This is a genomic window from Micrococcus porci (assembly GCF_020097155.1).
Lineage (GTDB): Bacteria > Actinomycetota > Actinomycetes > Actinomycetales > Micrococcaceae > Micrococcus > Micrococcus porci.
Map to the genome: position 1 here is coordinate 57,672 of NZ_CP083691.1, position 55,218 is coordinate 112,889.

Consider the following 55,218-nt stretch of genomic DNA (forward strand, 5'->3'; position numbering starts at 1 on the left):
TGTCCGAGGTCGAGCCGCGCGGCAAGTGGCTGCTCATGCGCCTCACCCCGCCCGCGGACCGGCCCGACGCCGCCCCCCACACCCTGGTCTCCCACCTGAAGATGGAGGGCCGCTGGATGGTCACGGGCCGCGACGCGCGGTGGCCCGCCCCCGCCTGGCAGGTCCGGGCCGTCCTGGAGACGGCGGAGCACCGGGCGGTCGGCGCGCAGCTGGGCCGACTGGAGCTGGCGCCCACCGCGGAGGAGGACCGGCTGCTGGGGCACCTCGGCCCGGACCTGCTCGACCCCGCCTGGGACGACCCCGCCCGGGGCGCCGAGCTGCTGGCCGAGGGGGTGCGCCGCCTGACGGCCCGCCCGGAGCGCCCGGTGGGCCTGGCCCTGCTGGACCAGCGCACCACGTGCGGGATCGGCAACATCTACCGCTGCGAGTCGCTCCTGCTCGCGGGCCTGGACCCGCACCGGCCGGTGGCCGCGGTCCCGGACGTGTCCGGGCTGCTGACCCTGGCCCGGGACCTGCTGCGCGCCAACGTCCCCCCTGCGGCCCCCTTCATCGGCTGGCCGCGCACCACCACGAGGGTGCGACCGGACCCGTCCGGCCCGTACGGGCTGCGCGTCGTCGTCGAGGACCGCGGCTTCCCCGGCGGCCTGCCGGGCGGGCCCGTGCCCGACGATGCCCCTCACGCCTCGGCGACGTCCACCTCCGGTGCGGGGCTGGGGCGGCGCGGGGACCTGCCGCGCGGGCCGCACTACTGGGTGTACGGCCACCGGACCACCCCGTGCGGGCGCTGCGGCGGGCCGGTGACGTTCGAGGAGTACGGCTCCCCCGAGGACGACGAGCGGCAGCTGTGGTGGTGCCGCACCTGCCAACGGTGAGCGGTGCCCCGTCCCTCCCGGGCGGCTCCCCCGCCCCGGTAGATTTCCGGCACCGAACGCCCCAGGTCAGCCCGTCCCGCCCTCCGGCGCGGCCCGGCTGACCCGAGAACGAAGGAGCACCCCCGCATGGCCGATCCGTTCCCGAAGGACCCCGCCGGGTCGACCGTCGCGCTCGTGCTCGCCGGCGGCCGGGGCAGTCGCCTGGACCCGCTCACCGCGGCCCGCTCCAAGCCGGCGGTGCCGTTCGCCGGGCAGTACCGGCTGATCGACGTCGTCCTGTCCAACCTGGCGCACTCGGGCCTGAAGGACGTGTGGATCGCGGAGCAGTACCGGCCGTTCACCCTGAACCAGCACCTGGCCGGCGGCCGCCCCTGGGACCTGGACGGCACCCGCCACGGCCTGCGGATCCTGCCGCCGGCGGAGGGCCGCGAGGAGGAGGGGTTCTCCGCGGGCAACGGCCACGCGCTGGCCCAACAGGTGCCGATCCTCCGCTCCTTCGGCGCGGAGCGGGTCGTCGTGCTCTCCGCGGACCACCTGTACCAGCTCGACCTGCGCCCGGTGCTGGCCGCCCACGCGGACTCCGGCGCCGAGCTGACCATGGTCACCACGGTGACGGACGAGGACCCGTCCCGGTTCGGAGTGGTGCAGGCGGACGAGGACGGCGCCGTGACGGCCTACGACTACAAGCCCGAGGACCCCGAGGGTCGGCTCGTGGCCACGGAGGTCTTCGTGTTCGACGTCGCGGCGCTGCACGAGGTCGTGGCGGAGCTGGTGGCCCGGGAGAAGGCCGCCGGAGAGCACGCGGACGGGGAGGAGGACGAGGACGGCGACCCCGTGGCCAGCTCCCTGGGCGACTACGGGGAGACGATCATCCCCGCGTTCGTGGAGCGCGGCCGGGTGCGGGAGCACCGGTTGGAGGGGTACTGGCGGGACATCGGCACGCTGGACGCGTTCTACCGGGCCCACATGGAGCTCCTGGACGGCGCAGGCCTGGACCTGGCGGCGCCCGGCTGGCCGCTGCTGACCAACCCGCCGGCCGCCCCGCCGGCGCGCGTGGGGCCGCGCGCGGAGGTCTCCAACGCGCTGCTCTCCCCCGGCTGCGTGGTCAAGGGGACCGTGGAGGACTCGGTCCTCGGCCCCGGTGTGGTGGTGGAGCGCGGCGCGCACGTGCGCCGGTCCGTCCTCTTCGGGGAGTGCATCGTGCCCCGCGGTGCCCGGCTGGACGCGGTGATCGCCGACGTCGGCGCGCACATCCCCGCGGAGGAGGTCGGCCGCTCCCGGCCCGGCCCCGGCAACCTCACCGTGCTGACCCCCGCCACGCGGGACCCCGACTCTGAGGACGAGACCACGGGCGGGGCCGCCGCGAAGGACGGCTGACACTCGCGTCGGCGGTTCAGGGGCGGCGGACGATGGCGGTGCGCAGCAGCACGGCCTCCGGGAGCGTCACGCCAGGCCCAGGAACCTGCGGAGCTCGTCGGCTCCCGTGATCCGTACCGGCTCGTCTCCGTGGACGAATCCCTCGGGCAGCAACTCGAAGTAGACCTCGGGTGTCGGCACGCCGCGACGCTCAGCCTGGCCGCGGCCGGTCTCCAGGTAGCCAACCTTCTCGCTGACCCGCCGGGAGGCGGCGTTGTCCTCCCAGGCGGAGGAGGTGACGGCGTCGAGACCCAGGCCGTCGAACGCGAGCGCGCACATCATGCGCCGCATCCGCGTGCCCAGCCCCTGGCCTTGGAACGGCAGGCCCAGCCAGGAGCCGGTCTCCAGGCGGCGGGTGCCAGCGACGTCGGGACCGTTCATGCCCCGCATGCCGATCACCTGGCCGTTTCGCCGCACCACAAGCTCGAGGCTCACGTCGCCGTCCACAGTGCGGGTGAGGGTCGAGGCGTAGAACCGTAGGTAGTTCGCGGGCATCTCCTCGGCCGGGGCGTCCGTCCACGGGAACAGGAACGGCGTCCAGGAGGGGTCGTGGATTCCGCCCGCCACCACGTCGAGCACCTCCGGCACGTCGGCCTCGCGCAGCGCGGTCATCCGCAGGTCACCGGCCTCGACGACGAGCCCGGAGGGCGGCCAGATCTCCTCGAGAGTGCGCGTCATGGGTGAAACCTATCTGAGCCGCGCCTGGTCAATAATCCCCCCACCGTGCGCATAGTCACGATGCACTCATGTCGTCTCCGCACGTGGTCGTTCAGCGCCCCTGGGCCGCGGCGTCGTCGAGGGCGTCCAGGTCACGCAGGGCGTAGCGCAGGTGCTCCCACTCCTCCTCGAGGATCACGTGGAGGCACGAACGCACCGTCTCCGGATACTCGGGGCTCCACGGGTGGCGGCGTTCCTCGTCCAGTCCGGCGTCGTCCACGGACGCCAGGAACTCGCGGACCTGGGCCAGGCGCTCGGACCGCACCGCGAGCACCTGCTCGTAGGGCGGGGGCGTGGATGCGAAGAAGGCGAGGTCGACGCCATCGTCTTCCGCACCCGCGCGGGGCTGGCCGAGCGGGTGGAACGGCTCCTCGGCGCCCTGGATCCCCCGGCTCAGCCAGGCGTCGGTCGCGAAGACGAGGTGGCGCAGGGTCTGGGAGAAGGACCACTCTCCCTCGACCGAGACGTCGACTGCGCCGTCCGGGAGCGCCGATGCGCGGTCGGTCGCCTGACGCCAGGAGGCTTCTACCGCGCCCCAGGCCCCGCGCAGTCCCTCGGCGTCCTCGGCGCGCCGCTGCGCCCGGCCGGGGAACCGCCGGTTCAGCTCGACCTCCACAAGCGGGGCGACGTCGACGCCGTTGACGACCAGAGACCCCTCGCCATCGAGCAGCCACGGGGAGTCGAAGTCCGCGCCGTCGAGCATCACGCCGCGCGCCCTGACGTGGGAGAGGTCGGAGTCGATGAACCGAGCGCCCCGCAGGCTCCTGCCGACAAAGCGGGCACCCTCGAGCTTCAGCGAGTCGGGAACTGCAGCCATGTCTTCGAGGGTGCCAGCCGACCCCTGGATTCATGGTCAGACACGCCCTAGGCGTTCTCACCTCAGTGGACTTGGCCGGCGGTTGCGGGACCGATCCGCGGCCGTCGCACGAGTTCCCACGTCAGGCGCAGGGCGCCGACCGCGGTGAGAGCCGCCAGCACTGACCATGCGGGCATGCTCAGTGCTGGCGGGATGATGAGCAGGCATGCGGCCGCCGCGAGGAGGCGGTCCGGCACGAGCTGATGGTGATCGCGCCATCGGTAGGCGACATCGGCGGCGTAGAACAGGCCCACCCCGCCACTGAGGGCGATGGCCGGCAGCAGCGGTAACGGGTCGGACACGTGCTCGAGCGCCACGCTGGCGCCGAAGCCGAAGAAGGTGACCCCGGCGACGAGGGGAAGGTGGAGGTAGCTGTAGGCGTCGCGGGCCAGTCGGGCGCGCTCGGGCCCGTCGGCGTCTTCGAGGCGTTGCTCGGCACCGGCGGTCAGACCGAAGTAGGTCCACCACAACGAGGCGGCGATCAGGACTCCGAGGACGGCGGCGGCGAGCACGACCGGCTGCTGCAGGTGCTCGCTGGCCCCGGTGCCCAGCCCGACGACGGCTTCACCGAGCGCGATGATGATGATGAGGCCGTGGCGCTCGACGAAGTAGGAGGGCACCACCCGGAAAACCTCGACCCCGGCGACCAGGGGTCCGCCGAAGTCGATGATGGCTGCGCCGATCCAGAGCAGCTCTCGGTAGGGGGCTGGGAAGGCGGCGGCGACGGCGATCAGGACTGGTGCGATGAGCAGGCTCGGGACCAGCCGCAGGAGGCCTGCACGGAGGTGTTCGTCGTCGTGGGAGGCGTCCACGACGAACATGACCAGGTGGATGACGCGGATGGCGAGCAGGGCAAGCCCGAAGACGAGGGCTCCGGTGCTGAACGCGGTCGGGAGTGCGCTTGCGGCCAGCAGCATCGCAGCCATGGCGGCGATGACCAGGCAGCGAAACACCACCCGATGCGTGGTGAAGGTGTTGGTGAGCCAGGTGTAACAGACCCAGGCCCACCACACCGCCAGCAGGCCGAGCACACCATGACCGAAACCCCGCCACGAAACGTCGTCCCGCACCAGCTCGGTCAGCTGCGCCATGGCGTACACGAACACCAGGTCGAAGAACAGCTCCAGGTTGCCCACCGACCCGCTGCCGCTGTCCCGCGCGTCGGCCTCGCTGCCCGGCTCAGAGTTCTCTGACATCCGCGACATCATCCCCTTTCCAGCCCGGCAACTCCCACCCCTCACCGACGGCGCTGCCGCGCTGTCCGGAGCGCTGCCCGGAACGACCGGGCTGCGCCCTTGGGCAGGGTCACAGCATTTCCAATGGTCGCGGTCCGCTCGGGGGCGGAAAAGCACGGTCCAGAGCATCCAGGTCGTCGCGGGTCAGCTCCACGTCCAGTGCTGTGGCGTTGTCTCGCACGTGCTGCGGGCTGCTCGCCTTGGGGATCGTGCAGAGCGAGTCGCGGCGCAGCACCCAGGCCAGGGCCGCCGCCGCGGGGCTGACGCTGTGACGGGCCGCGACATCGTTCAGCGTCGTGTCGTGAAGGATGCGGCCCTGCTCGATCGGCGAGTACGCCATGACCGGCAGCTGGTGGTCGGCGCACCACGGCAGGAGGTCGTACTCCGGTCCTCGCCGCGACAGGTTGTACAGCACCTGATCCGTGGCCAGCCCGCTGCTGCCCGGCACGTCCTGCAGGTCGGCGAGGTCCCGGTGGTCGAAGTTGCTGACGCCCCAGTATCGGATTTTCCCGTCCTCGACGAGCTGGTGGAAGGCTGAGACGGTGTCCTCCAGAGGGTACCTGCCCTGCGAGTGCAGCAGGTAGAGGTCGATCCGATCGGTGCCCAGGCGTTTCAGGCTGCGTTCGCAGGCCGCGATCGTGCCGGAACGGGAGGCGTGGGACGGCATGACCTTGCTGACCACGAACGCCTCGTCGCGGCGACCCGCCAATGCTTCACCGGCCACCTCCTCCGCGCCGCCGTCGGCGTACATCTCGGCGGTGTCGACCAACGTCATGCCCAGCTCGAGGCCGGCGTGCAGCGCGGCGACCTCGTCGCCGCGGCGGCCGGGGTCCTCACCCCAGCCCCAGGTGCCCTGACCCAGCACAGGGATGGACTCCCCACTCGGCAGCGCTATCAGTCGCATCCGCGATCACTTCCTTCTGGTTGTCCTGAGGTGGGACGTGGGCTGAGATCCTCGAAGGGCTCACGCGTCCTCGACCCGTGCTGGCTTACAGGAGGGTGGCGGGTGCCGAGGTGCCGGGTGTCGAGCCGGTAGTCAGCCCCGCCTGCGCCATGTGGCGTACCGGGCTGCTCACGAGCGGTTTCCGGCGCCGGTGGGCTGGACAGTACTCCCACGGCGGAACAGAGGGAAGAGATCATCGGGTGAGCGGCTGGTGGCCAGGTTCCCGTCTCGGGACGCCTCTTGGTCCACCACGTTCGCGCCGGCGTTGCGCAGGTCGGTGCGGATGCTGGGGAATGAGGTCAGGGTCCGGTCGGTCACGAGACTGTCGAGATGCGGTGAATAGTTCGCAGGACACGCGGCGAACTCTTCGCAAAAGGGACTGGTGCGCGACGACAGCGCACCACAAGCGTCCAACTCCTGGCCGATCGGCACGCTCCGCGTCGTCGGGAAGAGGCGGGGCACGGAGACGGCTGCTACCCGGCTGGCGGGACTAGGCGCCGTGCAGGATGCGAGTGACGATCTGCTCCGGTGCCTCAGTCGCGGTGATGCGGTGTTCATCGACGAAGGGCAGTGCCTGCCAGCCGTGGTACCACGACGCCATCTCGTCCGCCGAGAACTCTGCGGCCCTGGGACGCATCGCGTGCCGGCGGACAGTCTCCGCGAAGGTCAGGTCGAAGGCGTAGAACCGAGCATCGTCACTGGCCGCCGCAACTCGTTCCAACATCGGCCCGTACCGCCCCGCGTGGAAGATCCCGTCGAGGATCACGTGATGCCCGCGCCCGAGGCAGTGCAGCGCGGCGGCTTCGAGCAGGTCGGCGTGCGCGAGGCTGTCCTGCTCACATTCGGCGTAGATGCTCCGTCGGAAGTGGTCCTGGCTCAGGATGGCAGCGGGTCGGTCCAGGCGGTCCTGGAGGAGAAGCGCGACCGTCGACTTCCCGGAGGCCGCGTTGCCGCGGAGCACGATGAGCATGACGCCAGGGTAGAGGCGAGAGCTGAGCTCGAATGGGCTTCGTGCAGGCGCCTCGTCTTGTGTCGAGATGTAGCCAAGATTGCACACCTCGTAGCACGTGGAGGTCACGGACCAGCCGCCCTACTGCGCCCGAAGGGCCGTCAGCAGACCCCGCGGCTGGGTCGTGGGGATCTAGGACTGCTCCAGATCGATCCGCACCTCGACCAGCGTGTAGCCGGCCCGGGTGAACGCCGCCACCATCGGAGTGTTGACCGCATCGGTGGTCGCGGTGATTCGTCGTGCTCGATCCTCGATCTGGAATCGGGTGATGTACGCGAGGATCTCGTCCACGTAGCCGTGGCCGCGGTGCTGCGGCAGGACAGCCAGGTACCCGACGTTGCGGTTGGTCGGGGTGGCGGAGGGGATGGCCAGCCCGATGATCTCGCCGTCGTGGGTCTGCGCAACGCGCCACCACGAGCGGTCTCCCGGGCAGGAGAGGTAGTAGGCGATCTCGTCACGGGCCAGGTCCGCCGCCGTGGTCTGCTCCAGCTCGCGTGCCGTCATCACGTCCAGTGATCCTGCCGCGGCATCGGCGAACAGGCGCATGAACACCTCGTCGCTTGCCGGAGTGAAGCGCAGGCGGGCCGGATTGGGGGGCACCGTTTCGCCCCAATCCCATTGGAACTGCAGGCGCTCATTCACGCGGCCCAGTCCGTTGGCGCTCGCGACCTGCATCTTCAGCCGGACGTTCTCTGCGACCTCTGGCTGGTCTCCCCACCCGACCGGCACCCGGAGGGTGTGAGGCAGCAGAGCTCGCCTGTCTGGTGCCTCGACGAGGACGCCGCCGTGGGTAAGAAGTCCGGTGAGAACCTCGCCCGGCTCCGAGGTGCCTGGCGCGACGTCCCAGAGGTCCAGCGCAATGGGTTCCTGGCTATCGCGCCCCCACCACATGGCCCGTCCGATCACGTCACCGTCGTCATTGGTGGCGATGCACGACCACTCGGGCTTCATTCGACCGGCTGCGATCTCGGTGAGGATCACTTCGTGCGTCAGGCCGGCGGCGGTATGGGACGGCAGGGCAGCTGCTGCGCGTAGTTCCTCGAGCGAGGGGCGGTGGAAGTCCATGGCACCCACTATGCGCAACGTGTCTAAGGCCACCTAGTTGCGGTGATGCTGTCGAGACGTAGCGAAGACTGCACACGGCACGCGAGGAAGGTTGCTCCCCCGGAGTCTTGTCGGGATGCGCGTGAAGTTCTGGACTCACACGGGACTTCGTTCACTTGGTGGCGTCTCCCGCGTGGGAGCGGAGGATTGGGCGTGGCCTTGAGGTCTGGGTCTCATTCGAGAATGCAGAACTCGTTGCCCTCAGGGTCAGTCAGGACGGCCCATCCGAGGTCGTGGCGCCGATCGTCTGCGAGGGTGGCTCCGAGCTCGAGGGCGCGCGGTCCCCCGCGCGGATCGCCTGGACCACGTCATCCCCCAACGAGACGGCGTTCACCACCCTTGTGTGGCAGGCGACAGCATCCCCGTCCAGCGTCTCCACCGGATGCTGAAGAGCGTCACGGCCACGTCATACGACGCCATCCGTCCCCGCCTTCCCCGGGCGCCCCCTCGGCCCGCTGCCTCCACACCCTACGCACAGCCACCACACGGCCGCACCCCCGCGGCCCCCGGCTGACACAATGGCCGCGTGGCCGCCCCATCCCCCCTCCCGCCCCGCAACGGCGTCAACGCGACGCGCCTGCGCCTGCCCGCCTCCGGCTGGGACACGGCCCAGGACTACGTGCTGCACCGGTTCGGCCACGTGGACCCGGACGGCATCCGCGCCCGCTTCGCGCGCGGCGAGGTCGTCGCCCGGGACGGCTCCCCGCTCACCCCGACCACGCCGCTGGGCGTCCACGAGGACCTCTGGTACTACCGCGACGTCCCGCACGAGGCGCCTCTGCCCTTCCAGCACACCCTGATCCACCGGGACGAGCGGCTCGTGGTGATCCACAAGCCGCACTTCCTGCCCACCACGCCGGGCGGCCGGTTCGTCCAGGAGACCGCCCTGGTGCGGCTGCGCAACGAGCTGGGCATCGACGACCTCGTACCCCTGCACCGCCTCGACCGGGCGACCGCCGGCGTCGTGATGTTCTCCGCCGACCCCGCCACCCGCGGCGCCTACCACCTGCTCTTCGAGCGGCGCGCGGTGACCAAGCGCTACGAGGCCATCTCCGCGCTGCCCCCGGCTCGGGACCATGCCGACGACGACGCGGCCGCCTGGCTGGACCGCTTCCCCCTGGTGATGCGCAGCCGGATCCGCAAGGACAAGGGGGTGCTGCGCTCCCTCACCGAGGAGATCCCCGCCGCGGCCTCCGGACGCGCGGCGGGGGCCCGGGTGCGCACGCGGAAGTCGAACCTCTCCCACGCGGGGGCGAACGCGGAGACCCGCATCGAGGTGCTGGACGTGGGCCGGTCGGCGGGCACGCTGGCCGGGGCGCCCGTGGTGCGCTTCAGGCTGAGCCCGCGCACGGGGCGCACCCACCAGCTGCGGCTCCACCTGGCCGCGCTGGGCCTGGGGATCGCGTTCGACCCGTTCTACCCGGACCTCCTCGACGCCGCCCCCGACGACCTCGCCCGCCCGCTCCAGCTGCTCTCCCGCTCGATCGCGTTCACGGACCCGGTGACGGGCGAGCACCGCGAGTTCGTCTCCCCCGCCGAGCTTCAGGAGCGTCCGGCGTGACGGACGTGACCGCCCTCCTCGAGGGCCTCGGCCCGTGGTTCCACCCGCTCACCTTCCTGCTGGTCGCCCTGGACGCCCCCGTCCCGCCGACCCCCTCGGAGGTGCTCGTCATCGGCTCCGGCTCCCTGGCCGCCGCCGGGCGCCTCGGCCTGGCCACCTCCGTGCTCACGGCCTGGCTGGGCTGCTGGGCCGGGGACGTCGGCCTCTACGCCCTGTTCCGGCACCGGCTGACCTCCGTCCTGGACCGGTGGGGCTGGGGCCGCGCCGTCCACGCCGGGATCCGCCGCCTCATGGAGAAGGCGGGGCCGGCGTCGTCGCTGGCGGGGCTGTTCGTGCTGCGCTTCGTCTCCGGCGGGCGCACCGCCTCGATGGCCGCGGCGGGCGTGGCCGGGGTCCGCTGGCGCCCGTTCCTCTGGCTGTCGGGGACAGGCTCGCTGGCCTGGAGCGTGTACATGGTGGGGCTCGGGTGGATCACCGGCAGCGCGACGGGGCTGCCGTGGTGGGCGTCGGCGGTCGTGGGCGTCGTCTTGGGTACGCTTCTGGGGGCGGCCGTCGCCGCCGTGATCGCCTGGCGCCGACGTGGGAAGGAGGGGGCATGACCTCGCAGGACGACGACGCACCCCGCCCCGCCCCGCCGGCTCCCCGGCACGCCGCGCGCCCCCGCCGCGCCCTGGCCGAGCCCGGCCGCCTGGCCCCGGAGCAGCTCGAGCGCCACACCCGCCGCCTCCGCGGCGAGCCCCTGCCCCCGGAGACCCCCGAGGAGGCCGCCGCCCGGGCGGGGCGCCGCCACGACCTCGCCGCCGCCCTGGACCGCCTGCCCGCGGAGTCCGCCCCCGCCGCGCCGCGCCCCCGCGCGGACCTCTCCGACCTGCTGGACCGCATCGGCACCCCTGACCTGGCCCGCTTCGCGGACCCGCTGCTGGGCACGGTCGGCCGGATCCTGCCCTCCGGCCCCTCCCCTGAGCGTGCCGCGGCCGCCGCGCGCCGTCGCGCCGAGCACGAGGGGCGCCGCCGCGCCGAGCGGGCCGCCGGACGCGCCCGGGCCGCCGAGGCCGCCCGGCGCCGCGCCGAGGAGACCGCCCGCCGCGAGGCCGAGGCCGCCGAGCGCGCCCGCGCCGCCCGCACCGTGGAGGAGTCCCGGGCGGAGGCCGTCCGGGCCGCTGAGGACGCCGCCAGGGAGGCCGAGCGACACCGCGCCGAGCGCCTGCGGGAGCGCCGCGAGGCCGCCCGCGCCGCCGCCGCGGACAAGGCGCGCCGCGTGGCCGAGGCGGCCGAGCGCGCCCGAGTCGAGGAGGAGGCCCTGCTCGCCGTGGAGGCCGACGCCCAGGCCCGCGAGGTGGCCGCCGCCCAGGCCGAGCCCGACGCCCTGGCCCGAGAGCGTCGGGAGCGGGCGGATCAGGAGGAGCGCCGCCGCCGCGCCGCCCTGCTGGCCCGCCGTCGCCGGGACGAGGAGCGCCGGCGTCGTCGTCGGGAGGCCGAGCGCGCGCGCCGCGAGGCCGAAGAGCAGAGGGAGCGGGCCGCTCGCGCCGAGCGGTCCGCGGCGGAGGCCGCGCGTCGTCGTCAGGCCGAGGAGGCCGCGGAGGCCGAGCGCCGCCAGATGGCCGTGGAGGCCGCCCGCGCCCGGGCCGAGGCGGAGCGCCTCGCCCAGGAGGCGGCCCGCGAGCGCCGCCGGAGGATCGCCGCCGCGCGTGCCCTGCCGCGCACCGTCGCCGCCCGGCACATCGCCGCGGGCACGGCCGCGGAGGACCGCCGGCGGCAGGCCGCCGCCCGCGCCTCGGAGGAGGCCGCCCGCGTCCTCGCCGCGCACCACGACCGGGAGACGCGTGCCCTCATGGCCGCCGCCCGCGAGCTGGACGGCCCGGACGTCGTCCCGCCCGCCCACCTGCGCCCCCTGCTCGCGGACCCCGCCGAGGGGCTCGACGACGCCGCCCTCCTCGAGCGCGCCCGCGCCGCCCTCCCGCAGTGGCGGCGCACGGGCCGGCTGCTGACCAAGGCCGACGCCGTCCGGGCGCAGACCGCCCACGGCGCGGCGGACGGCACGGGACCGGCCACGGGGGCGTTCCCGATCGTGCCCGGGTACGTACCGCCGTCGGGCCCGCCGGAGCCCCGCGCCCCCGCCACCCGGGAGGATCGCCGGCACCAGCTGGAGCTCACCGGCGCGTGGCTGCTGTTCGTGCTGGCGTCCGCGTGGGGGCTCGGCCTGTTCCGGCTGGTGCCGGGCCTGCGGGTGGTGGACCAGGGGTCGTACACGGCCGCGCACGGGGGCCGCTACGCGTTCACCACGTCCGTGCTCTCCCTGTTCCCGCTGCACCCTGCGGTCTGGCCGGTGCTCTGGCTGGCCCTGGGCGTCTACGTGGCGCACCAGTGGGGTCCGGGCCAGGGTGCGGCCGCCCGCCAGCGTCAGACCCGCCGCAGCGTGGCGGGCGCGCTGGCGCTCACCGCCCTGTGGTTCCCGCTGGCGGTGCTGGTGCCGTGGGGCCTGGAGTTCATGGTGTGGCTGGCCGCGCTGGCGCTGATGATCCGGGTGATGCGCGGCCTCACGGCCGTCCCAGCCCGCACGCGCGCAGCGCAGACGTGCACGGACGGCGTGCTGGGCGGGTTCCTGGGGCTGCTGCTGGCCGCCGCGCCCACCACCCTGGCCTCGCCGGTGGCCGCCACCGGCGTGTTCTGGGGCTGGTTCCCCTCGGCGCTCGTGGCCGCCGCCCTGCTGTGGGCCGTGGTGCTGACCGGCGCGCGCCTGGCCCTGCAGGACCGCGGCCGGCTGGGCCTGGCGCTCGGCATGGCATGGACGCTCCTGTGCCTGGCCCTGCCGCGACTGCTGCCCAGCCCCCTCGGGGCGTGGCAGAGCGCGTGGGTCGGCCTGTCCGCCGTGGCCGGCGGCCTGGGCGTCCTGCTGCTCGTGGTGGTGCGCCGCACCTGGGTGCGGGAGATCGAGGAGCAGGCGGCCGCGGCTCCGCAGGGCGTGCCGGCGGGGCGGGTCAACGGGCGCTGACGGGCAGCCAGCGGCCACCCTCGCGGCGCAGCACGTCCAGGCGGCCCACGGTGGCGACGTCGGCCACGGCCTCCGCCATGCGGCCCGCCACGGCGGCGGCCTCGGCGTCCTCGGCGGCGCGGTGCGCGGCGGGCACGGTGAACCGCAGGACGATGCGCGGCACCCGCGCGACGACCTCCACATCCTTCGCGGCGACCTCGTGGGTGGCGCCGATCGCGGCCTCGGCCGTGTCCAGGACCTCCTCGGGCCGGTGGCCGGGCAGAACGTCGCCGATCTGCAGGCGGGCGCGGTAGGACGGCATGCGCCCAGGGTAGGGCAGGTCCCGGGTGCGGCGCCCGGTCACCCGTCGGCGGACGGGCGTGCCCCGGGGCGCAATCTCCGGTAGAACAGAGGGCATGAGCGTGCGCACCCCCGACCCGAACCCGGGCTGGCTGAACGAGGAGGACCTCTACGAGGCCCGCCGTCGGCTGCCCATGGTGTACGTGGAGGCCATCCCCGTGCGCGTGGACGCCCTGGGGTACGTCTCCGAGATCGGGCTGCTGTACGTGGCGGACGAGGAGGGGCAGTTCCAGCGGACGTTCGTCTCCGGGCGCGTGATGTACCGGGAGACGATCCGCGGCGCGCTCATGCGCCACCTGGAGAAGGACCTCGGCCCGCTGGCCTTCCCGCAGCTGCCGCCGAGCCTCGTGCCGTGCGCGGTGGCCGAGTACTTCCCGGCGCCGTCGGAGACGGGCCTGACCGACGACCGGCAGCACGCCGTGTCCCTGGTCTACGTGGTCCCGGTGTCGGGCGAGTGCAGCCCGCGCCAGGACGCGCTGGAGCTGACGTGGCTGACCCCGCAGGAGGCTCTGGGCGAGGACGTCCAGGCGGAGTTCATCGGCGGTCGCGGGAACCTGGTGCGCCAGGCCCTGGCCCATGTCGGATGGGGGCGCTGAGGTGGCACCGATCGCGGGCGGGTACCTCCGCCACCTGAAGGCCCAGGACGTGCGTCCGGGCGACTCCTTCCTCACCCGCCGCGGCGAGCCTGCGCCGGCGGTGGCGTCCACGCGCGTCGTGCGTGACGACTTCGGCACCCCCGCCCTGGTGATCGCCACCCTGGTGGGCGGGCGCGAGGTGAAGATCGCGCACGGCTCCGTGATCCGGGTGCGCACGGACCGCCCGGAGGAGGTCAAGGCCGCCGCGGACACCGCGTTCTCCCCGGTGGACGCCGGCTCGCCGGAGTCGCGGATCGTCGCCGTGGGGCAGCGCCACCTCGACGACGCCGAGCTCACCGCCACCGCGGCGCGCCTGTCCCACGGGCTGAACCTGCGCTCGGGCGCGCAGCTGGAGGACGTGTTCGGCATGGCCGAGCGCATGTACCTGCTGCACGAGGACGTGGAGGGCACGCTCACCACCCTGGGCCTGCTCACCAACCTGCCCTGGGACGGGGCCGTGGGCCGCTGGAAGTCGATCCAGGCGGCGCTGGGCCTGGCGGCGCTGATCCTGCGCGAGGACGGGGACCACATCACGGCCGCCAACCTGGGCTCCCGCCTGAAGGAGGCAGACGAGGTCCCCTCGGAGCCCGGCCGCGCCGCCCGCGTGCTGGAGGTGCGCCAGCGCCAGCTGGACGAGCCGCAGCTCTACGACCGGGAGATCTCCCGCGCCCTGCAGGCCCGCGACGCCGAGGCCGAGTTCCGCTGGCGCCGCGCCCGGTTCGCGCAGCTGCTGTACCTCCGCGGCCGCGGCGGTTCTCAGACCCTCACGGACCAGGACCTCGACTCGCGGATCCACCGCGAGCTGGGCACCTTGCGCCAGCTCGCGAAGCGGCTCGCCGCCCAGGCCGCCCGGGCCTGACCCCCCCTCGCTTTCGTTCGCGAAACGGACGGCGCGTCGCCCGCTGCCGTGCGCGAAAGGGACGGCGCGTCGCCCGCTGCCGTGCGCGAAAGGGACGGCGCTCCGCCGTCGCCCCCTCAGCTGACCGTCAGCCGCGTCCGCCGACCGGCCGCTGGATCTGCTCCGGACGCACGATCGGGATCTCCCGGGTCGGGTCCGGGGAGCGCCGGACCCACTTGCGCCACGCCCACGGGTAGAGGACGCACACGATGCCGACGACGGCCCCGATCACGGTCTCCACGGCGCGATCCTGGAGGTTGCGGAACGCGCCGGCCTCTGCGAGGGACCCGGCCCCACCCACGGTGACGGCCACGAGCATGGTGGACAGCAGCGCCAGCGGCGTCACCACCGTCTGGGCGATCACGTACTGCCGGGCGATGTACACCTCGGCCAGGACCTGCAGCACGGCGATGACCAGCACGATCCCCACCGCCGGCGGGTCCAGGAGCACGATCAGGGCGGTGAGCCCCAGGCCGAGGACCGTTCCGAGGACGCGCTGCAGGCCCCGGTTCACGCGGTAGCGCGTGGAGTGGCCGGCCAGCGGCACGACGGCCGCCACCATGGCCCAGTAGTTGTGGCGGACGCCCTGCGGGGCCGCCACGAGGGTCGCCACGGAGCCCGCAACCCCGGCTGCAATCACGTACCACATGGCCTCGAGCAGGATGAGGCGCCGCCGCCCCCGGTCCGGGCGGTCCGACGGCGGCCAGGTCAGCGGGGTGCGGTGGCTCGGCAGCACGCGGGAGGACAGTCCCACCGCGATGGCCCACACGACGACGGCCACCGCCATCAGCATCCCCTCCACGACCGGGGGCTTGACGGGCACGGACGCGGCCGCGGCGAAGGCGAAGATGTGGAACAGGGAGCCGGCCGGGCGCAGGTTCCACCAGCCGGTGGCCACGGTGGCCGCGCCCGCGATCACGGTGGTCCACAGGACCAGGCCCCAGGGGTCGTGGGCCTCGGAGATCCCGAACCGCCCGGCCACGGTGGCGGCGGTCAGGACGCCGAGCATGAGCAGCCCGGCGCGCAGCTGGGTGCGCAGCCGCACCCCGTGGGGCTCGTTGCGGCCGTAGATCCCGGTGAAGGCCGCGAACGTGGCGTAGCTGGCCAGGTCCATGCGGTCCAGGGCGAGGAGGAGCAGCAGCGGCACCAGGATGGTCACGCCGACGCGCAGGCCGACCTCGTGCCCCCTGTCCGGCGGGCCGATCGTGAACATCGCGGGGAACGGGTTCACGTCGGCGAGGCGCACGGGGCGGGGGTCCTTTCGGCGGGGGCGGCGGGCACGGATCCGGCCCATCGTCAGGGGAATGCCCGGGGCCTGCGTCGTCATCCCGTCCGGAGGGTGAGATCCGGCGCAACGTGGGGTGACCGGGGTCTCACCCCGGTCTAGCCTGGGCCGATGACCGAGACCACCGCCCCGGCCGCCGACGCCGCCGCCCCGCGCCCCTTCCTGCTGGTGCAGACCCGCCCGGAGGAGGATGCGGCCGCCGCCGAGGCCGAGTCGGTGCGCCGCCTCGGCGGGTACGACGACGCCACGCTGCGCGTCCTGCGGCTCGACCGGCGGGTGCTGGACGCCGAGGGCGAGGCCCACGCCGGCGCGGTGGACTGGGAGGCGGAGCTCGCGGACGTGGCCGGCGTGATCCTGCCGGGCAGCCCGTTCACGGGCTCGGACCCGGAGGAGTCGAAGTCGGACCTGCAGGTGGCCGTGGAGGCGGAGCTGGGCCGGTTGATGGCGCTGGTCCTCGCCCGGCAGACCCCGTTCCTGGGCTGCTGCTACGGGGTGGGCACGCTGGGACGGGCCGCCGGCGGCGTCGTGGACACCACCTACCGGGAGCTGCCCGGGCCGATCGACGTGGCGCTGACCTCCGAGGGCCTCCGGGACCCACTGCTGGAGGGCATGCCTGCGGAGTTCGCGGCGTACGTGGGCCACAAGGAGGCTGTGCGGGAGCTGCCCCCGGGCGCCGTGCTGCTCGCCACCGGCCAGGCGTGCCCCGTGCAGATGTTCCGGGTGGGCGAGCACCTCTACGCCACCCAGTTCCACCCGGAGCTCGACCAGGCCGGGCTGCTGGAGCGCCTGGAGATCTACGCGGACCACGGCTACTTCGCGGCGCACGAGGCCGACGACATGTTCGCCGCGATCCGCGCCCGCGAGGCCCCGATCCCGCCGCGCATCCTGGAGCGCTTCCGCGCGATCTACGGCTGAGGCCCGCGTGCGGCCGGAGACCGTCCACGGCACCCTGCCGCAGATGCCCTCCGCCCGGGGAGCCGCCCACCCAGGCCGTATACGTGCTCTTCCGCGGGACCGCCACCCGGGTGTCCCCACTACCCTGGACCCCATGCCTGAGACCTCCGCACCCGGCACCGCCGGCCCGACGTCGTCGTCCGCCGTCACGTCCGACCCCGCCCACCCGGACCACCTCGGCTTCGAGGTCCGCGAGCGGCTGGACGCCCCTGGCGCGGACGGGATCGCGCTGGGCCGCACCGGCGTGCTGCGCACCCCGCACGGGGAGATCCAGACCCCGGCATTCATCCCGGTGGCCACGCAGGCCACGGTGAAGGCCGTGCTGCCGGAGTCCATGGCGGAGCTTGGCGCGCAGGCCCTGCTGGCCAACGCGTACCACCTGTACCTGCAGCCCGGCGACGACCTCCTCGACGAGGCCGGCGGCCTCGGCGCGTTCATGAACTGGCCCGGCCCCACGTTCACGGACTCGGGCGGCTTCCAGGTGATGTCCCTGGGCTCGGGCTTCAAGAAGGTCATCGACATGAAGGGCCCCGCCGCCCCCGAGGGCCAGGGCGCGGACGACGCCGTCGCCCCCGGCAAGGAGCGCCTGGCCAACGTGGACGACGACGGCGTCTGGTTCAAGTCCCACCTCACCGGGGACCGGCACCGGTTCACGCCCGAGCGCTCCCTGCAGATCCAGCACAACCTGGGCGCGGACGTGATGTTCGCGTTCGACGAGCTGACCACCCTGCACAACTCGCGCGGCTACCAGGAGGAGGCCCTGGAGCGGACCCGCCGGTGGGCGCAGCGCTGCCTGGACGAGCACGCCCGCCTCACCGCGGAGCGCGCCGGCCGCCCCTACCAGGGGCTGTTCGGCGTCATCCAGGGCGCCCAGTACGAGGACCTGCGTCGCAAGGCCTGCCGGGACCTCTCCGGCATGACCGCGGAGTTCGCGGCGGCCGGCGAACGCCCGGCCACGGCGCACGGCTTCGACGGCTACGGGATCGGCGGAGCCATCGAGAAGGAGAACCTCGGGACGATCGTGGGCTGGTGCGCGCAGGAGCTGCCGGAGGACCGGCCCCGCCACCTGCTGGGCATCTCCGAGCCGGACGACCTGTTCCGGGCCGTGGAGAACGGCGCGGACACCTTCGACTGCGTCTCCCCCACGCGCGTCGCCCGCACCGGCGCGTTCTACACGCGCGACGGCCGCTACAACCTGCCCGGTGCCACGTACAAGCGGGACTTCGGCCCGCTGGACCCCGAGTGCGACTGCTACACGTGCGCCCACTACTCCCGCGCGTACCTCCGGCACCTGTTCAAGGCGAAGGAGATGGTGGCGCACACCCTCATCTCCATCCACAACGAGCGCTTCACGGTCTCCCTCGTGGACCGGATCCGCGCGTCGATCCAGGCCGGCACGTTCGCCGAGCTCAAGGCCGAGACGCTCGGCCGCTACTACGCCCCGAAGGGCTGACGGCGACGCCGCCCTGCGCCGAGGCGCATCAGCTCCGGCGCAGCTCGTTCTTGCGGATCTTGCCGGTGGCGGTGCGCGGCATCTCCTCCACGACCTCGAACCGGTCCGGGACCTTGAACCCGGCCAGATGCTCGCGGCAGTGGGCCCTGAGCGCCTCCACGTCGAGCGGGCCGGAGGCCGGGTCGAGCACGAGGTAGGCGACGGGGCGTTCACCCCAGCGCTCGTCCGAGACGCCGACGACGGCCACGTCCGTCACCGCCGGGTGCGCGTGCAGCACGCCCTCGACCTCGATCGAGGAGATGTTCTCCCCGCCGGAGATGATGATGTCCTTGGCGCGGTCGCGCAGCTGGATGTAGCCGTCCGGGTGCATGACGCCGAGGTCCCCGGAGTGGAACCAGCCGCCGCGGAACGCCTCGGCGGTGGCCTCGGGGTTCTTGTAGTACCCGAGCATGACGCCCTCGCCCCGCATGACGACCTCGCCCATGGTCCGCCCGTCCGCGGGCACCGGGTTCATGTCCATGTCCACCACGGCCACCTGGCCCACCATCGGCATGGCCACGCCCTGGCGCGCCATCACCTGGGCGCGCGCGGCGCGGTCCAGCTCGGCCCAGCCGGGCTGCGGCTCGCAGATCGTGAACGGGCCGTGCGTCTCGGTCAGCCCGTAGACGTGCACGGGGGTGATGTTCAGCCCCTCGAGCGCGGCGATCACCGACGGCGGCGGCGCGGCCCCGGCGGCGGCCATGCGGATCTCGCGGTCCACGGGGTGGGCCCGCTCGGACTCGATGATCATCGCGGCCACGATCGGCGCGCCGCACAGGTGGGTGACGCCCTCGTCGTCGAGAGCGTCCCAGATGGGGTCCATGCGGACGGCGCGCAGGCACACGTGGGTGCCGGCGGCGGCGGTGACGGCCCAGGGACGGGTCCAGCCGTTGCAGTGGAACATCGGCAGGGTCCACAGGTAGCGGGTGGCGCCGTCGTAGCCCTGGGTGATCACGTTCGCCACCGCCGTCTGGTGCGCGCTCCGGTGGGTGTAGCGCACGCCCTTGGGGCGGCCGGTGGTGCCGGAGGTGTAGTTCAGGGTGATCGGAGCGGTCTCGTCCGCCACGGCCCAGGGCAGGTCCTCGCCCTCGGCGCCCTCCGCGAGGAGCGCGTCATAGGTGAGCAGGCCGGCGTCGGGGGCGGCGTGGCCCGCGGCGGCGTCCACGACCTCGGCGACGGCGGCGCCCGTGCCGATCTGCTCGACGACGCCGCGCACCTCCGCGGCGACGTCCCCGTCGGCGAGGACCACGCGGGCCTCGGCGTGCTCGAGGATGTACTCCAGCTCGCGCGGGGTCAGGCGGGGGTTGAGCGCGGTGAGGACGCCGCCGGCCAGGGGCACGGCGTAGTGGGCGGCGAGCATGGCGGGCACGTTGGGGAGGATGGCCGCCACGGTCTGCCCGGGCTCGATGCGCGCCGTGAGCGCCCGCGCCAGGGACTGCACGTGCGCGGCCAACTCGGCGTAGCTCCAGCGCATGTCCCCGTAGACCACGGCCTCGCGGTCCCCGAAGACGGCGGCGGCGCGGCCGAGGAAGGCCAGCGGCGTGAGGGGCTCGGTGCGGGCGACGGCGAGCTCGGGGGCGAGGGTGTCCTGCGTCACGTCCATGCCCCGATCCTGCCTCATCGGACGTCCGAAGGTCCATCACCCAGGCACATGGGACCAGGGGCGACGACGGCGCCCCCTCGCCGCACGGGGAGGGGGCGCCGTCGTCGTGGGGCCGGGCGATCCCGGGCCGGCGGGCTCAGGCGAAGGCGCCGACGCCGGTGATGTCGCGGCCCACGATCAGGGCCTGGACGGTCTCGGTGCCCTCGTAGGTGTGGATGGCCTCGATGTCCGCGAAGTGCTTGCCGACCTCGTTCTCCAGCAGGATGCCGTTGCCGCCGAGCAGGTCGCGGGCGTTCGCGGCGATCGAGCGGGCGGTGCGGGTGGCGGAGTACTTGGCCAGGGACGCCTGCGGGCCGGTAAGCTTGCCGGCGTCCTCGAGGCGCGCGGCGCGCAGCACCAGCAGCTGCACCTGGGTCAGCTCGGAGAGCATGCGGGCCAGACGCTCCTGGACGATCTGGGACTCCGCCAGGGGGCGGCCGAACTGCACGCGCTGCTTCGCGTACTGCACGGCGGCCTCGTAGCAGCCCAGGGCATGGCCCACGGCGGCCCAGGCGACGCCCAGGCGGGTGGCGAACAGCACGGCGGCGGTGTTCTTGAAGGACTGGGCGCCCGGCATGACGTCCTCGTCGGGGACGAACACGTCGTCGTAGGTGATGTGGGCCTGATGGATGGCGCGGAGCGACATCTTCCCGCGGATCACCTCAGCCGAGTAGCCCTCGGCGTCCTGCTGGACGATGAACCCCTTGACCTGGCCGTCCTCCGCGGAGCGGGCCCAGGTGACCGTGATGCCGCCGGCGGCGCCGTTGCCGATCCACTTCTTGTGGCCGCTGATGCGCCACCCGCCCTCGACCTTCGTGGCAGTGGTCTGGAGGGAGACGGAGTCGGAGCCGTGCGTCGGCTCGGTCAGGGCGAACGCGCCGAAGAGCTCGCCGCGGTCCATCGCGGGCAGGTACTTCGCCTTCTGCTCGTCGGAGCCGCACATCTCGATGGAGCGCATGGCCAGGCCGCCCTGCACGCCCACGACGGTGGCGAGCGAGCCGTCGATCCGGGAGGTCTCCATGGCCGCCAGGCCGCAGGCCAGGCGGGACTGGGCCGGCTTGCCCTCCACCGCGACGCCGTCGCGCAGCAGGTCCGCCTCGGCCAGGCCGGCGATGAGCTCCGTGGGGTACTCGCCGGTGTCCCAGGCCTCCTGGAGGCGCTTCTGCACCTCGGGGGTGAGGAACGCGCGGGCGGCGCGGGCGAGGGCGAGATCCTCGTCGGGCAGCTCGGCGAAGACGGCGTAGGCGTCGGTGTCGAGGGGGCCGGTGATCGTCGAGTAGTCGGGCTCTGCGGTGGGCAGGGTCTCGGTCATGGTGTGCCTCCGGGGGCGGTGCGGCGGGACGGGCGCCCGCGCGGGGTGACTGTGTGGCCCACGATACATATCCCTGACACTCCGTCTCAAACATCTGGACGGCGTATCCCACCCCGCTCCGGCGTGGCACCATGAACCCCATGACCGCCGTGCCGGAGGACACCCTCACCGCCCTGATCCACCTCCTGGACCGCCAGGGGTACGACGACGTCACCGTGGACCAGCTGGCCCGGGAGGCCGGGATGAGCCGGGCGAGCTTCTTCCGCCACGTGGGCGGCAAGGAGGAGGTGGTCTTCGCGGACCACGAGCAGCTCCTGCCCCGCCTCGAGGACCTGCTGCACAGCACGTCCCTGCCCCTGCCGACCGCCCTGCGCGAGGCCGGCCTCCAGGTGTTCCGCCACCACGTCCAGCACCCGGAGCGGGCCCGCGCCCGGGCACGGCTGCTGCGCGGCTCCCGGGCCCTCCGGACACGGGAGCTGCTGGCCTCCCACCGCTACGAGCAGCTCTTCTCGCGCTGGCTCGCCGAGCGCCTGCCGGACACCCCGACACGCGGCAGCGTCGCCGTCGGGCTGGCGGCGGCCGTGGTGGCCGTGCACAACGCGGCCCTGCGCGGCTGGCTGCATGCGGAGGCACCGGACCCGACCGCGGCGGAGGCCGCCCTGGGCGCCCAGCTCGACGAGGTGATCCTCCGCCTCACCCGCGAGCCGGGCGAGGCGGAGGTCCGCCTGGCCGCCGTCCGGGCCCTGCTGGACTGACGTCCGCCACGGCCCTGGACCGCAGCGGACCGGCCTCAGCGGCCGGCGACCTGCGCGTTCTCCGCGCCGAACGCCGGCGGGTAGCGGAACTCGCCGGACGGGATCTCGGCGCCCTCCTGCAGGGCGATGACCTGCAGGGCCTCGGGCTGCGTGGCGAACGCGGCGGTCACCCCGTGCTCGGCGGCGGGGCGGAAGCCGAACTTGGCGTAGTACTCGGGCCAGCCGTAGACGACCACGGCCTGCTCGCCGTCCTTCTGCGCCTTCTCCAGGAGCGCGTTGACGAGCGCCGTGCCCGCCCCCTCGCCCTGGTGCTCGGGGAGCACGCCGTGGGGGGCGAGGGCGAGGACCTCGGCGTCGTCGATGTGGGCACGCACCAGGGTGCCGTAGCCCATGGGGTCGGAGTAGAGGTCCGTGCCGGGGATGGAGGCGGTCATCGCCATCAGGGAGTACTGGGGCAGCCAGCCCTCACCGGAGGCCACCAGCTCCTCCACGAGGTCCGCCTCGGCGGAGGACTCGAACGTGAGCTCCGCGATCTGCCGGACGGCGCGGCGGTCGGCGGGGTCGTCGTGGTGGGCCAGGCGCGTGGACCAGCGGTGGCCCAGGTCCTGGCCCTCGGGCACGTGGGCGGCGCGGTAGGTCGGGGTGGCGGTGCTGCCCTTCTCGGTGCTCATGGCCTCACGCTATGCCCGCATGTGATGCGGACAACAGGGGCGGCGGCCAGCGTGACCGACCATGACGAGGGCCCTCCCCGGGGGTGCCGGGGAGGGCCCTGCCCGCGCGCGGCGGGGTCCCGACGCGCGGGCGTCAGTCGATCTGGATCTCACCCATCGGCCCGAAGCCCTCGGCGCCGATCTGCTCGGAGATGATCTGCGGGGTGGACTGCAGCAGGGGGCGCATCGCGTCGATGCCCTCCTGGAAGTGCGGCGAGGCGACGTGGGCCTGCGCACCTTCGTCGGTGAAGCCCTCCAGCAGGAAGAACTCGTTGTCCCCGCCCTCGACCGGCTTGTACCACTCGAAGAACATGTTGCCCGGCTCGGAGCGCACGTCCGCGATGTACTTCGCCACCGCGTCCATCCACTGGTCGGCGAGCTCGGGCTTCACGGTGAACTTGAGGTTGATCAGGATCATGACGCCATGGTGGCACGGCGGCCGCCGCGGCGTCCCGCCCTGAACCTCCGTGGCACGGCCCACAGCCCGACCAGCACGGCCAGCAGCACCACGAGCACCAGCACGGGCAGGAAGAGCGCGGCGGCGGTGAGCACCACGGCGGAGGCGTCCTCGGCGGTGGAGAGCAGCGGGGCGGCCGTGCCCATGGTCACCGTGTTGGCGGCGGCCCGCGTGCCGGCCTTGGTCAGGTGCACGAGCAGCGCCATGGCGGCGCCGATGAGGGTGGGCACCCACACCTGGGAGTCCAGCAGGGTGTCCGGCCGCTGCACGGTGACCGTCTGGGCGCCCACGCCCGAGGCGAACGTGATGCCGCCCGCCGCCGGGCGCACCACGGTCTGGACGACGTCGTTCACCGCGTCCACGGCGGGGATCTTGTCCGCGACCACCTCCAGCACCAGGAGGATCCCGACCACCCACAGGGCGACGTCGGAGGACAGCCACGCCCAGGCCGGGGGCAGGTCCACGAGGGGGGTGAAGCGGTCCAGCAGGCCCAGGGCCAGCATGGGGATGAAGGCGTTGAGGCCGGCCGAGGGGGCCGTGGGGCCTCACCCGTGAGAGAACGCCGGGCGGGTCCGCCGTCTTCCCTCCTACCATGAGCCCATGACCACGACGACGACCACCCCCCGATCCGTCGCACCCGCCCTGGCCCTGGCGATCGCCGGCTCCGAGGCCACCGGCGGCGCCGGCGCGCAGGCCGACCTCAAGACGTTCCAGGAGCTGGGCGTGTTCGGCATCCTCAGCCTGACGTGCATCGTCTCCTTCGACCCCGCGGACGACTGGAACCACCGGTTCTTCCCCGTCCCGCAGGACGTGCAGGCCGCTCAGCTGGAGGCGATCCTGGCCGACTACCCGGATGAGCTGCGCGCCGTGAAGCTCGGCATGCAGGGCTCCCCGGAGACCATCCGCACCACCGCCGAGGCCCTGCGCGGCCACGCCTGGGACCACGTGGTCCTGGACCCGGTGCTGATCTGCAAGGGCCAGGAGCCCGGCCACGCCCTGGACACGGACCAGGCCCTGAAGGCGGAGCTGCTGCCGCTGGCCACGTTCACCACGCCCAACCACTTCGAGACCGAGCAGCTCTCCGGCATGGCCGTGCGCACGGTCGAGGACCTGACGGCCGCCGCCCGTCGCATCCACGAGATCTCCGGGGCCGCCGTGCTCGCCAAGGGCGGCATGCACATCGAGGGCCTCGACGCCGTCGACGTGTTCGTGGACGCCGACCACGAGGAGGTGCTGGCCACCCCCAAGATCGGGGACTCCGGCGTCTCCGGCGCGGGCTGCTCGCTGGCCGCCGCCGTCACGGCGGAACTCGCCAAGGGCGCCGAGCCCGTCGAGGCGGCCCGCCGGGCCAAGGCGTTCGTGACCGCGGGCATCGCCCAGGCCGTGGAGGGGAGGACCCCGTTCGCCGCGCTGTGGCAGGGCGGGCTGCGCGAGACCCCGGAGGCCGGCCGATGAAGGTCACCGTCTACTCGGACGTCGCGTGCCCGTGGTGCTACATCGGGAAGCGCCGGTTCGAGACGGCGCTGGCCGGCTTCGAGCACGCGGAACAGGTGGAGGTGGAGTGGCGCAGCTACCAGCTGGACCCCACCCTGCCCGAGCGCTCGGACCTCACCGAGGTCGAGTACCTCACCCGCATGAAGGGCCTGGCCGAGCCGCAGGTGCGCCGGATGCTGGACCACGTGGTCATGCAGGCCGCCGGCGAGGGGCTGACCTACGACATGGACGCGATCGTCGTCGCCAACTCGTTCCCCGCGCACCGCGTGATCCAGCGGGCGAGAGCCGTCTCCGCCGAGGCGGCCTCCGCCCTGGAGGAGGCCCTGTTCGCGGCGCACTTCGAGCGCGGGCAGGACATCGGCGACGCCGCCGTGCTCGCCGAGCTGGGCGCCGCGGCCGGGCTGAGCGCCGAGCAGGTCGAGGAGGCCCTCACGGACGAGCGCTGGGCCGAGGCGGTGCGCGCCGACCTCGCGGAGGCCCGCGCCGTGGGCGTCACGGGCGTCCCCTTCTTCGTGCTGGACGGGAAGTACGCCGTCTCCGGGGCACAGCCGCCGGAGCTCTTCGCGCAGGCGCTGGCGCAGACCTGGGCCGAGCGGGCCCCGCTGCGCGCCTTCACGCCCGCCGCCGCGGCGGACGACGACGACGCGCCTCTCATCGGCCAGGCCTGCGGCCCCGACGGCTGCGCCTGAGCGGGCGGCCGCGGCAAACCGCTCCTCGCCGCGCAGGCCCCGGCCGGGGATCCTCCCTGGCCGGGCGCCCGAGCGCGGCGGCCCATGGCCCGGAACGATCCCCGCGACCCCTCGAGGAGGACACCATGACCGAGACCGCGGCCTGGATCGAAGCCCGCCTGGACGAGCTCGGCGTCCCGCACGAGCGCGTGGGCGGCACCGGGTTCGAGTACGCCTCCACGGACCGCGGCACCCTGCCCGACGGCACGGACGTCCCCGTGATGCACGGCTGCGGCCACGACACGCACGTGGCCATGGCCGTCTCTGCGGCCCGCGTGCCGGCCGCCCACCCGGAGGCCTGGGCCGGCACCGTGGTGTTCGTCTTCCAGCCCGGCGAGGAGACCGCCGCCGGTGCCGCCGCGATGCTCGAGGACGGCCTGTGGGACCGCGCGCCGCGCCCGGTCGCGGTGCTCGGCCAGCACGTGATGCCCGCCCGCACCGGCACCATCCGCTACGTCAGCGGCGACGCCATGTCCCTGGCGGACTCCTTCAAGGTCACGTTCCACGGCAAGGGCGCCCACGGCTCCATGCCGGAGCGCTCCATCGACCCGATCCTCATGGCCTCCTCCGCGGTGACCCGCCTGCAGTGCATCGTCTCCCGCGAGGCGGCCCCGACGGGCCGCGCCGTCGTGACCGTGGGCACCTTCCACGCCGGCCTCAAGGAGAACATCATCCCGGACACCGCGGAGATCGCCCTCAACGTCCGCCCCCCACCCCGGAGGTCTGAGAGAAGGTCTCCGCGTCCACAACGACGTCGGCGCCACCGCCGCCGTCATGGCCGCGGTGGCCGCGGAGCTGGGCGAGGAGAACGTGATGGAGATCGGCCCGCTGATGGGCTCCGAGGACGTGGGCGCCCTGACCGACGCGATCGACGTGCCGCTGGTCTCCTGGTTCGTCGGGGGCTTCGAGGGCGAGGACTTCGGGGACAACCCCGCGAACCACACCCCGCAGTTCGGCCCCGTCATGGAGCCCACGCTCACCACCGGCGTGCACGCGGCCCTGGCCGGGCTGCTGCACTACGTGGGCCGCTGACCGCGCACCGTGGCCCCGGGGCGGGCGCACGCCGCCCCGGGACAGGCCGCCCCGATGTGCCACAGACTGTCCGCATGGAGACCCCGCGCACGCCCGAGACCCGCACCGACCCGCCGGCCGACCGCCTCGCGGAGCCGCAACACCCCGCCCACGCCGACGCCCCCGTCGTCCACGACACCGCTGTCCCGGAGTCCGAGCGCATCGAGCGCACCGTCTCCACCCGCACCGGTGAGACCAGGCCGCCCGTGGTCCGCACCGTGGTCACGGAGTCCGAGCGCATCGAGCGCCCCGTGGTCGAGGTCCGGGACGCGCGCGTTCCCGGGCGCCTGCTGTGGTGGATCGGTGGCGGCACCCTCGCCGCAGGCTCCCTCGCCGCCCTGGTCCGCGTCCTGCGCGAGCGCCTCGCGACGCCGGAGCCCACCCCGCTCGAGCGCCTCGCCGACGCCGGTCGCGGCGCCGGCCTGCCCCTGGCCCTCTCGCTGGCCGGGACCGCCGCGGGCGTGGGCGTGTCCCTCCGCGCCCGCCGTCGCCGCAGGACGGAGGAGGTCCTCGCCGCCCCCGCGGTCCCGTTCCTGCTGGGGGAGGCCGTCTCGGCCGAGGCCGGCGAGGACGACGTCGACGGGCTGCCGCCCGTGAACGAGGCCTCGGACGCCTACCCGGCCGGCGCCCTGGAGACGGAGGCACTGCCCCTCGAGGTCGTCGTCCTCCTGGACACCCTGCTCGACCCGTCGCTGGATGAGGGGCGCGAGCTTCCCGGCGCCGCCGCGCTGCGCGCCCAGCTGCCGCACGTGCGCACCGCCGCCTCGGTGGCGGAGGAGATCCGGGAGGACGGCAAGGTCCCGGACTGGACGCCGCTCGTCGTCGAGGAGGAGACCGGCGTGGCCCGGGCCATCCCGAACGACATGGTGTGGCCCGTGCGCGGCCGCTTCACGACCGAGGACGGGCACGAGCTGGAGCTGCGCCTGCAGGTGATCGACGGCGAGCTCGGCGCCCTGGTCATCACCCTTCCGGAGGACGTGGAGGACGGCGTCGCCGCCTGGGACGCGTTCCAGGAGCTCGAGGCCTTCCCCGGCGTCGAGGAGCTGACCTTCACCGTGGACGGCGACCGGCGCCCCTGAGCCCCCGGTTCCGTCCCGGGCCGTGGACAGGGGCGCCGTCTAGAGTGGGGGATCGCCCGCCGTCGTCGTGAATTCGGAGCCGCTCCATGACCACCCCCGCCCCGGTCAAGTCCACCGCCCGCGCCCGCCGGAAGGCCGCGCGCGCCGTCTCGGGCCCGCGCCCGCGCCTGCGGATGGGGCTCAACGGCTTCCTGGTGGCCTGGCTGCTGCCCAACCTGCTCATGGCGGCCGTGGTGCTGGCCCTCACCCTGATCCCGTCCCTGCAGCGCTTCGGCACCCTGACGCCCCTGCTGACCGTGGTGGGCATCGCCGGCCTGGTGATCGGCCTGCCGCTGTGCCTGCTGGTCAACCGGGCCTTCCGCCACGTGCTCAACCAGTGGGTGCACGTGCTGGCCTACGCCCTGGTGGGCATGCTCTACGGGCTGGTGGTGCTGGCGCAGGGCGTGGGCGGCGTGCTGCCCATGCTCATCCCCGTGATCGGCTTTCCCGCCGCGGTGCTGATGGGCCTGGGGCGCCTGGCCGCGCGGCCGCTGGTGGACGTCGTCCCCGGCGCCGAGCCCCGGAGCTGAGTCCCCCGCCCTCCGCCGGGGGCGGATCGGCCCCACGACGGCGAGAGGGACGATGATCCGCGGATCATCGTCCCTCTCAGAAGCACGTCCGGGGCCCGCATCCCCTCAGGCATGTATCCCGGCTCGTGCCTTCCTCTATCTGTGCACCGTCTCATGGGGCACCTCCGAGTCTAGGAAGGGGAGGGCCGCGGCCGACAGTGGACGAAGGTCTACACTTTCCGACCCTATTGTGACGTAGATCACTCGGTGCGGCGGCGTCGTCCGGAGACTACGCCTCCGGCCGGGGCACGGCCGCCCGCACCCGCCACCGGTCGCCTCCGCACGGGCCGACCTCCAGGCGGCCGCCGAACGCCTCGATGCGATCCCGCATCGAGGTCAGCCCCACCCGCGAGGAGTTCCCCACCACGGACCGAGGACCGTCCTCCGGCAGCGTGTTGACCACCTCCAGGACCACCTCGCCACCCCGCGCCTCGATGGAGATCTCGCAGGCCTGACCCGGGCCGGCGTGCTTGGCCACGTTGGTCACAGACTCCTGCATCACGCGGTACAGCGCCGCGCGCACTCCCAGGTTCAGGCCCACCTCCCCGAGCTCCACCCGCACCGCGGCGTCCACGCCCGCCAGGCGCAGCTCTTCCGCCAGACGCTCCGCCCCCGGCCCCAGCTGGGCCACCGTGGCGGCGTCGTCCGTCTCCGGCGTGCCCGGCGTCGGCGCAGGCTCCACCACGCCGTCCTCCTGGAGGATGGAGAGCATGCGACGCAGGTCCGTGAGCGCGTCCCGGGCCGACTCCCCGACCACGCGCACCACCTGCTGCGCGGCCTCGGGCGTGCCGAGGTACTGCGCCGCGTTCGCCTGCATGGCGATGATCGTCAGGTTGTGCGCGACGATGTCGTGGAGGTCCCGGGCCAGGATGCGCCGCTCCCGCTCGGCCGCCTCCCGTGCCAGCCGCTCCGCCTCGGCGATGCGCCGGCCGTCCTGCACCCGCTGCAGCTTCGCCGCCCGGATCGACGCCCCCACACCGAGCCCGACCACCACGAGCAGCAGGGTGAGCCACGCCACCCCGTCGACCTTCCCGGAGCCGACCAGGCTCACCGCCACGACCCACGCGAGTGCCGTGGCGCCGGCGGCCAGGAGGTAGCGTCCCGACTGCGCGGTGGCGACCACGGTGCCCAGCACGAACGGCAGCACGAGGACGACGGACACGGCGTCGCCGCCGACCAGGGAGGCGGCCATCAGCAGCAGGACGACCGCATAGGCCACGGTGGTGCGCCACCACTGGGCCAGGAAGGCGAGGCACGCCAGGACCATGAAGGCGATGTCCGCACGCGTGTCGCCACCGCCCCGCCCCAGCTCGATCATCACGTCCGAGGTCGTGGAGGCGACGGAGAACACGGAGCCCACCACGAGGTAGACCCGGTTGGCGGGCGCCGCATCCCAGAACCGGACCCTCCCGCCCGCGGGCGGGCTCACCGGGTCCAGCAGGGAGCGGAGGGTCGACCCGAGGCGCGCTCGGCTCACCGCTCGTCGCACATGAAGGGGAAGACCGTGCAGAAGCCGTCGCGCACGCCCGAGTCGACGCCCCCGTCCCGGACGGGCGCGAGGCCCGCCTCGGCGACGACGCCGTCCGAGACCGGGAGGGGGGACGCGGCGGAGGCCGGGGTGGCGGAGAGGCCGGCGGCGAGGAGGACTGCAGCGGCGAGGCGTGCGGTGACGTTCAGGCGCTTCATGGCTCCGATTATGCCTCCACCGACCCCGGTCTCATCCCTCCTCCGGGCGCGTCTACTGTGGAGCCATGCCCGACTCCCCCGAGGACGAGATCCGCGTCCTGATCGCCGACGACCAGCCCCTCATGTCCGGCGCTCTGCGCGTCCTGGTGGACTCCGCGCCCGGGATGCGCTGCGTCGGCCTGGTGGCGGACGGCGTCGAGGCCGTCGAGGCCGTCGAGGCCACCCGCGTGGACGTCGTCCTCATGGACATGCAGATGCCCCGCATGGACGGCGTGGAGGCCACCCGCCGGATCACCGCCTCCCGGCCGGGCACCAGGGTGCTGGCCGTCACCACCTTCTCCTCCGAGGACTACCTCGTCCCCGCCCTGCGCGCGGGCGCCGCCGGCTACCTGCTCAAGGACGCGGAGCCGGCCACCGTGCTCGGCGCCGTGGAGGCCGTACGTCGCGGCGAGTCCGTGCTCTCCCCCGCCGTGGCCGCCAAGCTGATCGCCGCCGTCGAGCGAGACCACCCGGTGGTCGGCCCCGCGGCCGCCGAGCCGGGCGATCCGGACGGCTCCGACCTGACCGAACGGGAGCACCAGGTCCTCACGCTGCTGGCGCGCGGCCGGTCCAACCCGGAGATCGCCGCGGAGCTCCAGGTGTCCGAGTCCACCGTCAAGGCCAACGTGGGCCGGGTCATCGACAAGCTCGAGGTGCGGGACCGCGTGCAGGTGGTCATCCGCGCCGCGCAGCTGGGCCTGGTCACCTTGTCCCTGGACTGAGCCGGGCCGGGGTCCACCCGGCGGCCGTCAGCCGCCGGCGAGGGCGTTGCGCTGCGCGTTGAGGTCGCGCAGCACCTGCATGCCCTCGTCCACGACGGGGTTCGCCCGCGCCAGGAGCCGGTCCTTGGCCGGCGCGTACGCCAGGCCCGTGAAGTCGCCGCTGGAGGCGTCCAGACCCTCGATCCGCTGCTGCACCAGGCGCACCGCGTCCAAGGCGTTCGCGTACTCCACGGACTTCTTGTCGATCTCCACGACGGTGTTCGCGGCCGGCGCGGTGGGGACCTTCTCCAACTCCGTCTGCGCCGCGTAGAGCTGGTAGCCCAGGGTGCAGGTCTCGTCCCGGTTGTACAGGCCCACGCCGTTGTTCCGGCCCCCGGCGGTCTGCGCCTGCTGGTTGGCCTGGGCGATCTGCTCCTCGAGGTCACCGCTGACGCCCAGGCCGGTGGGCGCGGCCATGCCGGCCTTGGCCATGTCCACGTTGACCTCCTTGCCGGCCACCGTGAACACCGCGGACTGCTCCCCCTCCGGGGCGCCTTCGTCCGAGCGGTCCACCCGCACGGTGGCGCCCTGCGGGAGGCGGTCCCGGAGCCAGGCGTAGGCCTCCTCGCCCATGCAGTACTCCGGGCCCACGCGCAGCCCCTCGGGGTTGCGGATGGCCGAGCGCACACCGGCCAGGGTGAGCGTGCGCTCCTCGCCGTCCGCGTTCACGACCACGTGGTTGCCGTCCACCACGCGCACCACCTCGACGGTGTCGCGCGCGACGACGAGACCGCGCACCGCGCTCGCCGCGCCGAGCGCCAGGAGGACGCCCGCCACCACCAGGAAGACGATGAGGCCCTTCTTGGGCACGCGGGCCTGGGCGGCGACGTGGGTCATGGGACTTCCTCGGGCAGGGACGGCAGGGGCGATGGGACCGGCGACGACGCGACGCGCCGCTGCGGCACCCGGAGGCCGAGTCTAGCGCGGGGGCGGGGAGACGGGCCGGGGGCGTGCTGGACACGCCCCCGACCGTCACCGCCCCCGGATCAGCGGGCCCGCGTGTAGAAGGGCAGCGGGACCACGGTGAAGGGCTCACCCCTGCCGCGCAGGTCCACCTGCACGGAGGTGCCCTCCGCGGCGTGTTCTCGGCGGATGCGCGCCATGGCGACCGGGTGGCCGAGCGTGGGGCTGGGGGCGCCCGAGGTGACCTCGCCGATCACGGCGCCGTCGGCGTCGAGCACGGAGTAGCCGTGGCGGGCGGCGCGGCGGCCCTCTCCCTTCAGGCCCACGAGGACCTCCTCGACCTCGTCCTTGCCGACGAGCGCCGCCTTGCCCACGAAGTCCCCCTCCTTGGAGGCGGGCACGGCGAAGGAGACGCCGGAGGCGTGCGGCTGGTGCGCGGTGTCCAGCTCGTTGCCGTACAGCGGCATGCCCGCCTCGAGACGGAGCGAGTCGCGCGAGGCGAGGCCGCAGGGGGTGAGCGCGATCCCCGCCTCCTCAGCGGCCTTCACGACGGCGGACCACACGGCCGAGCCGCGGTCCCCGGCCTCTGCGGTGGAGGAGGCCGGCAGGAACAGCTCGAACCCGTCCTCGCCGGTGTAGCCGGTGCGGGCCACCACGGCCTGCACGTCCCCGGCCGCGGTGGGCACGGTGAGCGTGACGTGGCCGTAGTACTTCAGCTCGGCGAGCTCCTGGGCCGAGGCGGGCATGAGCCGCGCGAGGATCGCCTCGGACTGCGGGCCCTGCACGGCCACGAGGGCGGTGGTGGAGGACTCGTCGTGGACCTCGACGTCCCAGCCGGACGCGCGCTGCGTCAGGGCGGTGACGACCGCGGAGATGTTGCCGGCGTTGGGCACCACCAGGAACTCCTGGTCCTCACCCTCCGCACCGGAGTCGGTCCGGTAGACGATCAGGTCGTCGAGGACGGTGCCGGCGTCGGTCAGGCAGAGCGCGTACTTGGCGCGGCCCGGCTTCAGCACGGAGATGGAGCTGGAGAGGGCGTGGTCCAGCATGGCGCCGGACTCGGGGCCGGAGACCCGGACCTCGCCCATGTGGGAGAGGTCGAAGAGGCCCGCCGACTCGCGGACGGCCTTGTGCTCGGCCAGCTCGGAGCCGTACTTCAGCGGCATGTTCCAGCCGCCGAAGTCCGTGAACGAGGCGCCCGCGGCCTCGTGGACGGGGTGCAGGGGGGAGTTGCGCGTGGACTCGGTCATGGTGCGTTCCTCTCAGTGGCTGGTCGACGCGGTGTCGGCCGCGGAGACGGGTTCGGTCGACTCGGGGGACGCGGCGGCCTCCTCGAAGGCCTCCGGCGGCGGGCAGGAGCACACCAGGTTGCGGTCGCCGTAGGCGCCGTCGATGCGGCCCACCGGCGGGAGGTACTTGTCGTCCACCAGGGAGGGCAGCGGGTAGAGGGCCTGGGCGCGCGTGTAGGGGCGGTCCCAGTCCTCGCCGGTGGTGGCGCCGAGGGTGTGCGGGGCGCGGCGCAGCACGGACTGCTCCACGGTCTCCGGAGTGGTCGCCGTGATCTCCGCGTGGATGGAGATCATCGCGTCGATGAAGCGGTCCAGCTCGGCCAGGTCCTCGGACTCGGTGGGCTCCACCATGAGCGTGCCGGCCACGGGGAACGCCAGGGTGGGCGCGTGGAAGCCGTAGTCGATCAGGCGCTTGCAGACGTCCTCCGCGGTGACGCCGGTCTGCGCGGTGAGCTCGCGGAGGTCCAGGATGCACTCGTGCGCCACGAGGCCGCCCTCGCCTGTGTAGAGCGTGGGGTAGTGGTCGGCGAGGCGGCGGGAGATGTAGTTCGCGTTGAGCAGGGCCTGCTCGGTGGCGTCCTTGAGGCCCTCGCCGCCCATCATGGCGATGTACGCCCAGGAGATCGGCAGCACGCCCGCGGAGCCGTGCGGCGCCGCGGTGACCAGGCGCTCGGCCGAGGGCAGGAACGGCACCAGGTGCTCGCCCACCGCCACCGGGCCGACGCCGGGGCCGCCGCCGCCGTGCGGGATGCAGAAGGTCTTGTGCAGGTTCAGGTGGGAGACGTCGCCGCCGAAGGCGCCCGGCCGGGCCAGGCCCACCAGCGCGTTGAGGTTGGCGCCGTCGATGTAGACCTGGCCGCCGGCCGCGTGGACCTTGTCGCAGACCTCGGTCACGTCGCCGTCGAACACGCCGTGCGTGGACGGGTAGGTGATCATGATGGCCGCCACCCGGCCCTCGTGCGCCGCGATCTTCGCGTCGAGGTCGGCGGAGTCGATCGTGCCGTCGTCCGCCGTGGCCACGACGACGACGCGCAGGCCCGCCAGGACCGCGGAGGCCGCGTTGGTGCCGTGCGCGGAGGCGGGGATCAGGCAGACGTCGCGCTCGCCGTCGCCGTGGGCCAGGTGGTACTGGCGGATGGCCCAGAGGCCGGCGAACTCGCCCTGCGAGCCCGCGTTCGGGGCCACGGACACGCCCGCGTAGCCGGTGATCTCCGCGAGGCGCTCCTCGAGGTCGGAGATCAGGAAGCGCCAGCCCTCGGTCTGGTGGTCCGGGGCGAACGGGTGGATGGCGCAGAACTCCGGCCAGGAGATCGCCTCCATCTCCGTGGTGGCGTTGAGCTTCATGGTGCAGGAGCCCAGCGGGATCATCGTGCGGTCCAGCGCGAGGTCCCGGTTGGCCAGCCTGGTGATGTAGCGCAGCATCTGGGTCTCGGACCGGTGGGTGTTGAACACCGGGTGCGTCATGAACGCGGAGGTGCGGCGCTGGGCCTCGGGCACGGCCGGCGTCTGGACGGCGCCCTCGTGCGGGGCGGCGGGCAGGGAGGCCGGGTCGGCGCCGAAGGCGGTGAGCACGGCGGCGAGGTCCTCGTCCACCGTGGTCTCATCGCAGGCCACGCGCACGATGTCCGCGTCCACGAGACGCAGGTTCACGCCCGCCTCCTCGGCGGCGCGCACGACCTCCTCGGCGCGGCCGGGGACGTTCAGCGTGAGGGTGTCGAAGTACTCGGCGTGGGCGACCTCCACGCCGGCGCCCGCGAGCGCGATGGCCAGGCGGTGCGCCTGGGCGTGGGCGTGGCGGGCGATCGCCGTGATGCCGGCCGGGCCGTGGTACACCGCGTACATGGAGGCCGTGATGGCCAGCAGCGCCTGGGCGGTGCAGATGTTCGACGTGGCCTTCTCGCGGCGGATGTGCTGCTCGCGGGTCTGGAGGGCCAGGCGGTAGGCGGGCTTGCCCGCGTCGTCGTGGGAGACGCCCACGAGGCGGCCCGGCATGGAGCGCTGCAGGCCCTCGCGCACGGCCAGGTAGGCGGCATGGGGACCGCCGAAGAACAGCGGCACGCCGAAGCGCTGGGTGGAGCCGATCGCGATGTCCGCGCCCTGCTCGCCGGGGGGCGTGATGAGGGCCAGGGAGAGGATGTCCGCGGCGACGGTGATCAGCGCGCCGGCCTCCTTGGCCTGCGCGATCACGGCGGAGTGGTCGTGGAGGCGGCCGGAGTCGCCCGGCTGCTGCAGCACGACGCCGCAGAGCCCCTTCTCCTCGACCTCGGCGCGCACGTCCTCGGGGATGCCCGCGGAGAGGTCCGCGACGCGCACCTCCAGGCCCACGGCCTCGGCGCGCATCTGCGCCACGGTGAGGGTCTGCGGGAAGAGGTCCGCGTCCAGCAGGGTGATGCCGTCGGCCTTCTTCCGGTTGGCGCGGTGCATCAGGAGCACGGCCTCGGCGGCGGCGGAGGCCTCGTCCAGCAGGGAGGCGTTGGCGATGGGCAGGGCCGTGAGGTCCTCCACCATCTGCTGGTAGTTCAGCAGGGCCTCGAGGCGCCCCTGGGAGATCTCCGGCTGGTAGGGGGTGTACGCGGTGTACCAGGCCGGGTTCTCCAGCACCTTGCGGAGGATGACGCCGGGGGTCACGGTGTCGTAGAAGCCCTGGCCGATCATCTGGGTCTTCACCACGTTGCGGCCGGCGATCTCGCGCAGCTGCTCCAGGGCGGCGGCCTCGGTGAGGGGGGCGGGCAGGTCCAGGGGCGCGGACTGCCGGATCACGGAGGGGACGGCGGTGTCCACGAGCTCGTCCACCGAGCCGAGGCCCAGTGTCTGGAGCATGTGGCGCACGTCCTCCCCGCGGGGTCCGATGTGGCGGGCGACGAACGGGGCGGACGCGGTGTCCCGCGGCTCCGTGGGGGTCAGGGGGCTGGTCACGAGCTACCTCCGAGGGGTCCTGCCGAGCACGGCGTGGGTCTGCTCCTCCCCGCTCTGTCCTGTGACCTGAGAGCTTCCACCGCCCGCAGGCCGGCTTGCACCGTCGGTGGCCCCTGCGCGGCCGCGGGTGCGGGCGCGCGGCGGGGCGCTTTCCAGAGCGCCTGACCCCGGGCGGTACGGATGCCTGAGAGATTCCCGGGGAGGACTTGCTCCTTCGGCGGCCGGCCCGCGCATCCCGCCCGGAGGGCGGCACACGCGCCGGCGCTCTCCCGCGTGGGGCATGCGGCGTGCATCGAGTATCCCACAGACGTGCCCGGGGCCACAGGGGGACGCTCGGCCTATGGTGGAGCGGTGACCGACTCCGCCCCGACACCCCGCTCCCCCGCCCGCCGGCCCGGCGCCGCGGTGCCCCGGTGCCGGCCCGGCTCGAGCCGGGCATCGCGGTCGCCGCGAAGCCGGTGCTGCGCGCGGGGATCGTGCTGCTGGGCCTGCAGCTGCTGCTCTCGGACGTGCTGGCCCTGGGCTGGGGCGCGGTCGGGCTCGTCGTGGGCGTGGTGGCCCTGACCTTCGCCGCGGCGCTCGCGCTCGGCCGGGCGCTGCGCCTGCCGTGGGACCTCACCGCCCTCGTGGCCTCCGGGTTCTCGATCTGCGGCGCGGCCGCCGTGGCGGCGGCGGACGGCGTGGTCCGGGCCCGCCGCGAGATGGCCGCGACCGCGATCGGCCTCGTGGTCCTCTTCGGCACCCTGATGATCCCGCTCCTGCCCGCACTGACCGGCGCCCTGGGCCTCGGCGAGCGCGCGGCCGGCCTGTGGATCGGGGCATCCACGCACGAGGTGGCACAGGTGGTGGCCGCCGGCGGGCCCCGGCCCCTGGTGCTGGGGGCCGGGTCGACGGCCGTCGCGCTGGCCGCGGGCCGGGCGGGGGCGGCGCTGCTCGGCTGACCGGCGTTATCGTTGATGAAACGGGGCCGGGCCCGGCGTTTTCGTTGATGAAACGGGGGCGGGCCCGGCGCTTCCGCATCCGAAACAGGGCCGGGGAGACGCCGCCTGCGCGGCCCCTCCACTGGGGACGACGGAGGGGGCCCACGCATGGTGAACCGCACAGCGAAGCGCGCAGGCTGGGACTACGACGCCCTCGCGTTCCTGATGGGCTTCCTCGGGGCCGCGGCGGGCGGGTTCGCGGTGGCGTTCCTTCAGCTCCTGGGCGCCGAGGGGCTCGACGCCTTCCTCGGGCTCACCGTCCTGTTCGGCATCGGACCGGTCCACGCCCTCGTCGCCGCACTGGTCTCGCCGCCGCTGCTCGCCGGGCTCCGCCGGGTGCACCCCCGCTGGCTCCACGTCCTGATCGCCGGCGGCGTGCAGGCGGGGATCGCGGCGGGCGTCGCCTCGCTCTGGCTGCAGAACGCGGATGCCCGGCATCTCCCGGGATACGTGCTGACCTCCGGGGTGCTCCTCGCCGTCGCCTGGGCCTGGGCGCTGCGGCGGAGCGCGTGGCGCCCCGCAGGAGGTCCTGCGGACGGCGCGTGAGACCCGTTCACGCGCCGGTCGCCCACCGTCCACCTCCTGCTGAGACCCAGGACGAACGCGTCCAACACCCTGGCACGGTCCCCGCACCGACACCCCGGAGGTCCCCGTGAACCCCGCCTTCTCCCGCCGCACCGGCCTGCGCGCCCTGGCCGCCGCCGTCGTGACCGGCACCGTGGCCACCACCGCACCCGCCGCCCTGGCGAAGACCGCGCAGCACGCCCCCGCCGTGCCGGCCGGCGCCGACGGCTTCCGCGTCCTGCCGTACCTGATGGAGCCCACCGCCACCTCGATGGACCTCGTGTGGTTCTCCGAGCGGCCGGTCGCGGGCACCGTCGTCGTCTCGGGCCCGGGCCTGGGGAACAACCACGGCAACGGCCGCACCCGCCCGGCCGGCACGCGCGTCTCCGCCCCCGAGCTGCAGCCGCTGCTGGCCTACACGCAGAAGGAGCTGACCCAGACCCTCACGGGCCTGCCGCAGGGCTCCTGGCTGCTCGGTGCCGAGAACTGGAAGCACCGTGTCTCCCTCGCCGGCCTGAAGCCGGGCAAGGAGTACACCTACACCGTCACCCAGGGCGGGCGGCGCCACACCGCCTCCTTCCGCACCGCCGACGACGGCCGCGACTGGTCCGACCTGCGCCTCATCGCGTTCTCCGACACCGAGACCGAGCCCTACGGCCGCATCGAGAACCGCGAGTGGGAGCTCAGCCAGGTGACCCCCTACACCGAGGGCTCCCTGCCCCGCCCGGGCGAGGGGTCCCTGTGGCAGCAGACCTTCGGCTCCACCGTCCGCTACGGCGCGTTCACCCTGAAGTACCCGCTCACGCAGGACGTGGGCCTGCGCGAGAACATCGCGCACATCGACGCCGCCGACCCGGACCTGCTCCTCGTGGCCGGCGACCTCGGCCAGGGCTCCGCCTACCAGCCCGGCTGGGACGAGTTCTTCCGCCACGTCGCGGGCGAGCACTCTGACATCGCCTCCCGCGTGCCGCTCATCACCGCCCTGGGCAACTGGGAGACCTTCGCCGCGCTCAACGGCGGCTACGGCACCCCCGCCGACCGCTCCCCCGTGGTCCGCTCGCGCAACAAGTACCACGCCTACTTCGAGCGCACCGGCGCCGGCACGGACCGGCAGAACCCGCGCTTCCGCGGCTCCTACTACCGCACCGACCACGGCCCGCTGACGATCATCACCCTGGACTCCACCAACGGCGTCCCGGACGAGTCCGTGAACGGCCCGCTCTCCGGCGCGCCGATCTCCGGCGACGACCGCGGCCTCACCGCCGCCACGATGCCCACCGACACGCAGGGCTCGTTCACCCAGGCCGAGTACGAGGCCGCCTTCCCGAAGGTCTTCCCCGGCAGCACGCCGGCCGACGCCGACCTGCCCGTCTTCAACCCCGGCCACGCCCAGTGGGCGTGGGCCGAGGAGCAGCTCGCCGACGCGCGGGCCAAGGGGCAGATCATCCTCGTCGAGTTCCACCACGTGCCGTTGTCGATCGGCGAGCACGGCACCCCGCCCAACCACGCCGTCCCGGACGACCAGTCCGGCGTCGCGATGCGCGTCTACGCGCCGCTGCTGGAGAAGCACGGCGTCGCCGTCGTCATCTCCGGCCACGACGAGATGTTCCAGCGCTCGTGGGTGGACGCGGACGGCGATGGCGTGGGCTTCCACTCCTACGACGTGGGCGTGGCCTCGGACGGCCTGCGCGGCGAGAAGTACGCGAAGAACGCGGCCGGCGAGTACGAGCCCGTGCGGTTCAACACGCACATGGAGTGGACCGCCAACACCCACGAGCCCGAGACCTGGGCGGACGTGGACGGCGTGCGCCAGCTCGTGGACGGCGGCATGCACTACGGCCACCTGCAGATCGACCTGAAGCGCCGCGGCCAGAGCGCCGAGATGACGTTGACGCCGATGTACGTGTTCCCGATCCTGGACTCGCAGTACAGGCTCGTGCGCACCGAGCGCCGCGCCTACGGCGACGTGCAGCTCATCCGGTTCGACCGGAACGGCGTGCCGCTGCCGCGCCGCTGAGCGCGGACGCACGCTCGCACGACGACGTCGGGACCGGGGAGGCCGGCGGGGCGGAGCCGCCGAAGACCGCCACGGACACGTCGTACCCGATCGCGATGCCCGTGGAGTGCACGTGGGCCGGCATCGGCTCGGTCATGGTGGCGTACGGGACGCCGCAGCACAGGCCGGTCGTCAGGCTCAGGGCGAGCAGGGTGATGAGCGCGCTCATGAGGAACAGCCGGCGCCGGTGGAGCAGAGTCTCGCGGAGGGGGCCCGACGTCGTCGCGGGTCGAGGGGCGGCTCAGACGAAGGCGGAGACCCCCGTGAGGGCGCGGCCGACCAGCAGCGCGTTGATGCTCTGCGTGCCCTCGTAGGTGTAGATGGCCTCGACGTCGCCCATGAACCGGGCCATCTCGTACGAGGCCACGATCCCGTTGCCGCCCATGGCGTCCCGGGCCAGGGCGGCGGACTCGCGGGCCAGGCGGGTGGAGGTGGCCTTGGCGGCGGCGGCGTGGACCATCTTCAGGGTGCCGTCGTCCTGCAGGCGCTGCACCTGCATCATCAGCCCCGTGGCCGCGGCGAGGTTGCCGGCCACCTGCGCGATCGCGGCCTGGATCAGCTGGAACTTCGCCAGCGGCCGGCCGAACTGCGTGCGGGTGAGCGCGTACTCGCGCAGGGTGCGCAGGATGCCCTGCTGCACGCCGACGCCCTGCCAGCCCACCCACGCGCGGGAGTCGCGCAGCATCTCGCGGGTGGCGTCGAAGGAGCCGGCGCCGGGCAGGAGCGCCTCGGGCCCGAGGCGGACGTCGTCGAACACCATGTCCGCGTTCTGCATGATGCGCAGACCCGTCTTGCCGGTGATCTTGGAGGCGGAGAAGCCGGGGGCGTCCGTGGGGACGAGGAAGCACTTCACCTCGCCGTCCGAGACGTCCTTGGCCCACACCAGGGCGACGGCGGCCACCGTGCCCGCGCCGATCCAGCGCTTGGTGCCGCGCAGGATCCAGCCGTCGCCGTCGGGGGTGGCGGTGGTCTCCACGCCGCCGGCGATGTCCGAGCCGTGGTCCGGCTCGGTGAGGCAGAACGCACCGAGCGCCTCGAAGCGGCGCAGCGCCGGCACCCAGCGCTGCTTCTGCTCCTCGGTGCCGAAGCGCTCGATCGAGCCGATGTTGAGCTCGTTGTGGATGCCCACGAGCGCGGAGAAGGACAGGTCCACGCGGGCGATCGCCACGTGTACGAGGTTCTGGAAGAGGCGGGAGGCGCCGAGGAAGTCGAGCTCGCCGAGGCCCACCGAGGCGAGCCCGGGGAGCATCTCCATGGGCAGGGTCTCCGTGTTCCACGGCTCGGCCAGGTGGGGGCGGACGTGCTCCTCGAGGTGCGCCTCGATGCGTTCCAGGTGGGCGCGCTCCTCGGCGGAGAGGAGCGAGCGCAGGTCGAAGAGGTCGACGTCCGGCAGGCCGTCCGTCACCGCGGCGGCGGGGGCGGCGGCGTGGCCGGGGTGCACGGCGGCGGCCACGGTGAGCACGCCCGTGGCGGGGCTGGCCGCGGGCTCGGCGGAGGCGGGCGAGGGGGTCGGCGAGGGGGTCATGGCGGCGTCTCCTTCGACAGGGGTGGAGCGAGGGGCTCGTGCGTCGGCGGGGTGGAGCGGATCGGCGCGACACGAAATGTCGCTGGACCGACTATAGGACTTCCATCTACATTCAGAGTGTCGCACGTCACACTCGCGACGCACCAGTCGCCCGCCGCCCCAGGAGGACCCATGACCACCACATCCGTGACCGAGCGCCTCCGCGCCGCCCGTGACCTGCTCGTGGAGTGCCAGGAGGACTACGACCGCGCCCGCGCGGAGTTCGAGTGGCCGCGCTTCGAGCACTTCAACTTCGGCTTCGACTGGTTCGACCAGCTCGCCGCCCGCCCGGACCGCGCCGACGTCCCCGCGCTGATCATCTCCGACGCCGGCGGCGGACACCTCTCCCGCACCTACGCCGAGCTCTCCGCCGCCTCCAACCGGGCCGCGAACTGGCTCCGCGAGCGGGGCATCACCCCCGGCGACCGTGTGATCCTCATGCTGGACAACCAGGTCGAGCTCTGGGAGCTCATGCTCGCCTGCATCAAGCTGCGCGTGGTCATGGTCCCCACCACCACGCAGATGACCTCCGCCGACCTCGCCGACCGCGTCGAGCGCGCCGAGGCCCGCTGGGTGGTCGCCTCCGCGGAGAACCTCGCCAAGTTCGACGGCGTGGACTCCGGGCTGCACCTGGTGCACATCCCCGGCGTCGCCGCGCAGGGGGACGCGCGCACGGCCCCCGTCGTCGCCGGCCACGAGGTGCTCTCCTACGACGACGCGGCCTCCGCCTCCCCCGAGCTGACCCCCGACTCCCCCACGCCCGCGGACGAGACGCTGCTGCTGTACTTCACCTCCGGCACCACGTCCAAGCCGAAGCTGGTGGAGCACACCCACACGTCCTACCCGGTGGGGCACCTGACCACCGTGTACTGGATCGGCCTGCAGCCCGGCGACGTGCACCTGAACGTCGCCTCCCCCGGCTGGGCGAAGCACGCCTGGTCGAACTTCTTCGCCCCGTGGATCGCGGAGGCCACGATCTTCGTGCACAACGCCCGCAAGTTCGACGCCGCCGCGCTCATGGCGGACATGGACGAGTTCGGTGTGACCTCCCTGTGCGCCCCGCCCACCGTGTGGCGCATGCTCATCAAGGCCGACCTCTCCCTGCTGAAGACGCCGCCGGTGAAGACGATCTCCGCCGGCGAGCCCCTCAACGCCGAGGTGATCGACCAGGTGCACCGCGCGTGGGGCACCACCATCCGCGACGGCTTCGGCATGACCGAGACCACCCTGCAGATCGCCAACACCCCCGGGCAGAAGCTCGTGATCGGCTCCATGGGCCGGCCGCTGCCGGGCATGGACGTCGTGCTGATCGACCCGCTCACCGGCGAGGAGGCTGCCGAGGGCGAGATCTGCCTGCGCCTGGATCCCCGCCCCGTGGGCCTGCTGAAGTCCTACTACGGCAACGAGGAGAAGACCGCCGAGGTGTTCCGGGACGGCGTCTTCCACTCGGGGGACATCGCCTCCCTCGACGAGAGCGGCGTGCTCACCTACGTGGGCCGCGCGGACGACGTCTTCAAGTCCTCGGACTACAAGATCAGCCCGTTCGAGCTGGAGTCCGTGCTCGTGGAGCACCCGGCCGTCATGGAGGCCGCGATCGTGCCCTCCCCGGACGAGGTGCGCCTGGCCGTGCCCAAGGCGTTCGTCACCCTGGCGCCCTCCTACGAGCCCACGGCGGAGACCGCCCGGCAGATCCTCCAGCACACGCTGACGCAGCTGCCGCCCTACAAGCGCATCCGCCGCATCGAGTTCCGGGAGCTGCCGAAGACCATCTCCGGCAAGATCCGCCGCGTGGAGCTGCGCAAGGCCGAGGCCGAGCGCGCCGAGACCGGCCAGGCCCCGGAGGGCTACGGCATCGAGCACCGCGAGGAGGACCTGGACCTCAAGCGCTGAGCGGCGCGCCGACCCCTAGGATGTCTGGGATGAGCACTCGTGATCCCCTCCCCCAGGACCCCATCCGGGAGGCCGCCCGGAACTGGGAGCACCACGGCTGGGGCGAAGTGGCGGCCCCCATGGCGGCGGTCACCGCGATCATGCGCACGCAGGCGATCCTGCTGGCCCGCACGCAGGCGGTGCTCAAGCCGTTCGGCCTGACGTTCGCCCGGTACGAGCTGCTGGCGCTGCTGAACTTCTCCCGGGAGAGGCGGCAGCTGATGTCGAAGGCGGGGGCGCTGCTGCAGGTGCACCCGACCTCCGTGACCAACGCCGTCGACCGCCTGGAGGCCGCCGGCCTCGTGGAGCGCCAGCCCCACGAGACCGACCGCCGTGCCCTCCTCCTCGCCCTGACGGACGAGGGCCGACGCGTGGCGGACGCCGCCACCGAGGCGCTGAACGCCGAGGTGTTCGGGGCCACCGGCTTCACCGACGACGACGTCGCCGCCCTGAACGAGATCCTCGGCCGGTTCCGGGCGGGCTCAGGCGACTTCGAGGCCTGAGCCCGCCCGGGGCCGCCGGCTCAGCGGGGCTCGAGGCGCACGGCGCCGTCGAGCCGGATGGTCTCGCCGTTGAGGAACGGGTTGGAGACGATCTGCTCCACGAGTAGCGCGTAGTCGTCCGGGGCGCCCAGGCGTGCCGGGTGCGGGGTCTTGGTGGAGAGGGCCTCGCGGGCGGCCTCGGGCAACCCGGCCATCATCGGGGTCTCCATGAGGCCGGGGGCGATCGTCACCACGCGCACCTGGCTCGCGGCGAGCTCGCGCGCGGCCGGCAGGGTCAGCGCCGCCACGGCGCCCTTGGAGGCGGAGTAGGCGATCTGCCCGATCTGGCCGTCGAACGCGGCCACGGAGGCGGTGTTCACGATCACGCCGCGGTCCTCACCCCAGAGCTCCTGGTCCTTCATGACGGCGGCGGCGCGGGCCATCATCGTCACGGTGCCGACCACGTTGATGGCCAGCACGCGGGAGAGGGCCTCGGCGGCCAGGGGACCGTCGCGCCCCACGAGCTTGCCGGGGGTGGCCACGCCCGCGCAGTTCACGAGCACGCGCAACGGCCCGGCCTCGAGCGCGGCCGCCACGGCCTGCTCGGCGGTGGCCTCGGCGGTGACGTCGCCCGTGATGAACCGCGCGCGCTCGCCCAGGGAGGCGACGGCGTCGGCGCGCAGGCTCTCCCCCTCACGGTCGGGCAGGTCCACCACGACGACGGCGGCGCCCGCCGCCGCCAGTCGGCGCGCCGTCGCGTGGCCGAGGCCGGAGGCCCCTCCCGTGACGATGGCGCTCGCGCCCTGCAGGTCCAGCGACTCGCGTCGTGCCATGGTCTCCTCTTCTCCGCCGGTTCTCCGGCCTCGTGTGGGCGGCGTCCGGCCGTCCGGGCGCCCTGTGGTCCGCCCTCAGGGTAGGAGGGGGGCGTGAGCCCGGTCACCATCCCCGCACCCTCGGTCCCGAATATTTCACCAGATGAATATTGCACGTCCGATGATCTCCACCTAGGCTGAATGAGACGCCGGTCACACCCGCGGCCCCGCCGCCCGCACGAGGAGAAGCCATGTCCCAGCAGAGCCAGACCCAGCAGACCATCCCGCACTTCGTCCACGGGGCGCGCACGGGCACGGACGCCGCCCGCACCTCGGACGTGTTCGACCCCTCCACCGGCCAGGTCCAAGCCCGCGTGGCCCTGGCCTCCCCGGAGGAGGTCACCGCCGCCGTGGATTCCGCCGCCGAGGCGTTCCGCACCTGGTCCGCCATGAACCCGCAGCGCCGCGGGCGGGTCCTGCTGACGTGGGTGGACCTGATCAACGCGAACGCGGACGAGCTCGCCGAGACCCTCTCCCGCGAGCACGGCAAGACCTTCGAGGACGCCAAGGGCGACATCCAGCGCGGCGTCGAGGTCGTGGAGTTCGCGGCCGGCGCCCCGCACCTGCTCAAGGGCGAGTTCTCCACCTCCGCCGGCACCGGGATCGACGTGCACTCGCTGCGCCAGCCCCTCGGCGTCGTCGCGGGCATCACCCCGTTCAACTTCCCCGCCATGATCCCGCTCTGGAAGGCGGGCATCGCCCTGGCCGCGGGCAACACCTTCGTGCTCAAGCCCTCCGAGCGGGACCCCTCCGTGCCGGTCCGCCTGGCCGAGCTGGCCCTCGAGGCCGGCCTGCCTGCCGGTGCACTCAACGTGGTGCACGGGGACAAGGCCGCCGTGGACGCGCTGATCGACGACCCGCGCGTCAAGGCCGTCGGCTTCGTGGGCTCCACGCCCATCGCCCAGTCGATCTACGAGCACGCCGCCCGCCGCGGCAAGCGCGCCCAGTGCTTCGGCGGCGCCAAGAACCACGCCGTGATCATGCCGGACGCGGACCTGGAGATGGCCGCGGACGCCCTGATCGGCGCCGCGTTCGGCTCCGCAGGCGAGCGCTGCATGGCCATCTCCGTGGCCGTGCCCGTGGGCGAGGAGACCGCCGACCGCCTGGTCGCCCTGCTGCGCGAGCGCATGGCCTCCCTCACCGTGGGCCCGTCCCTGGACCCGTCCTCCGACTTCGGCCCGGTGGTCTCCGCGCAGGCCAAGGAGCGCATCGAGTCGCTCATCCAGGCCGGCGTGGACGAGGGCGCCGAGCTCGTCGTGGACGGCCGCGGCGTCGTCGTGGAGGGCCACGAGGGCGGCTTCTACGTGGGCGCCACCCTCTTCGACCGCGTGCGCAAGGGCATGCGCATCCACGCGGAGGAGGTCTTCGGCCCGGTGCTCTGCGTGGTCCGCGCGAAGGACTACGAGGAGGCCCTCTCCCTGCCCAGCGACCACGAGTACGGCAACGGCGTGGCGATCTTCACCCGCGACGGCGACACCGCCCGCGACTTCAGCACGCGCGTCGAGTGCGGCATGGTCGGCGTCAACGTCCCGATCCCCGTGCCGATCGCCTACTACACCTTCGGCGGCTGGAAGGCGTCCGGCTTCGGCGACCTCAACCAGCACGGCACGGACGGGCTGAAGTTCTACACCAAGACCAAGACCGTCACCACGCGCTGGCCCTCCGGCCCGCGCCAGGGCGGGGCCGCCGCCTCCGAGGGCGCCAGCTTCGTGATGCCCGCCGGGTCCTGACCGGACCGCGAGAGAACCGAGGAGCACCTGATGAGCCAGAGCCAGACCCCCTCCGCCTCCCTGCCCGGCACGGTCGCCTTCATCGGCCTGGGCAACATGGGCGGCCCCATGGCCGCCAACCTGGTGGCCGCCGGCGTGACCGTGCGCGGCTTCGACCTGGTCCCCGCCGCCGTCGAGGCCGCCCGGGCCACGGGCGTGGAGATCGCCGACGACGCCGCCTCCGCCGTCCCCGGCGCGGACGTGGTGATCACCATGCTGCCCAACGGCGCGCTCGTGCGCGGCGTGTACGAGGGCACCGCCGACGCCCCCGGACTGCTGGGCGCCGCCGACCCGGACACCCTGTTCCTGGACTGCTCCACCATCAGCACCTCCGAGGCGCAGGAGGTGGCCGCCCTCGCCGAGGCCGCGGGCCACCGCGCCGCGGACGCCCCGGTCTCCGGCGGCGTCGTGGGCGCCCAGGCGGGCACGCTCGCCTTCATGGTGGGCGGCTCCGTGGAGGTGTTCGAGGAGATCCGCCCGCTGCTGGAGGTCATGGGCTCGCGGATCGTGCACTGCGGCGGCAACGGGCTCGGCCAGGCCGCCAAGGTCTGCAACAACATGCTCCTGGCCATCAGCCAGATCGGCGTGGCCGAGGCGTTCGTCCTCGGCGAGCGGCTCGGCCTGGAGCACCAGGTGCTCTTCGACGTGATGTCCGAGGCCACCGGCCGCTGCTGGTCGCTCACCGCCAACTGCCCGGTCCCCGGCCCGGTGCCCACCTCCCCCGCCAACCGGGACTTCGAGGGCGGCTTCGCCGGGGCGCTCATGGCCAAGGACCTCGGCCTGGCCCTCAAGGCCCTGGACGAGCAGCACGTGGGCGCCGAGATGGGGCGCCTGGCCCAGCGCACCTACGCCGCCTACGCTGACGGCGAGGGCGCCCGGAAGGACTTCTCCGGGATCATCGAGACCGTCCGCGAGGCAGGGAAGGACACCGCCGCATGAACGAGCAGAACCGCACCGAGGCCGCCGAGGCCGAGCAGCCCGTGATCGTCGGCCGGGACGGCCGCGTGGGCCGCATCCAGCTGAACCGCCCGAAGGCGCTCAACGCGCTGAACGCGGCGACGATGGAGGCCGTCGTGGCCGCCGCCGTCGAGATGGACGCGGACCCGGAGGTGGGAGCGATCCTGCTGCTGGGCTCCGCCAAGGCCTTCGCCGCCGGCGCGGACATCAAGGAGATGAAGGACAAGGACGCCGCGGACATGTACGCGGCCGACTGGTTCCGCCGCTGGGAGGACCTCGCCCGGCTGCGCACCCCGATCGTGGCGTGCGTGCAGGGCTACGCCCTCGGCGGCGGCTGCGAGCTCGCCATGATGGCGGACGTGCTCGTGGCCGGGCGCTCCGCGAAGTTCGGCCAGCCGGAGATCACCCTGGGCGTGCTGCCCGGCATGGGCGGCTCCCAGCGCCTGACCAAGTCGGTGGGCAAGGCCAAGGCCATGGACATGGTCCTCACCGGCCGCATGGTCGAGGCCGAGGAGGCCGAGCGCATGGGCCTGGTCTCCCGCCTCGTGGAGGACGAGGACGCCGTGGCCACCGCCGAGGAGGTGGCCGCCACGATCGCCGGGTTCTCCAAGCCCGTGGCGCAGATGAACAAGGAGGTCGTGCTCAACGCCTTCGAGACCCCGCTGACCCAGGGCCTCGTGTTCGAGCGCCGCGTGTTCCACGGCGTGTTCTCCTCCGAGGACCAGGCCGAGGGCATGGCCGCGTTCGCGGAGAAGCGCTCCCCCGTCTGGAAGCACCGCTGAGAGGAGTCCCATGAGCGAGCAGACCAGCACCCCCCAGGCCGCAGCCGAGGACGAGGTCCTCTTCGAGGCCGCCGACGGCGTCGGCGTCATCACCCTGAACCGACCCAAGGCGCTCAACGCCCTCTCCCACGGCATGGTGGTCGCGGTCCGCGAGCAGCTCGCCGCCTGGGAGGAGGACCCGGCGGTGCGCGCCGTCGTCGTCCGCGGGGCGGGCGAGCGCGGCCTGTGCGCCGGCGGCGACGTGGTCTCCCTGCACGGGATGATCACCACCGGCCGGGCCGCGGAGGCCATGGGGTACTTCGAGGACGAGTACGCCATGAACCACGCGATCTCCGTCTACCCGAAGCCCTACGTGGCGTTCATGGACGGGTTCGTGCTGGGCGGCGGCGTGGGCGTGTCCGCCCACGGCTCCCACCGGGTGGTCACGGAGCGCACCCGGATCGGCATGCCGGAGACCGGCATCGGGTTCACGCCCGACGTCGGCGGCTCCTGGCTGCTGGCCCGCGCGCCCCGGAACCTGGGCCGCCACCTCGGCCTGACCTCGGCCTTCGCCACGGGCGCCGACGCCCTGGAGCTCGGCTTCGGCGACGTCCTCGTGGACTCGGGGGACCTGGACGCGATCGTCGCCGAGCTGCGCGCCGAGGTGGGCTCCGCCGGCGACGACGCGGACGCGGCGCACGCCGCCGTGGACGCGGTGCTGGCACGGCACGCCCGCCCCGCGTCGGAGGCACCGCTGCTCGCGGACGCCGAGTGGCTGGAGCCGGCCTACGCGCACGACCGCGTGGAGGACGTCTTCGCAGCCCTGGAGGCCACCGCCGCGGACCACGCGGACGAGGGCGTCCGCACCCGCGCCGCCGAGGCCGCGGAGACCGTCCGCGCCAAGTCCCCCACCGCCGTGAAGGTCACCCTGGAGGCCCTGCGCCGTCTCGGCGACCGCGCCGGCGGGACGGGACGCCGCGAGGGCGTCGCCGCGGCCCTGGAGCAGGAGCACACCCTGGCCTCCCACCTGACCCGCGGCCACGACATGGCCGAGGGCATCCGCGCCCAGCTCGTGGACAAGGACCGGAACCCGCAGTGGTCCCCGGCCACTGTGGAGGAGGTCTCCGACGAGGCCGTGGCGGCCCACTTCGGCCCCGGTGAGGACGCCCCGCTGCGCCTGCGCTGACCCTGTGCCGGGCCGCCCCCGTGGCGGGCCGGCACAGGGTCAGTGCCGCGGCCGGTACGCTGACGCCTCGTGGACGAGATCACCCTGAACCCCGACGCCGACGCCCGCTGGCGCGGCCCGCGCCGCCTCCTCCTGGGTCGGCCCGAGCAGCTGGCCGGCCTGCGTCGCCGCGAGACCGCGGAGATCCAGGGCGACACCCTGCATCCCGGCGACTGGGAGGTCGGCCCGTGGGTGCGGGACCTCGACGGCCGCCCCACCGGCGCCGCCGCCTGCGTGGCCGCGGACAACCTCACCGCGGTCGCCCTGCACTGGGCCGCCGCCGAGGCCTACGACGCGATGGTCACCACCCAGCTGCAGGTGAACGTCCTGCGCCCCCTGCCCGTGTTCGACCCGGCCGACCCCGCCGACCGGCCCCGCCTGCGGATGCTCGGCACCCCCCTGTCCACGGACGCCCTCGGCGGCTGCGCCCGGGGCGTGATCGTCGACGACGACGGCACCGCCTACGTGGAGGCCACCGGCTGGTTCCAGGCGACCCCCGGCCCCATGTCCCTCGCCCTCGAGGCGTTCCGCGAGCACGCCGCCCTGCCCGTCGCCGAGGCCGACCGGGCGGACCTGCCCGCGGTGACCGCCGTCGTCGCGGACTCGGTGCCGGCTCCGCGCCCCGGGGAGCGCCCTGCGGTCAGCCAGGAGATGACGGCGGGGCTGCGCTTCCGCGCCGAGCCGCTGCTGGACAACCCCGGCGGCATGACCCACGGCGGCATCCAGTGCCTGCGCGCCGTCCTCGCCGCGCAGGCCGCGCTCCCCGACCGGCTGGAGTACGACGTGCAGGCCGTGCAGGTCGTGTTCGCCCGCCCGGGGCTCGGCGAACAGGTGGCGCTCACCCGCGTCCGCCACGCCGGGCGCAGCCTGCGGATCGTGGAGGTCGAGCTGGTCGGCGTCGACCCGGAGACCGGCGCCCCGCAGGCCGGGCGGCCGTCCATCCTGGCCCAGGTCAGCTTCCGCGCCGCCCAGGGCTGAGCGTCAGCGGCTGACGCGCCCGAAGCGCTCGGCCACGGGCGCCACGATGGCCGGCTTGAGGAGCACCCAGCCGGCGGCGATCACGGCGCAGCCCACGAGGAACGCCGCAAGGCCCCAGGCGTCGGCGGCGTTGCGCGCCAGGAACATGGCGTTCAGTTCGTGGAGCACGCCGGAGAACAGCACCAGCACCACGTGTACCACCACGAACAGCACGAACGCGAGCATCGTCGGGTAGTGCAGGCGCCGGGCGAGCTCCATGGGGAACCCCCGGCTCAGGGCCGTGTTCCGGGACGGCCACCAGCTGGACATGCGGAACCCGGTGAGCGCGGCCAGCGGGGCCAGCACGAACACCACGCCGGCGTACGTCACCATCTGCAGGGCGTTGTAGTGCAGCCAGCCGTCGTGCTCCGGCCACTGCAGGGACAGGTACTGCAGGGCGGTGGAGACCATGTGCTGCGGGGTCTGCGGGTCCGTCGGGATCAGCCGCATCCAGTGTCCCGTGGCGAACAGCAGCACCACGAACACGAGCCCGTTCAGCAGCCACAGCGCATCCAGCGCCTGGTGGATCCAGACGGTCAGCGAGTACGTGCCGCCCGTGGCCGAGCGCGGCGCGAACGGCCCCGGCTGGTGCGGGGTGAACGTCGCGGGGGGCCGGGTCTCGTGGCGCACCTGCAGCCCGGTGCGGACCACCAGCACCAGGAGGAACAGGTTCAGGAAGTGCTGCCAGGCCAGCCACGCCGGGATCCCGACGGGTGTCACCTCCGGGTGCCGCGGCACGCCCGGGTAGCGGGCCACGAACGCGGCCACCTCCGGCAGGGTCAGCAGCCAGCGCGCGCCCAGCACGGCCAACAGCCCCAGCACGACGACGCCGCCCACCGCCGCCGCCACGCGCCGCCCCGTCGAGGGGGCGGGCTTCGGGGTCGTCTCGGGTGCCCCGGCGGCCACGGGCTCGACGGTCGGCGTGGGCCCGGTGGCCACAGCAGGCTCGACGGTCGCCATCGGCGCGGGTTCAGGGGCCTGCGGTGCAGCGCCCACCCGGGCGGGGGGCCAGGGCTCACCGCGGAACGCGGTGTAGCCGGCCATACGGCGGCCCGGCACGGCGATCCCGGCCGGCGCGGTCGCCTCGAGGGGCACCGCAGCCGCAGCGGCCTCGGTCACCTCGGCGGGCGACGCCGCCGCGGCCGGGGCGGGAGCGGGCTGGGCCGCCTCCCGCACGGGCGGCCACGGCTCGCCGCGGAAGGCCGTGTAGCCGACCATGCGTCGGCCCGGCCGCCGCTCGTCTGCCGCAACGGCCGGCGTCGTCGTGGGCGCGGGGGCCTGCGGGACGCGGTCCCGGGGAGGCCAGGGCTCGCCTCGGAACTCGGTGTACCCCTGCATGCGCTGCGGCACTGGACGGCCCCTTTCCGGCTCGTGGACTGGTGTGCGGCGGGTGGACGGGGCGCTCAGCCGCGGCGGGCGGCGAGCGCGGCGATCAGCTGCGGGACGACCTCGTTGACGTCCCCGACCACGCCCAGGTCGGCGTGCTCGAAGATGGCGGCGTCCTCGTCGGAGTCCACCGCCACGATGGTCCCGGAGGTCTTCATGCCGACCAGGTGCTGGATGGCGCCGGAGATGCCCAGCGCGACGTACAGGTCGGGGGCCACGGTCACACCCGTCTGCCCGATCTGCCCCTCGGGGGCGGTGAAACCGGAGTCGACGGCCACGCGGGAGGCGCCCACGGCGGCCCCCAGCGCGTCGGCGAGCGGCTCGACGAGCGTGGTGAACCCCTCGGCGGAGCCCACGCCGCGCCCGCCGGCCACGACGGCGCGGGCGGTGCGGAGGTCGGGGCGGTCGGCGGAGGGCGCCGCAGGCTCGGAGGAGAGGATCCGGGCCCCGGCGGTCACGGTGCGGCCGGCCACGTCCAGCGGGCGGACCTCGGGGGCGGCCACGGGCCGGGCCCGGTCCGCGACGGCGCCCGGGCGCAGGGTCACGATGTTCGGACCGCCCTCCACGGTGGACTCGGCGAGCACGTCGCCGCCGAACACGGAGTGCCGGGCCACGATCTCCCCGTCCGCACGGTGCAGGCCCACCGCGTCCGCGGTGACCGCACCGCGGGCGCGCACGGCCAGGCGGCCGGCCACGGCCCGGGACTCGGGCGTGTTCGGCAGCACCACGGCCTCCGGCAGCACGGCGTCGACGGCGGCCGCGAGCGCGGCCACCTGCGCGGTGCCCAGCTCGGCGGGGTCCTGGGCCACGGCGGTGTGCACGACGGCGGCGCCCAGCTCACCGAGGCGGGCGACGAGCGCGTCGTCGGCGTCGGCGTCGGTGACGAGCACGGCGTGGGGGACGCCGACCCGGGCGGCGGCGCCGAGGGCCTCCGCGACGGCCGGGCGGAGGTCGCCGGCGGCGGTGAGCTCGGCCAGCACCAGGACGGGGGTGACGGGAAGGTCGGTCATGACGTCTCCTTGGTGTGGGTCGAGGCTCAGACGAGCCCGCGGGCGGCGAGGAAGGCGGCGACCTGCTCGCCGGCGGTGCCGTCGTCGACGATCTTCTCGCCGGCGGCGCGCTCGCGGCGCGCGGCGGCGGAGACCATCACGGAGCGCCGGTCGGCGTCCAGGGGGCCCGCCGTGAGGCCGAGGTCGGCCAGGGTGAGGGTCTCCAGGGGCTTCTTCTTCGCGGCCATGATGGACTTGAAGTTCGGGAAGCGCGGCTCGGCCGTCTTCTCCGTGAGCGCGACCACGGCGGGCACGGGCACGGAGGCCCGCAGCCGGGCGTCCTCCGTCACGAGGACGCCGCGCACCTCCTCGGGCGTGATCTCCACGGCCTCGACGGAGGGCAGCAGGGGCCGGTCCAGCAGCTCGGCGACCATGGCGGGGACCACACCGGTGGCGCCGTCGGTGGACTCGCTGCCGGCGAGCACGAGGTCTACGCCGAGGTGCTCCACCGCGGCGGCGAGCACGCGGGCGGTCTGCACGGCGTCGGACCAGTCAAGGGCGTCGTCGACGACGTGCACCGCCGAGTCCGCGCCCATGGCGAGCATCTTGCGCAGCGTCTTCGTGGCGTCGGCCGGGCCCATGGTCACGGCGACGATCTCGGCCTCCAGGCCGGCCTCGCGGGCGGCCAGGGCGACCTCCATGACGCGCTCGCCGATCTCGTCCGGGACGGGCTCGGCGGCGCCGTCGCGCACGGCCATGCCCGTCTCCATGTCCAGCGTGCGCTCCTGCCACGTGTCGGGGACTTGCTTGGCCAGAACGGCGATCTTCACGCGCGACTCCTCCTCGGATCATCCGGCCTCGACGCGCGCGGTGGCGTCGGAGGTCCGGCAGGACTCCCCCAAATCTACCGGCCGGGCCCGCCGCCCCGCAGGTCGCGGTCACATGCGGGCGCCGGGCCGGTTCCCGCGTCCGGGGGCTGCGCTAGCGTTCCGCCCATGGACGCCGCCCAGACCAGCTCCTCCGAGACCCTGCCCGTCGAGGCCACGCCCGCACGCGCCGCCGCCTCGCTCCTGCTCCTGCGGGACGGGGCCGCCGGGCTCGAGGTCTTCCACGTGCACCGCGCCGGGACCATGGCGTTCAGCGCCCACGCCACGGCGTTCCCCGGGGGCCGCGTGGACCCCTCCGACGACGCCCTGCCCGTCCCCGGCGCGGACCTCGCCGCCTGGGCGCGTCGGCTGGGCCTGGAGGACCGCCCGGTGGAGACCCAGCCCGAGGACGACCCGGCGCGGGTCGCGGCCCGGTTCCTGGCCGCCGTCGTGCGGGAGACCTTCGAGGAGACCGGCGTGCTGCTGGCCCGCGCGGCCGACGGCGGGCCCGTGCCCCCGGAGGCGGCCGCAGCCCTCGCGGGACGCCGGGAGGACGTGGAGGCCCACGCCGCGGACCTGGGCGCCCTGCTGGCCGAGCACGGCCTGGCGGCCGACGTCTCGGGGCTGCGCGCCTGGCAGCGCTGGATCACCCCCCTCTCCGTGCCCCGCCGCTACGACACGGCGTTCTTCCTGGTGGCCGTCCCCGCCGGGCAGGACCCGGACCGTCTCACCACGGAGGCCACCGAGCACGGCTGGGCGCGGCCCGCGGACCTGATCACCGCCTTCCAGGCGGGGGACGTGAACCTCATGGCCCCGCAGTGGGCGCAGCTCCGCGCCCTCATGGACCTCCCCGACGTCGAGGCGGCTCTGCGGGCCGGCGCGGCCGCCGAGCCCGTGCCGGTGGTGCAGCTCGCCTCGGAGGCCTCCCCCGAGGAGCGGACACGCGAGTTCTCGCACGCCGCCGAGTACCGTGAGCACCTGCGGTCCTTCCGCACCCACGACCGCGTCCAGGACACCCCGGACAACGTCCTCTGAGCGGCGCACCACCACCGGCCCTGCTCCCCGCCCCTCCTCACCCCGCGAAGGGAGGCCCGCGATGGCCCTGAGCATCCTCGACCTGTTCTCGATCGGCATCGGCCCGTCCTCGTCCCACACGGTGGGGCCCATGCGCGCCGCCCGCCGCTTCACCTACGCCCTGGAGCGCGACGGGCTCGTGGAACGCACCGCACGCGTCAAGGGCGAGCTCTTCGGCTCCCTCTCCGCCACCGGCGTGGGCCACGGCTCGGACATGGCCGTGATCCTCGGCCTCTGCGGCAACGACCCGGAGACCATCGACCCCGAGGCCGCCGCCCCCCAGGTCCAGGCCTGCGTGGAGGGCGGGACGCTGCCGCTGGACGGCACGCACGAGATCCCCTTCGACCGCCCCAAGGACCTCGTCCTGCACATGCGCAGGAGCCTGCCCGGCCACCCCAACGGCATGCGCCTGACCGCCTTCGACGCCGACGGCGCCGAGCTGCTCACCCGCGACTACTACTCGGTCGGCGGCGGCTTCGTCGTCACCGGCGAGGAGCTCGAGGCCGAACTGGACGAGACCCGGGACGTCTCCCGCCACGGCGAGGAGCCCGAGCCGCACCCGTTCTCCACCGGCGCCGACCTGATCGCCCAGTGCGAGATCCACGGCCTGTCCATCGCGGATGTCGTGCGCGCCAACGAGGCCGCCCGCGGCGACCTCGCCGACGTCGAGGCGAAGGTCCTGGAGATCTGGGACGTCATGCAGGAGTGCGTGGCCCACGGCATCCACCGCACCGAGCCGATCCTCCCCGGCGGCCTGAAGGTCAAGCGCCGCGCCCCCGGCCTGCACGCCCAGCTGCTGGAGAAGGGCACGGACGGGGCCGAGAAGGACCCCATGTGGGCCATGGAGTGGGTCAACCTGTTCGCGCTCGCCGTGAACGAGGAGAACGCCTCCTTCGGCCGGATCGTCACCGCCCCCACCAACGGCGCCGCCGGCATCATCCCGGCCGTGCTCCACTACTACGACCGCTT

At 73.9% G+C, this 55,218-nt stretch carries 52 protein-coding genes, 3 pseudogenes and 1 riboswitch (2 of these 56 running past the window's edge); of the genes and pseudogenes, 29 read left to right on the forward strand and 26 right to left on the reverse strand.

Going from position 1 to position 55,218, the window contains the following annotated elements; all coding sequences use genetic code 11:
* Both KW076_RS00235 and KW076_RS00240 read left to right on the forward strand, forming a co-directional pair.
* Positions 1–872: the 3' portion of a DNA-formamidopyrimidine glycosylase family protein gene (locus tag KW076_RS00235; protein ID WP_224355644.1), read on the forward strand. It extends 127 nt beyond the left edge of the window; 872 of the gene's 999 nt are visible here — the last part of the coding sequence; its start codon lies beyond the left edge, outside the window; it ends in the stop codon at positions 870–872.
* A gap of 126 nt (positions 873–998) precedes the next feature.
* Complete coding sequence (locus KW076_RS00240) at positions 999–2,249, forward strand: glucose-1-phosphate adenylyltransferase family protein (RefSeq protein ID WP_224355645.1); 1,251 nt, start codon at positions 999–1,001, stop codon at positions 2,247–2,249.
* 66 nt (positions 2,250–2,315) lie between these two features.
* Here KW076_RS00240 and KW076_RS00245 read toward each other — a convergent pair whose 3' ends face one another.
* From KW076_RS00245 to KW076_RS00280, 8 genes and pseudogenes are all read right to left on the reverse strand, one after another.
* Entirely contained in the window at positions 2,316–2,966 is a 651-nt protein-coding gene (locus KW076_RS00245; RefSeq protein WP_224355646.1) for a GNAT family N-acetyltransferase, read from the reverse strand.
* Between the two features lie 91 nt (positions 2,967–3,057).
* Positions 3,058–3,822 (reverse strand): DinB family protein, encoded by a 765-nt coding sequence (locus KW076_RS00250; RefSeq protein ID WP_224355647.1) that lies wholly within the window; start codon positions 3,820–3,822, stop codon positions 3,058–3,060.
* Positions 3,823–3,884: 62 nt separating this feature from the next.
* The gene (locus KW076_RS00255) at positions 3,885–5,057 is read right to left on the reverse strand and encodes a low temperature requirement protein A (RefSeq protein ID WP_224355648.1); all 1,173 of its coding nucleotides are present in this window, start codon (positions 5,055–5,057) and stop codon (positions 3,885–3,887) included.
* A gap of 109 nt (positions 5,058–5,166) precedes the next feature.
* The gene (locus KW076_RS00260) at positions 5,167–6,000 is read right to left on the reverse strand and encodes an aldo/keto reductase (protein ID WP_224355649.1); all 834 of its coding nucleotides are present in this window, start codon (positions 5,998–6,000) and stop codon (positions 5,167–5,169) included.
* A 168-nt stretch (positions 6,001–6,168) separates the two neighbouring features.
* Positions 6,169–6,360, reverse strand: a pseudogene (locus KW076_RS00265) (DJ-1/PfpI family protein); the annotation flags it as partial.
* 169 nt (positions 6,361–6,529) lie between these two features.
* On the reverse strand, positions 6,530–7,009 hold the full coding sequence (locus KW076_RS00270; protein WP_224355650.1) for an AAA family ATPase: 480 nt from the start codon (positions 7,007–7,009) through the stop codon (positions 6,530–6,532).
* 171 nt (positions 7,010–7,180) lie between these two features.
* Complete coding sequence (locus tag KW076_RS00275; protein ID WP_224355651.1) at positions 7,181–8,113, reverse strand: GNAT family N-acetyltransferase; 933 nt, start codon at positions 8,111–8,113, stop codon at positions 7,181–7,183.
* A 212-nt stretch (positions 8,114–8,325) separates the two neighbouring features.
* Positions 8,326–8,430: pseudogene (locus tag KW076_RS00280) on the reverse strand (VOC family protein); the annotation flags it as partial.
* A gap of 248 nt (positions 8,431–8,678) precedes the next feature.
* Between KW076_RS00280 and KW076_RS00285 the strand changes: the two are divergent.
* From KW076_RS00285 to KW076_RS00295, 3 genes are read left to right on the forward strand one after another with little or no spacing between them, the layout of a single operon-like run.
* Entirely contained in the window at positions 8,679–9,713 is a 1,035-nt protein-coding gene (locus KW076_RS00285) for a pseudouridine synthase (protein ID WP_224355652.1), read from the forward strand.
* Entirely contained in the window at positions 9,710–10,312 is a 603-nt protein-coding gene (locus KW076_RS00290) for a DedA family protein (protein WP_224355653.1), read from the forward strand. The genes KW076_RS00285 and KW076_RS00290 overlap by 4 nt, the downstream gene beginning before the upstream one ends.
* The gene (locus KW076_RS00295; RefSeq protein ID WP_224355654.1) at positions 10,309–12,705 is read left to right on the forward strand and encodes a hypothetical protein; all 2,397 of its coding nucleotides are present in this window, start codon (positions 10,309–10,311) and stop codon (positions 12,703–12,705) included. The genes KW076_RS00290 and KW076_RS00295 overlap by 4 nt, the downstream gene beginning before the upstream one ends.
* Here the strand turns inward: KW076_RS00295 and KW076_RS00300 are convergent.
* Entirely contained in the window at positions 12,692–13,006 is a 315-nt protein-coding gene (locus tag KW076_RS00300; protein WP_224355655.1) for a hypothetical protein, read from the reverse strand. The two genes, KW076_RS00295 and KW076_RS00300, sit on opposite strands and share 14 nt — an antisense overlap.
* A 94-nt stretch (positions 13,007–13,100) precedes the next feature.
* Here KW076_RS00300 and KW076_RS00305 point away from each other — a divergent pair, with 94 nt between their 5' ends.
* Positions 13,101–13,640, forward strand: a complete 540-nt coding sequence (locus tag KW076_RS00305; protein WP_224355656.1) for an NUDIX hydrolase family protein — start codon at positions 13,101–13,103, stop codon at positions 13,638–13,640.
* Between the two features lies 1 nt (position 13,641).
* Positions 13,642–14,538 carry a DUF6707 family protein gene (locus KW076_RS00310; protein ID WP_224355657.1) on the forward strand — a complete coding sequence of 299 codons (897 nt, stop codon included), beginning with the start codon at positions 13,642–13,644 and terminating at the stop codon, positions 14,536–14,538.
* A 127-nt stretch (positions 14,539–14,665) separates the two neighbouring features.
* Here the strand turns inward: KW076_RS00310 and KW076_RS00315 are convergent, their stop codons facing one another.
* A complete protein-coding gene (locus KW076_RS00315; RefSeq protein ID WP_224355658.1) occupies positions 14,666–15,823 on the reverse strand; it encodes an FUSC family protein in 1,158 nt (385 codons plus the stop codon).
* Between the two features lie 150 nt (positions 15,824–15,973).
* Here KW076_RS00315 and KW076_RS00320 point away from each other — a divergent pair, with 150 nt between their 5' ends.
* Both KW076_RS00320 and tgt read left to right on the forward strand, forming a co-directional pair.
* Positions 15,974–16,777 (forward strand): glutamine amidotransferase, encoded by an 804-nt coding sequence (locus tag KW076_RS00320; RefSeq protein WP_224355659.1) that lies wholly within the window; start codon positions 15,974–15,976, stop codon positions 16,775–16,777.
* Between the two features lie 133 nt (positions 16,778–16,910).
* A complete protein-coding gene (gene tgt / locus KW076_RS00325) occupies positions 16,911–18,269 on the forward strand; it encodes a tRNA guanosine(34) transglycosylase Tgt (RefSeq protein ID WP_224355660.1) in 1,359 nt (452 codons plus the stop codon).
* Positions 18,270–18,297: 28 nt separating this feature from the next.
* On the opposite strand, the gene KW076_RS00330 is transcribed toward tgt, so the two are convergent.
* Both KW076_RS00330 and KW076_RS00335 read right to left on the reverse strand, forming a co-directional pair.
* Positions 18,298–19,911, reverse strand: a complete 1,614-nt coding sequence (locus KW076_RS00330) for an AMP-binding protein (RefSeq protein WP_224355661.1) — start codon at positions 19,909–19,911, stop codon at positions 18,298–18,300.
* 136 nt (positions 19,912–20,047) lie between these two features.
* Positions 20,048–21,262 (reverse strand): acyl-CoA dehydrogenase family protein, encoded by a 1,215-nt coding sequence (locus KW076_RS00335; protein WP_224355662.1) that lies wholly within the window; start codon positions 21,260–21,262, stop codon positions 20,048–20,050.
* Between the two features lie 140 nt (positions 21,263–21,402).
* On the opposite strand from KW076_RS00335, the gene KW076_RS00340 reads away from it, so the two are divergent.
* Positions 21,403–22,017, forward strand: coding sequence for a TetR/AcrR family transcriptional regulator (locus tag KW076_RS00340; RefSeq protein WP_224355663.1), 615 nt, complete (start codon positions 21,403–21,405; stop codon positions 22,015–22,017).
* Between the two features lie 35 nt (positions 22,018–22,052).
* On the opposite strand, the gene KW076_RS00345 is transcribed toward KW076_RS00340, so the two are convergent.
* The 3 genes from KW076_RS00345 to KW076_RS00355 all read right to left on the reverse strand — a co-directional run bounded on the left by KW076_RS00345 (position 22,053) and on the right by KW076_RS00355 (position 23,687).
* Complete coding sequence (locus KW076_RS00345) at positions 22,053–22,688, reverse strand: GNAT family N-acetyltransferase (RefSeq protein WP_224355664.1); 636 nt, start codon at positions 22,686–22,688, stop codon at positions 22,053–22,055.
* A 133-nt stretch (positions 22,689–22,821) separates the two neighbouring features.
* The gene (locus tag KW076_RS00350; RefSeq protein ID WP_224355665.1) at positions 22,822–23,145 is read right to left on the reverse strand and encodes a putative quinol monooxygenase; all 324 of its coding nucleotides are present in this window, start codon (positions 23,143–23,145) and stop codon (positions 22,822–22,824) included.
* Positions 23,142–23,687, reverse strand: a complete 546-nt coding sequence (locus tag KW076_RS00355) for a DUF4126 domain-containing protein (protein ID WP_255612611.1) — start codon at positions 23,685–23,687, stop codon at positions 23,142–23,144. Before KW076_RS00355 ends, KW076_RS00350 begins: the two co-directional genes overlap by 4 nt.
* Positions 23,688–23,784: 97 nt before the next feature.
* On the opposite strand from KW076_RS00355, the gene KW076_RS00360 reads away from it, so the two are divergent.
* From KW076_RS00360 to KW076_RS00385, 6 genes and pseudogenes are all read left to right on the forward strand, one after another.
* Positions 23,785–24,639, forward strand: coding sequence for a hydroxymethylpyrimidine/phosphomethylpyrimidine kinase (locus KW076_RS00360; RefSeq protein ID WP_224355666.1), 855 nt, complete (start codon positions 23,785–23,787; stop codon positions 24,637–24,639).
* Positions 24,636–25,367, forward strand: a complete 732-nt coding sequence (locus KW076_RS00365; RefSeq protein ID WP_224355667.1) for a DsbA family oxidoreductase — start codon at positions 24,636–24,638, stop codon at positions 25,365–25,367. The genes KW076_RS00360 and KW076_RS00365 overlap by 4 nt, the downstream gene beginning before the upstream one ends.
* Positions 25,368–25,627: 260 nt before the next feature.
* Positions 25,628–26,065: pseudogene (locus tag KW076_RS12490) on the forward strand (M20/M25/M40 family metallo-hydrolase); the annotation flags it as partial.
* 115 nt (positions 26,066–26,180) lie between these two features.
* On the forward strand, positions 26,181–26,438 hold the full coding sequence (locus tag KW076_RS00375; RefSeq protein WP_224356864.1) for a zinc-binding metallopeptidase family protein: 258 nt from the start codon (positions 26,181–26,183) through the stop codon (positions 26,436–26,438).
* Positions 26,439–26,512: 74 nt separating this feature from the next.
* The gene (locus tag KW076_RS00380; RefSeq protein ID WP_224356865.1) at positions 26,513–27,556 is read left to right on the forward strand and encodes a hypothetical protein; all 1,044 of its coding nucleotides are present in this window, start codon (positions 26,513–26,515) and stop codon (positions 27,554–27,556) included.
* A gap of 86 nt (positions 27,557–27,642) precedes the next feature.
* Positions 27,643–28,125, forward strand: coding sequence for a hypothetical protein (locus KW076_RS00385; RefSeq protein ID WP_224355668.1), 483 nt, complete (start codon positions 27,643–27,645; stop codon positions 28,123–28,125).
* A gap of 268 nt (positions 28,126–28,393) precedes the next feature.
* On the opposite strand, the gene KW076_RS00390 is transcribed toward KW076_RS00385, so the two are convergent.
* Positions 28,394–29,641 carry a sensor histidine kinase gene (locus KW076_RS00390; RefSeq protein WP_224355669.1) on the reverse strand — a complete coding sequence of 416 codons (1,248 nt, stop codon included), beginning with the start codon at positions 29,639–29,641 and terminating at the stop codon, positions 28,394–28,396.
* A complete protein-coding gene (locus KW076_RS00395; RefSeq protein WP_224355670.1) occupies positions 29,638–29,850 on the reverse strand; it encodes a hypothetical protein in 213 nt (70 codons plus the stop codon). Before KW076_RS00395 ends, KW076_RS00390 begins: the two co-directional genes overlap by 4 nt.
* A 65-nt stretch (positions 29,851–29,915) precedes the next feature.
* On the opposite strand from KW076_RS00395, the gene KW076_RS00400 reads away from it, so the two are divergent.
* Complete coding sequence (locus tag KW076_RS00400) at positions 29,916–30,611, forward strand: response regulator (RefSeq protein WP_224355671.1); 696 nt, start codon at positions 29,916–29,918, stop codon at positions 30,609–30,611.
* A 27-nt stretch (positions 30,612–30,638) separates the two neighbouring features.
* Here KW076_RS00400 and KW076_RS00405 read toward each other — a convergent pair whose 3' ends face one another.
* The 3 genes from KW076_RS00405 to gcvP form a co-directional block, all read right to left on the reverse strand.
* Entirely contained in the window at positions 30,639–31,487 is an 849-nt protein-coding gene (locus KW076_RS00405; protein ID WP_224355672.1) for a thermonuclease family protein, read from the reverse strand.
* 149 nt (positions 31,488–31,636) lie between these two features.
* Positions 31,637–32,803, reverse strand: coding sequence for a glycine cleavage system aminomethyltransferase GcvT (gene gcvT / locus KW076_RS00410; RefSeq protein WP_224355673.1), 1,167 nt, complete (start codon positions 32,801–32,803; stop codon positions 31,637–31,639).
* A 12-nt stretch (positions 32,804–32,815) separates the two neighbouring features.
* Entirely contained in the window at positions 32,816–35,662 is a 2,847-nt protein-coding gene (gcvP, locus tag KW076_RS00415; protein WP_255612710.1) for an aminomethyl-transferring glycine dehydrogenase, read from the reverse strand.
* 258 nt (positions 35,663–35,920) lie between these two features.
* A riboswitch (glycine riboswitch) is annotated at positions 35,921–36,040 on the reverse strand.
* 131 nt (positions 36,041–36,171) lie between these two features.
* On the opposite strand from gcvP, the gene KW076_RS00420 reads away from it, so the two are divergent.
* From KW076_RS00420 to KW076_RS00430, 3 genes are all read left to right on the forward strand, one after another.
* Positions 36,172–36,699: a putative sulfate exporter family transporter gene (locus KW076_RS00420; protein WP_224355675.1), complete on the forward strand. Its 528-nt coding sequence runs from the start codon at positions 36,172–36,174 to the stop codon at positions 36,697–36,699.
* Between the two features lie 147 nt (positions 36,700–36,846).
* On the forward strand, positions 36,847–37,284 hold the full coding sequence (locus KW076_RS00425) for a hypothetical protein (RefSeq protein WP_224355676.1): 438 nt from the start codon (positions 36,847–36,849) through the stop codon (positions 37,282–37,284).
* A gap of 106 nt (positions 37,285–37,390) precedes the next feature.
* Entirely contained in the window at positions 37,391–39,319 is a 1,929-nt protein-coding gene (locus tag KW076_RS00430) for a metallophosphoesterase (protein ID WP_224355677.1), read from the forward strand.
* On the opposite strand, the gene KW076_RS00435 is transcribed toward KW076_RS00430, so the two are convergent.
* Together KW076_RS00435 and KW076_RS00440 are read right to left on the reverse strand one after the other, a co-directional pair.
* Positions 39,276–39,527, reverse strand: coding sequence for a hypothetical protein (locus KW076_RS00435; RefSeq protein ID WP_224355678.1), 252 nt, complete (start codon positions 39,525–39,527; stop codon positions 39,276–39,278). The genes KW076_RS00430 and KW076_RS00435 overlap by 44 nt on opposite strands.
* A gap of 72 nt (positions 39,528–39,599) precedes the next feature.
* Positions 39,600–40,883 carry an acyl-CoA dehydrogenase family protein gene (locus tag KW076_RS00440; RefSeq protein ID WP_224355679.1) on the reverse strand — a complete coding sequence of 428 codons (1,284 nt, stop codon included), beginning with the start codon at positions 40,881–40,883 and terminating at the stop codon, positions 39,600–39,602.
* A gap of 171 nt (positions 40,884–41,054) precedes the next feature.
* On the opposite strand from KW076_RS00440, the gene KW076_RS00445 reads away from it, so the two are divergent.
* Both KW076_RS00445 and KW076_RS00450 read left to right on the forward strand, forming a co-directional pair.
* Complete coding sequence (locus KW076_RS00445; RefSeq protein WP_224355680.1) at positions 41,055–42,812, forward strand: AMP-binding protein; 1,758 nt, start codon at positions 41,055–41,057, stop codon at positions 42,810–42,812.
* A gap of 20 nt (positions 42,813–42,832) precedes the next feature.
* Positions 42,833–43,354 (forward strand): MarR family winged helix-turn-helix transcriptional regulator, encoded by a 522-nt coding sequence (locus KW076_RS00450; RefSeq protein ID WP_434084347.1) that lies wholly within the window; start codon positions 42,833–42,835, stop codon positions 43,352–43,354.
* A 20-nt stretch (positions 43,355–43,374) separates the two neighbouring features.
* On the opposite strand, the gene KW076_RS00455 is transcribed toward KW076_RS00450, so the two are convergent.
* On the reverse strand, positions 43,375–44,148 hold the full coding sequence (locus KW076_RS00455) for an SDR family NAD(P)-dependent oxidoreductase (RefSeq protein ID WP_224356747.1): 774 nt from the start codon (positions 44,146–44,148) through the stop codon (positions 43,375–43,377).
* A 248-nt stretch (positions 44,149–44,396) separates the two neighbouring features.
* On the opposite strand from KW076_RS00455, the gene KW076_RS00460 reads away from it, so the two are divergent.
* The 5 genes from KW076_RS00460 (at position 44,397) to KW076_RS00480 (ending at position 49,895) form a co-directional block, all read left to right on the forward strand.
* Complete coding sequence (locus KW076_RS00460; protein WP_224355682.1) at positions 44,397–45,935, forward strand: CoA-acylating methylmalonate-semialdehyde dehydrogenase; 1,539 nt, start codon at positions 44,397–44,399, stop codon at positions 45,933–45,935.
* A gap of 30 nt (positions 45,936–45,965) precedes the next feature.
* Positions 45,966–46,913, forward strand: coding sequence for a 3-hydroxyisobutyrate dehydrogenase (gene mmsB / locus KW076_RS00465; protein WP_224355683.1), 948 nt, complete (start codon positions 45,966–45,968; stop codon positions 46,911–46,913).
* On the forward strand, positions 46,910–47,713 hold the full coding sequence (locus KW076_RS00470; protein ID WP_224355684.1) for an enoyl-CoA hydratase-related protein: 804 nt from the start codon (positions 46,910–46,912) through the stop codon (positions 47,711–47,713). The genes mmsB and KW076_RS00470 overlap by 4 nt, the downstream gene beginning before the upstream one ends.
* A gap of 10 nt (positions 47,714–47,723) precedes the next feature.
* Entirely contained in the window at positions 47,724–48,878 is a 1,155-nt protein-coding gene (locus KW076_RS00475) for an enoyl-CoA hydratase/isomerase family protein (protein WP_224355685.1), read from the forward strand.
* 69 nt (positions 48,879–48,947) lie between these two features.
* Entirely contained in the window at positions 48,948–49,895 is a 948-nt protein-coding gene (locus KW076_RS00480) for a hypothetical protein (protein ID WP_224355686.1), read from the forward strand.
* A gap of 3 nt (positions 49,896–49,898) precedes the next feature.
* On the opposite strand, the gene KW076_RS00485 is transcribed toward KW076_RS00480, so the two are convergent.
* From KW076_RS00485 to KW076_RS00495, 3 genes are read right to left on the reverse strand one after another with little or no spacing between them, the layout of a single operon-like run.
* On the reverse strand, positions 49,899–51,284 hold the full coding sequence (locus KW076_RS00485) for a cytochrome b/b6 domain-containing protein (RefSeq protein ID WP_224355687.1): 1,386 nt from the start codon (positions 51,282–51,284) through the stop codon (positions 49,899–49,901).
* A gap of 53 nt (positions 51,285–51,337) precedes the next feature.
* A complete protein-coding gene (locus KW076_RS00490; protein ID WP_224355688.1) occupies positions 51,338–52,330 on the reverse strand; it encodes an electron transfer flavoprotein subunit alpha/FixB family protein in 993 nt (330 codons plus the stop codon).
* 26 nt (positions 52,331–52,356) lie between these two features.
* A complete protein-coding gene (locus KW076_RS00495) occupies positions 52,357–53,139 on the reverse strand; it encodes an electron transfer flavoprotein subunit beta/FixA family protein (RefSeq protein WP_224355689.1) in 783 nt (260 codons plus the stop codon).
* A gap of 165 nt (positions 53,140–53,304) precedes the next feature.
* Between KW076_RS00495 and KW076_RS00500 the strand changes: the two genes are divergently transcribed.
* On the forward strand, positions 53,305–54,210 hold the full coding sequence (locus KW076_RS00500) for an NUDIX hydrolase (RefSeq protein ID WP_224355690.1): 906 nt from the start codon (positions 53,305–53,307) through the stop codon (positions 54,208–54,210).
* A 61-nt stretch (positions 54,211–54,271) separates the two neighbouring features.
* On the forward strand, positions 54,272–55,218 hold the 5' portion of the coding sequence (locus KW076_RS00505; protein WP_224355691.1) for an L-serine ammonia-lyase. The gene runs 475 nt beyond the window's last position; only the first 947 of its 1,422 coding nucleotides appear in the window; the start codon lies at positions 54,272–54,274; its stop codon lies off the right edge, out of view.

What these genes read in the sequence shown, in the direction of transcription:
- KW076_RS00380 (WP_224356865.1), top strand. Translation starts at nt 26,513, where the DNA reads ATGGAGACCCCGCGCACGCCCGAGACCCGCACCGACCCGCCGGCCGAC.
- KW076_RS00360 (WP_224355666.1), top strand. Translation starts at nt 23,785, where the DNA reads ATGACCACGACGACGACCACCCCCCGATCCGTCGCACCCGCCCTGGCC.
- tgt (WP_224355660.1), top strand. Translation starts at nt 16,911, where the DNA reads ATGCCTGAGACCTCCGCACCCGGCACCGCCGGCCCGACGTCGTCGTCC.
- KW076_RS00305 (WP_224355656.1), top strand. Translation starts at nt 13,101, where the DNA reads ATGAGCGTGCGCACCCCCGACCCGAACCCGGGCTGGCTGAACGAGGAG.
- KW076_RS00460 (WP_224355682.1), top strand. Translation starts at nt 44,397, where the DNA reads ATGTCCCAGCAGAGCCAGACCCAGCAGACCATCCCGCACTTCGTCCAC.
- KW076_RS00295 (WP_224355654.1), top strand. Translation starts at nt 10,309, where the DNA reads ATGACCTCGCAGGACGACGACGCACCCCGCCCCGCCCCGCCGGCTCCC.
- KW076_RS00250 (WP_224355647.1), bottom strand. Translation starts at nt 3,822, where the DNA reads ATGGCTGCAGTTCCCGACTCGCTGAAGCTCGAGGGTGCCCGCTTTGTC.
- KW076_RS00440 (WP_224355679.1), bottom strand. Translation starts at nt 40,883, where the DNA reads ATGACCCCCTCGCCGACCCCCTCGCCCGCCTCCGCCGAGCCCGCGGCC.
- KW076_RS00375 (WP_224356864.1), top strand. Translation starts at nt 26,181, where the DNA reads ATGGCCGCGGTGGCCGCGGAGCTGGGCGAGGAGAACGTGATGGAGATC.
- KW076_RS00400 (WP_224355671.1), top strand. Translation starts at nt 29,916, where the DNA reads ATGCCCGACTCCCCCGAGGACGAGATCCGCGTCCTGATCGCCGACGAC.
- KW076_RS00490 (WP_224355688.1), bottom strand. Translation starts at nt 52,330, where the DNA reads ATGACCGACCTTCCCGTCACCCCCGTCCTGGTGCTGGCCGAGCTCACC.
- KW076_RS00450 (WP_434084347.1), top strand. Translation starts at nt 42,833, where the DNA reads ATGTCTGGGATGAGCACTCGTGATCCCCTCCCCCAGGACCCCATCCGG.
- mmsB (WP_224355683.1), top strand. Translation starts at nt 45,966, where the DNA reads ATGAGCCAGAGCCAGACCCCCTCCGCCTCCCTGCCCGGCACGGTCGCC.
- KW076_RS00470 (WP_224355684.1), top strand. Translation starts at nt 46,910, where the DNA reads ATGAACGAGCAGAACCGCACCGAGGCCGCCGAGGCCGAGCAGCCCGTG.
- gcvP (WP_255612710.1), bottom strand. Translation starts at nt 35,662, where the DNA reads ATGCTCCAGACACTGGGCCTCGGCTCGGTGGACGAGCTCGTGGACACC.
- KW076_RS00405 (WP_224355672.1), bottom strand. Translation starts at nt 31,487, where the DNA reads ATGACCCACGTCGCCGCCCAGGCCCGCGTGCCCAAGAAGGGCCTCATC.
- KW076_RS00335 (WP_224355662.1), bottom strand. Translation starts at nt 21,262, where the DNA reads ATGACCGAGACCCTGCCCACCGCAGAGCCCGACTACTCGACGATCACC.
- KW076_RS00275 (WP_224355651.1), bottom strand. Translation starts at nt 8,113, where the DNA reads ATGGACTTCCACCGCCCCTCGCTCGAGGAACTACGCGCAGCAGCTGCC.
- KW076_RS00435 (WP_224355678.1), bottom strand. Translation starts at nt 39,527, where the DNA reads ATGAGCGCGCTCATCACCCTGCTCGCCCTGAGCCTGACGACCGGCCTG.
- KW076_RS00345 (WP_224355664.1), bottom strand. Translation starts at nt 22,688, where the DNA reads ATGAGCACCGAGAAGGGCAGCACCGCCACCCCGACCTACCGCGCCGCC.
- KW076_RS00320 (WP_224355659.1), top strand. Translation starts at nt 15,974, where the DNA reads ATGACCGAGACCACCGCCCCGGCCGCCGACGCCGCCGCCCCGCGCCCC.
- KW076_RS00445 (WP_224355680.1), top strand. Translation starts at nt 41,055, where the DNA reads ATGACCACCACATCCGTGACCGAGCGCCTCCGCGCCGCCCGTGACCTG.
- KW076_RS00365 (WP_224355667.1), top strand. Translation starts at nt 24,636, where the DNA reads ATGAAGGTCACCGTCTACTCGGACGTCGCGTGCCCGTGGTGCTACATC.
- KW076_RS00355 (WP_255612611.1), bottom strand. Translation starts at nt 23,687, where the DNA reads ATGCTGGCCCTGGGCCTGCTGGACCGCTTCACCCCCCTCGTGGACCTG.
- KW076_RS00475 (WP_224355685.1), top strand. Translation starts at nt 47,724, where the DNA reads ATGAGCGAGCAGACCAGCACCCCCCAGGCCGCAGCCGAGGACGAGGTC.
- KW076_RS00270 (WP_224355650.1), bottom strand. Translation starts at nt 7,009, where the DNA reads ATGCTCATCGTGCTCCGCGGCAACGCGGCCTCCGGGAAGTCGACGGTC.
- KW076_RS00300 (WP_224355655.1), bottom strand. Translation starts at nt 13,006, where the DNA reads ATGCCGTCCTACCGCGCCCGCCTGCAGATCGGCGACGTTCTGCCCGGC.
- KW076_RS00255 (WP_224355648.1), bottom strand. Translation starts at nt 5,057, where the DNA reads ATGTCAGAGAACTCTGAGCCGGGCAGCGAGGCCGACGCGCGGGACAGC.
- KW076_RS00385 (WP_224355668.1), top strand. Translation starts at nt 27,643, where the DNA reads ATGACCACCCCCGCCCCGGTCAAGTCCACCGCCCGCGCCCGCCGGAAG.
- gcvT (WP_224355673.1), bottom strand. Translation starts at nt 32,803, where the DNA reads ATGACCGAGTCCACGCGCAACTCCCCCCTGCACCCCGTCCACGAGGCC.
- KW076_RS00240 (WP_224355645.1), top strand. Translation starts at nt 999, where the DNA reads ATGGCCGATCCGTTCCCGAAGGACCCCGCCGGGTCGACCGTCGCGCTC.
- KW076_RS00260 (WP_224355649.1), bottom strand. Translation starts at nt 6,000, where the DNA reads ATGCGACTGATAGCGCTGCCGAGTGGGGAGTCCATCCCTGTGCTGGGT.
- KW076_RS00350 (WP_224355665.1), bottom strand. Translation starts at nt 23,145, where the DNA reads ATGATCCTGATCAACCTCAAGTTCACCGTGAAGCCCGAGCTCGCCGAC.
- KW076_RS00245 (WP_224355646.1), bottom strand. Translation starts at nt 2,966, where the DNA reads ATGACGCGCACTCTCGAGGAGATCTGGCCGCCCTCCGGGCTCGTCGTC.
- KW076_RS00340 (WP_224355663.1), top strand. Translation starts at nt 21,403, where the DNA reads ATGACCGCCGTGCCGGAGGACACCCTCACCGCCCTGATCCACCTCCTG.
- KW076_RS00500 (WP_224355690.1), top strand. Translation starts at nt 53,305, where the DNA reads ATGGACGCCGCCCAGACCAGCTCCTCCGAGACCCTGCCCGTCGAGGCC.
- KW076_RS00395 (WP_224355670.1), bottom strand. Translation starts at nt 29,850, where the DNA reads ATGAAGCGCCTGAACGTCACCGCACGCCTCGCCGCTGCAGTCCTCCTC.
- KW076_RS00425 (WP_224355676.1), top strand. Translation starts at nt 36,847, where the DNA reads ATGGTGAACCGCACAGCGAAGCGCGCAGGCTGGGACTACGACGCCCTC.
- KW076_RS00330 (WP_224355661.1), bottom strand. Translation starts at nt 19,911, where the DNA reads ATGGACGTGACGCAGGACACCCTCGCCCCCGAGCTCGCCGTCGCCCGC.